The 56,486-nt window shown below is 54.7% G+C and carries 58 protein-coding genes (2 of these 58 only partly in view); 26 read left to right on the top strand and 32 right to left on the bottom strand.

All coding sequences use genetic code 11. The features are described from left to right. From MRY16398_RS21175 to MRY16398_RS21155, 5 genes are all read left to right on the top strand, one after another. Window positions 1-655, top strand: partial view of an isochorismatase gene (locus tag MRY16398_RS21175; RefSeq protein WP_110295797.1) — the 3' portion only. Its footprint begins 197 nt before the window's first position; the window shows 655 of its 852 coding nt (coding positions 198-852); the start codon falls outside the window, past its left edge; its stop codon occupies window positions 653-655. After that, a complete protein-coding gene (gene entA, locus MRY16398_RS21170) occupies window positions 655-1,401 on the top strand; it encodes a 2,3-dihydro-2,3-dihydroxybenzoate dehydrogenase EntA (protein WP_125125121.1) in 747 nt (248 codons plus the stop codon). The genes MRY16398_RS21175 and entA overlap by 1 nt, the downstream gene beginning before the upstream one ends. Beyond that, entirely contained in the window at window positions 1,402-1,815 is a 414-nt protein-coding gene (gene entH, locus MRY16398_RS21165) for a proofreading thioesterase EntH (protein WP_125125120.1), read from the top strand. It abuts the gene before it with no gap. Window positions 1,816-2,123: 308 nt separating this feature from the next. Further along, window positions 2,124-4,229 (top strand): pyruvate/proton symporter CstA, encoded by a 2,106-nt coding sequence (gene cstA / locus MRY16398_RS21160; RefSeq protein WP_079498414.1) that lies wholly within the window; start codon window positions 2,124-2,126, stop codon window positions 4,227-4,229. 99 nt (window positions 4,230-4,328) lie between these two features. Next, complete coding sequence (locus MRY16398_RS21155; protein WP_041852181.1) at window positions 4,329-4,526, top strand: YbdD/YjiX family protein; 198 nt, start codon at window positions 4,329-4,331, stop codon at window positions 4,524-4,526. Between the two features lie 104 nt (window positions 4,527-4,630). Here the strand turns inward: MRY16398_RS21155 and MRY16398_RS21150 are convergent, their stop codons facing one another. After that, window positions 4,631-5,374 carry an SDR family NAD(P)-dependent oxidoreductase gene (locus MRY16398_RS21150; protein ID WP_041852180.1) on the bottom strand — a complete coding sequence of 248 codons (744 nt, stop codon included), beginning with the start codon at window positions 5,372-5,374 and terminating at the stop codon, window positions 4,631-4,633. Window positions 5,375-5,487: 113 nt separating this feature from the next. Here MRY16398_RS21150 and MRY16398_RS21145 point away from each other — a divergent pair, with 113 nt between their 5' ends. Further along, window positions 5,488-6,075, top strand: coding sequence for a TetR/AcrR family transcriptional regulator (locus MRY16398_RS21145; RefSeq protein WP_052249346.1), 588 nt, complete (start codon window positions 5,488-5,490; stop codon window positions 6,073-6,075). Between the two features lies 1 nt (window position 6,076). Here MRY16398_RS21145 and MRY16398_RS21140 read toward each other — a convergent pair whose 3' ends face one another. Further along, on the bottom strand, window positions 6,077-7,165 hold the full coding sequence (locus tag MRY16398_RS21140) for an oxidoreductase (protein WP_041852178.1): 1,089 nt from the start codon (window positions 7,163-7,165) through the stop codon (window positions 6,077-6,079). 161 nt (window positions 7,166-7,326) lie between these two features. On the opposite strand from MRY16398_RS21140, the gene MRY16398_RS21135 reads away from it, so the two are divergent. From MRY16398_RS21135 to MRY16398_RS21120, 4 genes are all read left to right on the top strand, one after another. Then, window positions 7,327-8,829 carry a sugar ABC transporter ATP-binding protein gene (locus MRY16398_RS21135; protein ID WP_125125119.1) on the top strand — a complete coding sequence of 501 codons (1,503 nt, stop codon included), beginning with the start codon at window positions 7,327-7,329 and terminating at the stop codon, window positions 8,827-8,829. Next, a complete protein-coding gene (locus MRY16398_RS21130) occupies window positions 8,826-9,821 on the top strand; it encodes an ABC transporter permease (RefSeq protein WP_041852176.1) in 996 nt (331 codons plus the stop codon). Before MRY16398_RS21135 ends, MRY16398_RS21130 begins: the two co-directional genes overlap by 4 nt. Window positions 9,822-9,839: 18 nt before the next feature. Further along, window positions 9,840-10,904 carry a sugar ABC transporter substrate-binding protein gene (locus MRY16398_RS21125; RefSeq protein ID WP_041852175.1) on the top strand — a complete coding sequence of 355 codons (1,065 nt, stop codon included), beginning with the start codon at window positions 9,840-9,842 and terminating at the stop codon, window positions 10,902-10,904. A gap of 145 nt (window positions 10,905-11,049) precedes the next feature. Beyond that, window positions 11,050-12,294, top strand: coding sequence for an LVIVD repeat-containing protein (locus MRY16398_RS21120; protein ID WP_125125118.1), 1,245 nt, complete (start codon window positions 11,050-11,052; stop codon window positions 12,292-12,294). A 55-nt stretch (window positions 12,295-12,349) separates the two neighbouring features. Here MRY16398_RS21120 and MRY16398_RS21115 read toward each other — a convergent pair whose 3' ends face one another. Then, the gene (locus MRY16398_RS21115) at window positions 12,350-13,525 is read right to left on the bottom strand and encodes an IS4 family transposase (protein ID WP_125125117.1); all 1,176 of its coding nucleotides are present in this window, start codon (window positions 13,523-13,525) and stop codon (window positions 12,350-12,352) included. 341 nt (window positions 13,526-13,866) lie between these two features. Further along, a complete protein-coding gene (mtnK, locus tag MRY16398_RS21110) occupies window positions 13,867-15,066 on the bottom strand; it encodes an S-methyl-5-thioribose kinase (protein WP_125125116.1) in 1,200 nt (399 codons plus the stop codon). A 106-nt stretch (window positions 15,067-15,172) separates the two neighbouring features. Here mtnK and mtnA point away from each other — a divergent pair, with 106 nt between their 5' ends. Next, complete coding sequence (mtnA, locus tag MRY16398_RS21105; RefSeq protein ID WP_125125115.1) at window positions 15,173-16,192, top strand: S-methyl-5-thioribose-1-phosphate isomerase; 1,020 nt, start codon at window positions 15,173-15,175, stop codon at window positions 16,190-16,192. Window positions 16,193-16,306: 114 nt separating this feature from the next. Here mtnA and MRY16398_RS21100 read toward each other — a convergent pair whose 3' ends face one another. Together MRY16398_RS21100 and MRY16398_RS21095 are read right to left on the bottom strand one after the other, a co-directional pair. After that, window positions 16,307-17,158 carry a Vmh family MBL fold metallo-hydrolase gene (locus tag MRY16398_RS21100; protein WP_125125114.1) on the bottom strand — a complete coding sequence of 284 codons (852 nt, stop codon included), beginning with the start codon at window positions 17,156-17,158 and terminating at the stop codon, window positions 16,307-16,309. A gap of 8 nt (window positions 17,159-17,166) precedes the next feature. Beyond that, the gene (locus tag MRY16398_RS21095) at window positions 17,167-17,820 is read right to left on the bottom strand and encodes a DsbA family protein (RefSeq protein ID WP_232034353.1); all 654 of its coding nucleotides are present in this window, start codon (window positions 17,818-17,820) and stop codon (window positions 17,167-17,169) included. Window positions 17,821-17,927: 107 nt separating this feature from the next. On the opposite strand from MRY16398_RS21095, the gene MRY16398_RS21090 reads away from it, so the two are divergent. Beyond that, a complete protein-coding gene (locus MRY16398_RS21090; protein ID WP_125125113.1) occupies window positions 17,928-18,806 on the top strand; it encodes a LysR family transcriptional regulator in 879 nt (292 codons plus the stop codon). Here the strand turns inward: MRY16398_RS21090 and MRY16398_RS21085 are convergent. Beyond that, window positions 18,803-19,732, bottom strand: coding sequence for a LysR family transcriptional regulator (locus MRY16398_RS21085; RefSeq protein ID WP_041852169.1), 930 nt, complete (start codon window positions 19,730-19,732; stop codon window positions 18,803-18,805). The two genes, MRY16398_RS21090 and MRY16398_RS21085, sit on opposite strands and share 4 nt — an antisense overlap. Before the next feature lie 223 nt (window positions 19,733-19,955). On the opposite strand from MRY16398_RS21085, the gene MRY16398_RS21080 reads away from it, so the two are divergent. Together MRY16398_RS21080 and MRY16398_RS21075 are read left to right on the top strand one after the other, a co-directional pair. Continuing rightward, a complete protein-coding gene (locus tag MRY16398_RS21080) occupies window positions 19,956-21,380 on the top strand; it encodes a M20 family metallopeptidase (protein ID WP_125125112.1) in 1,425 nt (474 codons plus the stop codon). Beyond that, a complete protein-coding gene (locus tag MRY16398_RS21075) occupies window positions 21,377-22,651 on the top strand; it encodes an MFS transporter (RefSeq protein ID WP_108701816.1) in 1,275 nt (424 codons plus the stop codon). Before MRY16398_RS21080 ends, MRY16398_RS21075 begins: the two co-directional genes overlap by 4 nt. Window positions 22,652-22,684: 33 nt before the next feature. On the opposite strand, the gene MRY16398_RS21070 is transcribed toward MRY16398_RS21075, so the two are convergent. Further along, window positions 22,685-23,137 carry a hypothetical protein gene (locus tag MRY16398_RS21070; protein ID WP_041852166.1) on the bottom strand — a complete coding sequence of 151 codons (453 nt, stop codon included), beginning with the start codon at window positions 23,135-23,137 and terminating at the stop codon, window positions 22,685-22,687. A 206-nt stretch (window positions 23,138-23,343) separates the two neighbouring features. Between MRY16398_RS21070 and MRY16398_RS21065 the strand changes: the two genes are divergently transcribed. Then, window positions 23,344-23,676, top strand: coding sequence for an SdpI family protein (locus MRY16398_RS21065; RefSeq protein ID WP_110295805.1), 333 nt, complete (start codon window positions 23,344-23,346; stop codon window positions 23,674-23,676). A gap of 122 nt (window positions 23,677-23,798) precedes the next feature. On the opposite strand, the gene MRY16398_RS21060 is transcribed toward MRY16398_RS21065, so the two are convergent. The 4 genes from MRY16398_RS21060 to MRY16398_RS21045 form a co-directional block, all read right to left on the bottom strand. Next, window positions 23,799-24,362 (bottom strand): hypothetical protein, encoded by a 564-nt coding sequence (locus MRY16398_RS21060; protein WP_125125111.1) that lies wholly within the window; start codon window positions 24,360-24,362, stop codon window positions 23,799-23,801. Between the two features lie 139 nt (window positions 24,363-24,501). After that, window positions 24,502-25,044: a 1,2-dihydroxy-3-keto-5-methylthiopentene dioxygenase gene (locus MRY16398_RS21055; protein ID WP_071193883.1), complete on the bottom strand. Its 543-nt coding sequence runs from the start codon at window positions 25,042-25,044 to the stop codon at window positions 24,502-24,504. Then, window positions 25,041-25,730 (bottom strand): acireductone synthase, encoded by a 690-nt coding sequence (gene mtnC, locus MRY16398_RS21050; RefSeq protein ID WP_041852163.1) that lies wholly within the window; start codon window positions 25,728-25,730, stop codon window positions 25,041-25,043. The genes MRY16398_RS21055 and mtnC overlap by 4 nt, the downstream gene beginning before the upstream one ends. Continuing rightward, complete coding sequence (locus MRY16398_RS21045) at window positions 25,730-26,341, bottom strand: methylthioribulose 1-phosphate dehydratase (protein WP_041852162.1); 612 nt, start codon at window positions 26,339-26,341, stop codon at window positions 25,730-25,732. The genes mtnC and MRY16398_RS21045 overlap by 1 nt, the downstream gene beginning before the upstream one ends. A 126-nt stretch (window positions 26,342-26,467) precedes the next feature. Between MRY16398_RS21045 and MRY16398_RS21040 the strand changes: the two genes are divergently transcribed. After that, window positions 26,468-27,628, top strand: coding sequence for a pyridoxal phosphate-dependent aminotransferase (locus tag MRY16398_RS21040; protein ID WP_071193882.1), 1,161 nt, complete (start codon window positions 26,468-26,470; stop codon window positions 27,626-27,628). A 6-nt stretch (window positions 27,629-27,634) separates the two neighbouring features. On the opposite strand, the gene MRY16398_RS21035 is transcribed toward MRY16398_RS21040, so the two are convergent. The 3 genes from MRY16398_RS21035 to dsbG form a co-directional block, all read right to left on the bottom strand. Further along, the gene (locus MRY16398_RS21035; RefSeq protein ID WP_041852160.1) at window positions 27,635-28,261 is read right to left on the bottom strand and encodes an IbrB-like domain-containing protein; all 627 of its coding nucleotides are present in this window, start codon (window positions 28,259-28,261) and stop codon (window positions 27,635-27,637) included. Further along, the gene (locus tag MRY16398_RS21030) at window positions 28,246-29,421 is read right to left on the bottom strand and encodes a phosphoadenosine phosphosulfate reductase (protein WP_103245941.1); all 1,176 of its coding nucleotides are present in this window, start codon (window positions 29,419-29,421) and stop codon (window positions 28,246-28,248) included. Before MRY16398_RS21030 ends, MRY16398_RS21035 begins: the two co-directional genes overlap by 16 nt. Before the next feature lie 326 nt (window positions 29,422-29,747). Next, on the bottom strand, window positions 29,748-30,491 hold the full coding sequence (gene dsbG, locus MRY16398_RS21025) for a thiol:disulfide interchange protein DsbG (protein ID WP_079498397.1): 744 nt from the start codon (window positions 30,489-30,491) through the stop codon (window positions 29,748-29,750). A 396-nt stretch (window positions 30,492-30,887) separates the two neighbouring features. Here dsbG and ahpC point away from each other — a divergent pair, with 396 nt between their 5' ends. Both ahpC and ahpF read left to right on the top strand, forming a co-directional pair. Further along, the gene (gene ahpC / locus MRY16398_RS21020) at window positions 30,888-31,451 is read left to right on the top strand and encodes an alkyl hydroperoxide reductase subunit C (RefSeq protein ID WP_041852156.1); all 564 of its coding nucleotides are present in this window, start codon (window positions 30,888-30,890) and stop codon (window positions 31,449-31,451) included. 377 nt (window positions 31,452-31,828) lie between these two features. Next, complete coding sequence (gene ahpF, locus MRY16398_RS21015; protein ID WP_041852155.1) at window positions 31,829-33,394, top strand: alkyl hydroperoxide reductase subunit F; 1,566 nt, start codon at window positions 31,829-31,831, stop codon at window positions 33,392-33,394. A gap of 119 nt (window positions 33,395-33,513) precedes the next feature. On the opposite strand, the gene uspG is transcribed toward ahpF, so the two are convergent. The 5 genes from uspG to dcuC form a co-directional block, all read right to left on the bottom strand. Beyond that, complete coding sequence (gene uspG, locus MRY16398_RS21010; protein WP_041852154.1) at window positions 33,514-33,942, bottom strand: universal stress protein UspG; 429 nt, start codon at window positions 33,940-33,942, stop codon at window positions 33,514-33,516. Window positions 33,943-34,074: 132 nt separating this feature from the next. Next, the gene (gene yldA, locus MRY16398_RS31315; protein ID WP_350269416.1) at window positions 34,075-34,146 is read right to left on the bottom strand and encodes a small membrane protein YldA; all 72 of its coding nucleotides are present in this window, start codon (window positions 34,144-34,146) and stop codon (window positions 34,075-34,077) included. Between the two features lie 146 nt (window positions 34,147-34,292). Beyond that, window positions 34,293-34,703, bottom strand: coding sequence for a nucleoside diphosphate kinase regulator (gene rnk, locus MRY16398_RS21005; protein ID WP_071193879.1), 411 nt, complete (start codon window positions 34,701-34,703; stop codon window positions 34,293-34,295). Between the two features lie 171 nt (window positions 34,704-34,874). After that, on the bottom strand, window positions 34,875-35,684 hold the full coding sequence (gene rna / locus MRY16398_RS21000) for a ribonuclease I (protein WP_110295811.1): 810 nt from the start codon (window positions 35,682-35,684) through the stop codon (window positions 34,875-34,877). Window positions 35,685-35,781: 97 nt separating this feature from the next. Further along, window positions 35,782-37,155: an anaerobic C4-dicarboxylate transporter DcuC gene (gene dcuC / locus MRY16398_RS20995; RefSeq protein WP_041852151.1), complete on the bottom strand. Its 1,374-nt coding sequence runs from the start codon at window positions 37,153-37,155 to the stop codon at window positions 35,782-35,784. A 403-nt stretch (window positions 37,156-37,558) separates the two neighbouring features. Here dcuC and MRY16398_RS20990 point away from each other — a divergent pair, with 403 nt between their 5' ends. The 6 genes from MRY16398_RS20990 to cspE all read left to right on the top strand — a co-directional run bounded on the left by MRY16398_RS20990 (window position 37,559) and on the right by cspE (window position 44,597). Then, window positions 37,559-37,918 carry a DUF2946 domain-containing protein gene (locus tag MRY16398_RS20990; RefSeq protein WP_317087108.1) on the top strand — a complete coding sequence of 120 codons (360 nt, stop codon included), beginning with the start codon at window positions 37,559-37,561 and terminating at the stop codon, window positions 37,916-37,918. Window positions 37,919-37,972: 54 nt separating this feature from the next. Beyond that, on the top strand, window positions 37,973-38,317 hold the full coding sequence (locus tag MRY16398_RS20985; RefSeq protein WP_107223631.1) for a copper-binding protein: 345 nt from the start codon (window positions 37,973-37,975) through the stop codon (window positions 38,315-38,317). Window positions 38,318-38,327: 10 nt separating this feature from the next. Beyond that, a complete protein-coding gene (locus MRY16398_RS20980) occupies window positions 38,328-39,584 on the top strand; it encodes a TolC family protein (RefSeq protein WP_125125109.1) in 1,257 nt (418 codons plus the stop codon). After that, window positions 39,581-41,053: an efflux RND transporter periplasmic adaptor subunit gene (locus MRY16398_RS20975; RefSeq protein WP_125125108.1), complete on the top strand. Its 1,473-nt coding sequence runs from the start codon at window positions 39,581-39,583 to the stop codon at window positions 41,051-41,053. Before MRY16398_RS20980 ends, MRY16398_RS20975 begins: the two co-directional genes overlap by 4 nt. Next, window positions 41,050-44,169 carry an efflux RND transporter permease subunit gene (locus tag MRY16398_RS20970; protein ID WP_125125107.1) on the top strand — a complete coding sequence of 1,040 codons (3,120 nt, stop codon included), beginning with the start codon at window positions 41,050-41,052 and terminating at the stop codon, window positions 44,167-44,169. Before MRY16398_RS20975 ends, MRY16398_RS20970 begins: the two co-directional genes overlap by 4 nt. Window positions 44,170-44,387: 218 nt before the next feature. Next, window positions 44,388-44,597, top strand: coding sequence for a transcription antiterminator/RNA stability regulator CspE (gene cspE / locus MRY16398_RS20965; RefSeq protein ID WP_012542460.1), 210 nt, complete (start codon window positions 44,388-44,390; stop codon window positions 44,595-44,597). A 57-nt stretch (window positions 44,598-44,654) separates the two neighbouring features. Here cspE and crcB read toward each other — a convergent pair whose 3' ends face one another. Further along, window positions 44,655-45,038 carry a fluoride efflux transporter CrcB gene (gene crcB, locus MRY16398_RS20960; RefSeq protein ID WP_041852145.1) on the bottom strand — a complete coding sequence of 128 codons (384 nt, stop codon included), beginning with the start codon at window positions 45,036-45,038 and terminating at the stop codon, window positions 44,655-44,657. Between the two features lie 88 nt (window positions 45,039-45,126). Here crcB and MRY16398_RS20955 point away from each other — a divergent pair, with 88 nt between their 5' ends. Continuing rightward, window positions 45,127-45,915: a deaminated glutathione amidase gene (locus tag MRY16398_RS20955; protein WP_079498388.1), complete on the top strand. Its 789-nt coding sequence runs from the start codon at window positions 45,127-45,129 to the stop codon at window positions 45,913-45,915. A gap of 127 nt (window positions 45,916-46,042) precedes the next feature. Continuing rightward, on the top strand, window positions 46,043-46,246 hold the full coding sequence (tatE, locus tag MRY16398_RS20950) for a twin-arginine translocase subunit TatE (protein WP_041852143.1): 204 nt from the start codon (window positions 46,043-46,045) through the stop codon (window positions 46,244-46,246). 74 nt (window positions 46,247-46,320) lie between these two features. Here tatE and lipA read toward each other — a convergent pair whose 3' ends face one another. The 11 genes from lipA to MRY16398_RS20890 form a co-directional block, all read right to left on the bottom strand. Continuing rightward, window positions 46,321-47,286, bottom strand: a complete 966-nt coding sequence (gene lipA, locus MRY16398_RS20945; protein ID WP_041852142.1) for a lipoyl synthase — start codon at window positions 47,284-47,286, stop codon at window positions 46,321-46,323. 209 nt (window positions 47,287-47,495) lie between these two features. After that, entirely contained in the window at window positions 47,496-48,449 is a 954-nt protein-coding gene (locus MRY16398_RS20940; RefSeq protein ID WP_125125106.1) for a YbeF family transcriptional regulator, read from the bottom strand. Between the two features lie 308 nt (window positions 48,450-48,757). After that, entirely contained in the window at window positions 48,758-49,399 is a 642-nt protein-coding gene (gene lipB / locus MRY16398_RS20935; RefSeq protein ID WP_041852140.1) for a lipoyl(octanoyl) transferase LipB, read from the bottom strand. A gap of 88 nt (window positions 49,400-49,487) precedes the next feature. Further along, window positions 49,488-49,751 carry a DUF493 family protein YbeD gene (gene ybeD, locus MRY16398_RS20930; RefSeq protein ID WP_007373847.1) on the bottom strand — a complete coding sequence of 88 codons (264 nt, stop codon included), beginning with the start codon at window positions 49,749-49,751 and terminating at the stop codon, window positions 49,488-49,490. Between the two features lie 102 nt (window positions 49,752-49,853). Continuing rightward, window positions 49,854-51,065 (bottom strand): D-alanyl-D-alanine carboxypeptidase DacA, encoded by a 1,212-nt coding sequence (gene dacA, locus MRY16398_RS20925; RefSeq protein ID WP_041852139.1) that lies wholly within the window; start codon window positions 51,063-51,065, stop codon window positions 49,854-49,856. A 138-nt stretch (window positions 51,066-51,203) separates the two neighbouring features. Beyond that, window positions 51,204-52,349 (bottom strand): endolytic peptidoglycan transglycosylase RlpA, encoded by a 1,146-nt coding sequence (gene rlpA, locus MRY16398_RS20915; protein WP_071193870.1) that lies wholly within the window; start codon window positions 52,347-52,349, stop codon window positions 51,204-51,206. Window positions 52,350-52,359: 10 nt separating this feature from the next. Then, entirely contained in the window at window positions 52,360-53,472 is a 1,113-nt protein-coding gene (gene mrdB / locus MRY16398_RS20910; protein ID WP_041852137.1) for a peptidoglycan glycosyltransferase MrdB, read from the bottom strand. A gap of 2 nt (window positions 53,473-53,474) precedes the next feature. Beyond that, complete coding sequence (gene mrdA / locus MRY16398_RS20905) at window positions 53,475-55,376, bottom strand: peptidoglycan DD-transpeptidase MrdA (RefSeq protein WP_041852136.1); 1,902 nt, start codon at window positions 55,374-55,376, stop codon at window positions 53,475-53,477. Window positions 55,377-55,402: 26 nt separating this feature from the next. Beyond that, window positions 55,403-55,870: a 23S rRNA (pseudouridine(1915)-N(3))-methyltransferase RlmH gene (gene rlmH / locus MRY16398_RS20900; protein WP_041852135.1), complete on the bottom strand. Its 468-nt coding sequence runs from the start codon at window positions 55,868-55,870 to the stop codon at window positions 55,403-55,405. A 3-nt stretch (window positions 55,871-55,873) separates the two neighbouring features. Continuing rightward, the gene (rsfS, locus tag MRY16398_RS20895; protein WP_041852134.1) at window positions 55,874-56,191 is read right to left on the bottom strand and encodes a ribosome silencing factor; all 318 of its coding nucleotides are present in this window, start codon (window positions 56,189-56,191) and stop codon (window positions 55,874-55,876) included. Between the two features lie 262 nt (window positions 56,192-56,453). Next, a protein-coding gene (locus MRY16398_RS20890; RefSeq protein ID WP_107223652.1) for an adenosylcobalamin/alpha-ribazole phosphatase crosses the window boundary here: on the bottom strand, window positions 56,454-56,486 show its 3' end. It continues 579 nt past the right edge of the window; the window shows 33 of its 612 coding nt (coding positions 580-612); its start codon lies off the right edge, out of view; it ends in the stop codon at window positions 56,454-56,456.

The raw sequence follows: 56,486 nt of genomic DNA, 5'->3' as shown, positions 1-56,486 counted from the left end.
CTGTAAGCAGCACAATATCCCGGTTTATTACACCGCTCAGCCAAAAGAGCAGAGTGATGACGATCGCGCGCTGCTCAACGATATGTGGGGGCCGGGGTTGACCCGCTCGCCAGAGCAGCAACGGATTGTGGCGGCGCTTGCCCCGGACGAAGCCGATACGGTGCTGGTGAAGTGGCGTTACAGCGCCTTTCACCGTTCGCCGCTGGAGCAGATGCTGAAAGAGACCGGGCGTAATCAGCTCATCATAACGGGCGTATACGCCCATATCGGTTGTATGACGACTGCCACTGATGCCTTTATGCGCGATATCAAGCCCTTTATGGTGGCCGATGCGCTGGCGGATTTCAGCCGCGAAGAGCATATGATGTCGCTGAAATACGTGGCGGGCCGCTCCGGGCGTGTGGTGATGACCGAGGCGTTACTTCCGGTGCCCACCAGCAAAGCGGCGCTGCGCGCATTGATCCTGCCGCTGCTGGATGAATCTGACGAGCCTTACGATGATGAAAATCTGATTGATTACGGGCTGGATTCCGTACGCATGATGGCGCTGGCGGCGCGCTGGCGCAAAGTGCATGGCGATATCGATTTTGTGATGCTGGCGAAAAACCCGACCATCGATGCCTGGTGGGCGCTGCTCTCTCGCGAGGTCAACTGATGGACTTTTCAGGGAAGACCGTCTGGGTGACCGGAGCCGGAAAAGGTATCGGTTATGCCACGGCGCTGGCGTTTACTGACGCGGGCGCGCAGGTAACGGGGTTTGACCAGGCTTTTGACGGTGAACACTACCCTTTTACCACCGAGATACTGGACATTGCCGATGCAGAGCAGGTCTCGCGGGTCTGCTCTCGTGTGTTGACGCGGAATGCGCGGCTGGATGTGCTGGTCAACGCGGCGGGCATTTTGCGTATGGGGGCAACGGATGCGCTTTCGCAGGAGGCGTGGCAGCAGACTTTTGCCGTCAACGTTGGCGGGGCGTTTAACCTGTTTCAGGCGACCATGGCGCAGTTTCGCCAGCAGCGGGGCGGTGCGATTGTCACCGTGGCCTCCGATGCCGCGCACACACCGCGCATTGGCATGAGCGCTTACGGCGCGTCGAAAGCGGCGCTGAAAAGTCTGGCATTGACGGTGGGGCTGGAGCTGGCCGCCAGCGGCGTGCGGGCGAATCTGGTCTCACCTGGCTCTACCGATACCGATATGCAGCGCACTTTGTGGACCAGCAGCGATGCGGAACAAAAGCGTATCGCCGGCTTTAGCGAACAGTTCAAGCTGGGTATCCCGCTGGGGAAGATTGCCCGCCCGGAAGAAGTCGCCAGTACCATTCTGTTTCTGGCGTCTGACTATGCCAGCCACATCACGCTACAGGATATCGTGGTGGATGGCGGCTCGACGCTGGGGGCATAAATGATCTGGAAGCGCCGTTTAACGCTTGATGAACTCAATGCCACAAGTGTCCGCACGCTGGTCGGCCATTTAGGGATTGTCTATACCCGCCTGGGTGATGATGTGCTGGAAGCCGAAATGCCGGTGGATGCCCGCACATATCAACCTTTTGGTTTGCTGCACGGTGGGGCTTCCGCCGCGCTGGCAGAAACGCTGGGGTCGATGGCCAGCTATATGATGACTGTCGATGGTCAGTGTGTGGTGGGGACGGAGCTTAATGCCACCCATCACCGTGCGGTGTCGCAGGGTAAAGTACGTGCCGTCTGCCAGCCGCTGCATCTGGGCCGTCAAAATCAAAGCTGGGAGATTGTGGTGTTTGATGAGCAGGGACGGCGCTGCTGCACCTGCCGTTTAAGCACCGCGGTGATCGGGTAGCGAGATTGCCCCTTGTCCTAATCATGGCCTGAAGTGGACTGGAGCAGGTTTTCTCCCTCGCCCCTTTGGGGAGAGGGCCGGGGTGAGGGGAACAGGCCGCACCCTTCTCCCAAATCCAAACCCGCTTCCTCCTCTCATTCTTCTCCCCCCATACTCATTCAAATACGTCCTATAAGTGATCCCCGTAGCACACTGAAATAAATGCCCGGATTGATAGCGAAATTCCAATGTTTCAATGTTGTTAAAACACGCAAAGTGTTCTAGAAACAAAATGTAACATTCTCCTCTTTCGCAAACGGATAATCGCTATGAATAACTCAGGGAAATACCTTATTTGGGCATTGCTCTCCGTTGTCGGGGCGTTCGCTCTTGGCTACATCGCGCTTAATCGCGGTGAGCAGATCAACGCCTTGTGGATAGTCGTTGCCGCAGTTTGTATCTATCTGATTGCCTACCGTTTTTATGGTTTATATATCGCCAAAAACGTGCTGGCCGTCGATCCGGGTCGCATAACGCCCGCCGTGAAATACAACGACGGGCTCGATTACGTCCCGACGGATAAAAAAGTGTTGTTTGGTCACCACTTTGCGGCAATCGCCGGGGCAGGGCCGCTGGTGGGTCCGGTGCTGGCAGCCCAGATGGGCTATCTGCCGGGGATGATCTGGATCCTCGCCGGGGTGGTGCTTGCCGGGGCGGTACAGGATTTTATGGTGCTGTTCGTCTCGACTCGCCGTGATGGACGTTCATTGGGTGAGTTGGTCAAAGAGGAGATGGGGCCAACGGCTGGGGTTATCGCACTGGTGGCGACCTTTATGATCATGGTGATCATCCTGGCGGTGCTGGCGATGATCGTGGTGAAAGCACTGACCCACAGTCCGTGGGGGACCTACACCGTTGCCTTTACCATTCCACTGGCGATTTTCATGGGGATCTACATCCGCTACCTGCGCCCTGGGCGCATTGGTGAAGTCTCTGTCATTGGCCTGTTTTTCCTGATTTTCGCGATTATCTCCGGCGGATGGGTGGCGGAAAGCCCGACCTGGGCCCCGTTCTTTGATTTCACCGGGGTACAGTTGACCTGGATGCTGGTGGGCTACGGCTTTGTGGCCGCCGTACTGCCGGTCTGGCTGCTGCTGGCACCGCGTGACTACCTCTCCACCTTCCTGAAAATTGGCACCATCATCGGCCTGGCGATCGGCATTCTGATCATGCGCCCGACCCTGACCATGCCTGCACTGACGAAGTTCGTTGATGGCACCGGCCCGGTCTGGACCGGCAACCTGTTCCCGTTCCTGTTTATCACCATCGCGTGCGGCGCGGTGTCGGGCTTCCATGCGCTGATCTCCTCTGGCACCACGCCGAAAATGTTGGCGAACGAAGGGCAGGCTTGCTTTATCGGTTACGGCGGCATGCTGATGGAGTCGTTCGTGGCCATTATGGCGCTGGTGTCGGCCTGTATCATCGACCCGGGCGTCTACTTTGCGATGAACAGCCCCATGGCGGTACTGGCACCTGCCGGGACGACCGATGTGGTGGCCTCTGCCGCGCAGGTGGTCAGCGGCTGGGGCTTTAGCATTACCCCGGACACGCTGAAACAGATTGCCACGGAGGTGGGCGAGCAGTCGATTATCTCCCGTGCGGGCGGTGCGCCAACGCTGGCGGTGGGGATGGCCTATATCCTGCACGGCGCGCTGGGCGGCATGATGGATGTGTCGTTCTGGTATCACTTCGCGATTCTGTTTGAAGCGCTGTTTATTCTGACGGCGGTGGATGCCGGTACCCGTGCCGCACGCTTTATGCTACAGGACCTGCTGGGGGTGATTTCACCGAACCTGAAACGCACCGACTCGTTACCGGCAAACCTGATTGCAACCGCGCTCTGCGTACTGGCCTGGGGTTACTTCCTCCATCAGGGGGTGGTCGATCCGTTGGGCGGCATCAACACACTTTGGCCGCTGTTCGGTATTGCTAACCAGATGCTGGCGGGCATGGCGTTGATGCTCTGCGCGGTTGTACTGTTCAAGATGAAACGTCAGCGTTACGCATGGGTGGCCCTGTTGCCCACGGCCTGGCTGCTGATTTGTACCCTCACCGCCGGCTGGCAGAAAGCGTTCAGCCCGGACAATAAAGTCGGCTTCCTGGCGATTGCTAATAAGTTCCAGGCGATGATCGACAGTGGTACTATTCCGGCACAGTACACCCAGTCACAGCTTTCCCAGTTGGTGTTTAACAACCGTCTGGATGCCGGGCTGACCATTTTCTTTATGGTGGTGGTTGTGGTGCTGGCGTTCTACTCGGTGAAAACGGCGCTGGCGTCGCTGAAAATCGACAAGCCGACGTCACAAGAGCGTCCGTATGAGCCCATGCCGGAAAATCTTGATGAGATTGTGACTCAGGCAAAAAGCGCACATTAACCTTTGCCCTCACCCCGGCCCTCTCCCACAGGGAGAGGGTGTCAACGTTTCCTCTCCCTGTGGGAGAGGGTTAGGGTGAGGGGTAACGAGAGATGAAATATGTTCGACACCCTTTCTAAAGCAGGCAAATACTTAGGCCAGGCCGCCAAAATGATGATCGGCGTGCCGGACTATGACAACTACGTTGAGCATATGCGTATCACCCATCCTGATCAGACGCCGATGACCTATGAAGAGTTCTTCCGCGAGCGGCAAGAGGCTCGTTACGGCGGCAAAGGCGGGGCGAAGTGCTGTTAACCCTCCCCCTGTTCCTGTTTACTGTCATAAACGTCGGCCCGTTCTTCACGGGCCGCTTTTGATACTGCGTTACCTCTGCCGGATGGCAGAGGTCGGCCTGATCCTCAGGCGTTGAGGCCGCCATCCACATCAATCCCGGTTCCGGTGATGTGTTTTGCCGCCGGGCTTGCCAGGAAAGTTACCGCATCGGCGATATCTTCTGCTTTACCGTAATGTCCAAGCGCAATCAACTGACGCTGGGTTTCAGCGCCTTCGCCATCCGCCGGGTTCATGTCGCTGTCAGTGGGGCCAGGGTGCACCAGATTGACGGTAATGCCACGCGGGCCAAGATCGCGCGCCAGCCCACGGGTTAACGAGTTGAGAGCGGATTTGGTCATCGAGTAAACGGCAATTCCTTGCAGCGGGACATGGTTGGCGAGACAACTGCCGATGTTGATAATGCGCCCGCCGTCCGGCAGATGAGCAATCGCCGCCTGGGTAGCAATGACCACGCCGCGAATATTCACATTGATTAACGCATCGATATCTTCATCGGACATCGCTTCCAGCGGCCCGCCGCGCGCTATCCCCGCGTTATTCACCAGAATATCCAGCCCGCCCAGTTTCTCAACCGACTGAGCGACCGCTGCACGAATGGCCTGCGGACTTGCGCTGTCGGCCTGAATGGCGACCCCATTGCGCCCGAGCGCGCGAATGTCATCGGCCACCGCCTGTGCTTTTTCGACTGACTTTTCAAACGTTATCGCCACATCTGCCCCTGCGCGGGCTAATGACAGGGCGATGGCTTTACCTAAACCACGACTTGCGCCTGTAACCAGCGCGCGTTTACCGGAAAGTGAAGATGACATGGTGACTCCTGAATTAATTATGTGTTGATCGATACATAATTACAGTAAACGCACTTCCCTGTGGCCGTCAATGGTATTAATATATCGATCAGCACAAAATGTTGGAGGCCACCATGAGCCGTGGAAGACCACGCGAGTTTGACCGTACAGAAGCACTGAACCAGGCGATGAAAATCTTCTGGCAGAAGGGCTATACCGCCACGTCCATGAACGATTTATATGAGGCGATGGGTATTAAATCTCCCAGTCTGTATGCGGCGTTTGGCAGTAAAGAGGATTTATACGAAGAGGTATTGCTGCACTACGAGCAGTCCGTTGCGCCGGTTATCTGGGGGCATATGACCAGCGAACCGTCGCCGCGTCAGGCGGTGTGGCTGTGGCTGGAGCGTTCTGCCGATATGCTGACGCAGACCGATATGCCGCACGGTTGTATGGTCACACTCTCGGCGGTAGGCAGCGAAGGTAATGACAGGCTGGGCGACCTGGTGCGTCGCATGCGTGCTGCGGGTTTTTCCCTGTTAAAAACGCGGCTGGAGCAGGCGCAAAAACAGGGTGATTTGCCCGGTTCGGTGGATGTCGAGGCACTGACGCGCCTCTATGTCAGTATTCAGCAGGGGATGTCGATTCAGGCCCGCGATGGCGCGAGCCGTGAAATCTTGCTGAGCATTGCCCGCTCCGCCATGGCCTTATGGCCCGCCTGAATCAGCGGGTAAAATGTTCGACTTTTTCAAACGCTGCGCGCAGCGTGGCGGGAGTGAGCTCGCCCGGCAGATAGTGAATGGATTCGACCGGGCGCAGGGTATGGGCAATCACTCGCTCCAGCTCGTCATGATTGTTGATGTCCACCTCCAGGGCCGCCAGCGTAGTGGGCAGGTTAAAACGCTTATAGGCGTTCACGAGCTGCGCCAGCACATCATCCTGACCGAGTAGGGCGCTTTGCACCAGAATACCGTAGGCTACTTTGGTGCCGTGCAGGAATTTCTCTGTTTGTGGCAATACTGTCAGACCGTTGTGAACGGCGTGCGCCGCGGCAACACGGGTATAGCGCTCGCCGAGCCCGCCCACCATACCGCCACCGGCGATAATCGCATCCACCACGTCACGAAACGCCTGCGTCACGTCGCCACGCGCCTGATCTGCCAGCGCTTCTTCGCTACTGGCGAGTAGCACATCGCGAATCGCCAGCGCGTTATTAATCCCCAGACGTACCGTCAGCGGCAACTTTTCCGGCGCAGGCGCCAGCACCACCGCTTCATACCATTTCGCGAGCGTATCGCCGATCCCCGCCAGCAGATATTCCGCAGGGGCATTAAGGATGATCTGCGGTTCGACCAGCACCAGGAAATTGGCGTCATCGAAAATCTCGAACTGTAGCGCCTGACCGGCGTCGTTGTACCAGACGGAGAGCGGCGTCCAGGCAGCACAGGTTGCCGCAATGGTCGGAATTGCCACCACGGGCAAACCTAAACGACGCGCCACCGCTTTGGCTGTATCCAGCAGGGCGCCGCCGCCTACGCCTATCACGACCGCGCGATCATCACCGGACAACTGCGCCAGCTCCGCCACGTCATGCTCGCTGCAATGGCCTTTGAACAACAGATGCTTCGCGCCCGGTGCGTTAAAGCCCTCCGGCAGGAACGGACGCGCCCCTTCAATGGCGCGCTCGCCGTAAATCCACACCGCACGGGAAAGTTGCTCAGCCGTATAAAAATCATGGAGATGCGCGAGACTTCCCGCGTGTGAGAAATAGTTAGCCGGGCCGGTGACGACGCGAATATTGGTGTTGCTCATTTGTTGTGTCCTTGTGTACTATCGCTAACCTGATGTTATGTCTGGACATCCGGATGGCTAATATTAATTTTGCTTTATCTTATGCCTTTTCTGTCGTTGCCAGTCAAGGCGGCCTATGAAAAATTCGTCAAATAAACTTATTTATCAGGAACTCGCGTCGGATGAGCACTAACCACCTCGAAATGCGCACTATCAGCCTCGCGTTTGGCGGGTTCAGCGCATTGTCGCATGTTGATTTCACCCTGCGCGGCGGTTCCGTTCATGCACTCACGGGCGCGAACGGTGCAGGAAAATCGACCCTGATGGCGGTGCTGTGTGGCACGCATGACCACTACGAGGGCGAGATCGCCATTAATAACCAGCCGGTCTCCATTCGCACCCCGCGTGACGCGAAACAGCTTGGTATTCATCTGGTGCAGCAGGAAGTGGACGTGGCGCTCATCCCCGGCCTGTCGATTGCTGAAAACATCATGCTCGACAGACTGGCGGAACCGGGGCACGCCTGGCACTGGGGCGAAGTGCGTAAACTCGCACAGGATGCCCTGGCACAACTGGATGTGTCGCTGGATGTGCGTCGCTCTATCGATACCTGCACCCTGGCGGAGAAGCAGCAAATCCTGCTGGCGCGCGCGTTGTCTCATCATTGCCGCTTTTTGATTCTGGATGAACCTACCGCGCCTCTCGATCAACACGAGAGCGAGCGCCTGTTCACCGTGGTGCGACGTCTGCAACAGCAGGGCATCGGCGTGGTGTTTATCTCCCACCGCATCCATGAACTGAAAGCGATTTGCGACACCCTGACCGTGCTGCGTGATGGCAAGCTGATTGAGTCTGGCCCGATGGCGGAACTGAGCGGCGAGCAAATCGTTGAGAAGATGCTCGGCCATGAACTGAGTGATATCTACCCGCCTAAGCGCCCGCCGCACAGCGATGAAGTGCTCTTGAGTATTGACGGCCTGCATGACGAGAAACTGCTGAAAGACATCTCTTTGCGCCTGCGTAAAGGGGAGATTCTGGGCATTGCCGGGCTGGCTGGCGCGGGTAAAACCGAGCTGTGCAAGGCGCTGTTTGGTGCGAGCAAAAGTAAAGTCACGCGTGGCGAGCTTAATAGTCAGCCGTGGCGACCACGCGACCCGGCGGATTCCGTATTACGCGGTCTGGCGCTGGTGCCGGAAGAGCGGCGCAAAGAGGGCATCTTCATTGAAGAGCCTATTGCCATGAACCTTTCGGTGAGCGCGGACAACTCTTTTTCCCGCTGGAGCCTGTTCGGCCATCGTAAGTCCTGGCGTTGGGCGCAAGAAGTGATAGCCCGCGTCGGCGTGCGCACTACCGGGCCGGGGCAGACCTTGCGTCGCCTGTCCGGCGGTAACCAGCAAAAAGTGGCGATTGGCAAATGGCTGCGCGGCAACGCCAACGTGGTGATTTTTGACGAGCCGACCAAAGGGGTCGATGTGAAAGCCAAAACCGACCTGTTCCAGTTGATTGACGGGCTGGCGCGGGAAGGAAAAGGCGTGATTTATGCCTCCGGGGAGTTTTCCGAACTGGTGGGCCTGTGCGACCGCATTTGTGTGCTCTGGGATGGGCGCATTGTCGCAGAAGTGAAGGGCGAGGAGGCCCGCGAAGAGACCTTACTTTATTTTTCCACCGGAGGAACGGCAGCGTGAGCAAAGCCCTTTCAGTTAAGGCTGCGGTGTCATCCCGTCAGCAGTTTTTCGATTTTCTTTATAAATGGGGCATGCTGCTGACGGTGGTCGCGCTGGTCGTCATCTTCGGTCTGGCATCGGATAACTTCCTCGACCCGTTCAACATCATCAACATCTTACGCTCCATCGCCATCGTCACGGTAATTGGGGTGGGGGTCTCCATTTCGCTGACTATCGGTGGTTTCGATCTGTCCGTCGGTTCAACCGCTTCACTGGCAAACGCGCTGGTGATTTCACTCTTCGTCTGGCATGGCTTTGGTACCACCGAAGCCATTCTGGTGACGCTGGCGCTCTGTACGCTGGTGGGGCTGTTTAACGCGTTTTTAATTGTGGTGCTGCGTATTCCCGACATGCTGGCGACGCTCGGCAGCCTGTTTGTGATTCAGGGCGTGGCGATGACCTACAGCTATGGCGGTTCGATCACCGAAAACATGGTGCTACCGAGTGGCGACATGGCAGAAGGGGCGATCCCGGCGGCGTTTGGTTTGCTCGGCCAGGTGCCGACCATTGTCATCATCATGCTGGCGGTGACCATTGTGGCGCAGCTTGGCCTGTCGCTGACCACCCACGGGCGCCGTATGTATGCCATTGGCGGCAACCCGGAAGCGGCGCGTTTATCCGGTATTCGCACCACCCGTTACAAAGTGGCGGCCTATGTGATTGCCTCACTGCTGGCGGGCTTAGGCGGTATTCTGCTGGCTTCGCGCATTGGTTCTTCGCAGGTGAACGCCGGTGGCGGCTACCTGATGGATGCGGTTGCGGCGGCGTGGATTGGCTTTTCGCTGGCCGGTTCCGGCAAGCCGAATGCGCTCGGCACGCTGGTGGGGGCAGTGATTCTCGGCGTGCTCTCTAACGGACTGGTGATGCTCTCCGTTCCGTATTACGCCATGGACATTATTAAGGGGCTGGTGCTGGCCGGTGCCCTTGCGTTGACTTACTTCCAGCGTCGTTAATTATTCAGGGGATAACAGATGAAAAAGATAGCACTCTCTTTACTGACGCTGGGATTACTGAGCGCGCTGCCGGGTTATGCGGCGACGCCTGCCCCGGTTCCGGACGCCATTGCTAACCATAGCGGCCCGATTCGCATTGCGCTGATCCGTAACCTCGGTTCCGATGACAACACCACCCAGTTTGTGTCCGGCGCGTTGCAGGAAGGCAAAAAACTCGGGTTTAAAATCAGCACCTTCCTGAGCAACGGCGATGACGCTAAGTTCCAGGACTTCGTGAACCAGGCCATCACCCAGAAATATGATGGCATCATCCTCTCGCAGGGCCGTGATCCGTACTCCACTGCGCTGATTAAAAAAGCGGTCGATGCCGGGATCAAAGTCTCGGTGTTCGATACCGCTGTGAACGGTGAAATCCCTGGCGTGACCGTCACCCAGCAGGACGATGCCTCTCTGACCAAACTCTCCTTTGGCGCGCTGGCTAAAGACTTCAACGGCAAAGCCAACATCATCAAGCTGTGGGTCGCCGGTTTCCCGCCAATGGAGCGCCGTCAGGCCGCCTATGCTGAATTGCTGAAAGAGTATCCGGGCATTAAAGAGCTGGAATCTATTGGCGCGGTCTCTTCCGACGTGCAGGGCGATACCGCCAACAAAGTGGGCGCGGTGCTGGCGAAATACCCGAAAGGGCAGATTGATGCTATCTGGGGTACGTGGGATGCCTTTAGCCAGGGGGCTTACAAGGCGCTGAAAGAGAACGGCCGTACCGAGATTAAACTCTACAGCATCGACGTCTCCAACCAGGATCTGCAACTGATGCGCGAGTCCAACAGCCCGTGGAAAGTGAGCGTGGCGGTGGATCCGAAGCTGATTGGCGCGACCAACGTGCGTCTGGTTGCCAACAAGATTGCCGGCGAACAGACCCCTGCGACCTATGACTTTAAAGCCGCCGCCATTCCACAGGCGCTGCTGGCGGCGCAGCCGGGGGCGGTGAACGTGGCATCACTGGCGAAAATCATCCCAGGCTGGGGCCAGACCGAAGACTTTATCGCGCCGTGGTTCGCTACCCTGGAAGCAAAAGCGAAGTAACGGATGCTTTCCCCCTCCCTCACCGGGAGGGGGGCCTGCTCTTCTCCCTGTCCTCAGGGGGAAGGCAGTTTGCTTTTCTCCCTCTCCCGTGGGAGAGGGTTGGGGTGAGGGCATCAGGCCGCGCCCCGGCTTAAAAGGAACAACAATGGCAACTGAACTCCCACGCCCGGAATACAGCCGTAATATGCGGCTGATTGGTCATAGCGACCAGGGTGGACGCCCGGATGGCGTACAACTGATGGTGCATCGCGGCTATGCCTACATCGGCCACATGGTTTCGCAGGGCTTTTCTATTGTCGACGTGCGCGACCCCAAAAATCCCAAACCTGCAGGCTATGTTCCGGCCCCTCCCGGTACCTGGAACGTGCACTTACAGGCGCATGACGATCTTCTGCTGGTGATCAACGCCCGCGACCTCTTTGCTGACGCCCGCTTTGCCGATGAAAAAGTCTATTACACCCGCTCGGTGGGTGAGACGGTCAGTGACGTACAGGACAAAGGCTGGAGCGCCGGGCTGCGCATTTTTGATATCTCCACGCCGGACAAACCGCGTGAAATCAGCTTTCTGTCACTCAGCGGCATCGGTATTCACCGCATTTGGTATGTAGGCGGACGCTGGGCCTATGTCTCTGCGCTGATTGATGGCTTTACCGATTATATTTTCCTGACTATCGATCTGGCCGATCCGCGTAAGCCGGAAGTTGCGGGGCGCTGGTGGCTGCCGGGGATGAACCAGGCGGCTGGCGAAACGCCGGACTGGGAGGCGGGGAAACGCTATGCGCTGCACCATGCGATTATCGCGGGCGATACCGCCTACGGGAGCTGGCGCGACGGTGGGTTGACGCTGCTGGATGTGAAAGACCGCACTCAACCGACGCTCATTAGTCACCGCAACTGGAGTCCGCCGTTTGGCGGTGGCACCCATACCGCGCTGCCGTTGCCGAATCGTGATCTGCTGGTGGTGCTTGATGAAGCGGTGCTGGATAACCAGGAAGACGGTGAGAAGCTGATTTGGCTGTTTGATATTCGCGAACCGTCAAACCCGGTCAGTATATCCATTTTCCCGCAGCCGGATGAGATTGACTATGTGGCGAAAGGGGCGCACTTCGGACCGCATAACCTGCACGAAAACCGTCCGGGGAGCTTTATCAGTTCGACGCTGATTTTTGCCACTTATCAGAACGCCGGTGTGCGTGCCTATGATATTTCCAATCCCTATCGTCCGGTGGAAACCGGGGCGCTGGTGCCTGCCGCACCGGCGAAAATGATGGATACGCGTCCAGGCCGCCCGCAGGTGATTCAGTCCTGTGATGTGTTTGTGGATGCGCAGGGGGTGATTTACAGCACGGATTACAACGGCGGTTTGTCGGTGATTGAGTATTTGGGGTGACACAACCCTCACCCTAACCCTCTCCCTGAGGGCTGAGAGATCCCCAGTAATATGGTCAGTTCACCATGACCATATTACTGTACTCTTTACCTAACATTTTCAGTGCATTAGCGATATTCAGCCGCCTTAGTATTCCGGGCTCATGCCGCAGAACCTCAACCGCCAGCCTCACATAAGACAGGATCCTTTTGTCTTTTATACTGTTTGCCTGATAGCGCAGGTGGCGCTGCTTTTTCTCCGCCAGATACCCTGCCAGCCACATCACCAGACTCGCCATGGCCGCCACGACGCTCAGTACCGCCAGACGTCCATTGCCCTGGCTGCGGCTCAGCCTCAGTCCGAACCCGAAGCGCGGGATTTTTTCATCCCGGAAGTTCTGCTCTATCTGCATCCGGCGACTGTACAGCGTCATTATCTGTGCTGGCTCCATACCTGCCACATTGCTGAACAGCAGCCACGGCTCCTGTGCGCTGCGACGATGCTCTCTCTGCGTTTTTGGCATTCCCCCTTTGCCGTGACGGCCTGCTCCCGGGCGTTTCTGCAGATAAAAGTGACCGTAACAGGGCGTGCGGGGTTTCCGGGCCAGGACGCCATAACCCACTCTTACCGGGTATTCGCCGGCATGAAGGTCGCTGATTTTCATCCAGCGTGTATCGCCGTCCATCCGGAAGCACACGAGCCCTCTGACCCGACCGACGAAGGACCAGCCCAGCAGACTGATGTGACGGAACCAGTCGGTGCGAAAGCCGGCATCGGTAATAATCGTGACCGCTTTTTCCGGCGGAACAGCCGCATGGAGGCGGTCGAGGAAGGCGCACTGTATCCTGCTGTTCTGGGCGAGTTCAGCCGGAACGACTTCGCTCATCAGCGGAAGTGAGCGGCCGTTACAGACCAGACTTGCGCGCAGCAGATGCCAGTTTTTATCAGGCCATCCGGTCCAGTCGACAGCAATAACGCAGAACGGCATGAGGGAGGTAATGGCACGGGTGAGCTGCATCTGGATACGGGGAAGGTCGCGGTGAAGGGCGGAGTTACCGAGGGCACGGTCGACCCGTTTGATTTTATTTTTGACGTGAGCGGAACCGGGAAGGGAGCGTCCGAGACTGGTCAGGGTGAGTTCAGCACCGTTGCAGAGCGCAACAGCCATGGAAGTGAGGACATTAATGCGGAAAGAATGAATCCCGCGTAAAGACGAGGAAAAGAATTTCTGGCACACTGTCTTTAAAGGCACGATGAGGTCTCTTCTGATTTGTTAGCGCAACCAGTAGATCACACTTCATCGTGCCTTTCACTTTTTCTGGGGATTCCTCAGCCCTGAGGGAGAGGGGATCAATCTGCACCCACTTTTCTCCCTCTCCCTGTGGGAGAGGGGATCGATCCGCACCCACTTTTCTCCCTCTCCCCGTGGGAGAAGGGATCGAGCTGCACCTGCTTTTCTCCCTCTCCCCGTGGGAGAGGGGATCGAGCTGCACCTGCTTTTCTCCCTCTCCCCGTGGGAGAGGGGATCGAGCTGCACCCGCTTTTCTCCCTCTCCCTGTGGGAGAGGGCCGGGGTGAGGGCACCAGCGCGCACTTAGCTATACTGACGCACCCGGGCAATCAGTTCATCCACGCTGTCAATGCGCGGGGCGATCAAAATCAGCACCTTGCCGAGCGCAATAGCATGGCGCAGGCATTCGTGGCGCATCTCTTCATCGGCGATGGTGTCGATATCCGCAACATGCGAGAGGCCCACGCTGCGGCGAATCAGCTCGGTACCGCAGAAGCCGACCGCATCCGTCCACACTTTTTTGAGAAACTCAGACGCATAGCCCGGTACGCTCAGGGCGGCATCTTGCGTTTTCTCGCGTGCCAGCGCCTGGAAACGCTCGGCGAATGTTGACCAGAGTTCCTGAATATCTTTCAGACGCTGCTCACGCGCCGCTGCCGCATCCCGAATGCCCAGGTGGCCCGGCAGGCCGCAGTAGTTAAGCAGCAAATTCCCGATTGCCGTACCGATATCAAAGCCGATTGGACCAAAATAGCCGAACTCGGCGTCAATGGCTTTCAGGCTGCCTTCGGCAACGAAAATGGAGCCGCTGTGAATATCGCCGTGCAACAGCGCTTCGGCATGCGAGAAGAAGCTGTGCTTGAGGGAGGCGACCGCCAGCTTGAGCTGCGTATCCTGACGCAGGGCGTCAACGTCGGCCTCCAGGGCTGCCGGATAGTTATTACGTTCATGGACCTGATAGGGATCGTTAAAGAACAGGTCTTCGGTGATCTCGCACATTTCCGGGTTAATAAACTGCGCGACCTGGGTTTTTTTCACATGCGGATGCAGGTAAAAATCGCTGGTATGGAACAGCGTTTGCGCCAGATATTCACCTAACTGGCGTGCGGCCTGCGGGTAGTAAACGTTTTTTATCAACTCGCTGCGCCAGATGCGATGGTCAGAGAGATCTTCCATAACCATCACCGCCAGCTCCGGGTCGTAATGCAGAATATTGACCGTGTGCTGCGGGGCGTGTTTATAGTGCTCGACCAGCGTTTGCGCTTCCAGGCGTGCGCGATCAAGGGTTAGCGGCCAGGACTCCCCAACGCAGCGCACATAGGGCAGCGCCTGTTTAACGATAATGCGGCTTACGCCCTGACTATCAAAAATCTTAAATACCAGGTTCAGGTTACCGTCGCCGACCTCCTGCGCTTCAACCAGTTCGGACGGCGTGTCCAGACCACCAAATTGTTGTGCATACGCCACAGCATCCTGGGCGTTGAAGGTACGGTATTGCGACATTGCCAGTTCCTCATGTTCTTATGCTAATAAAGCCATTCAGACGTCTATACATCTGGATTTCATCCTGACACAATACGATACAACAACGCAACAGGGATTTAACGCTATGCAGACATTACAGACCACCAGCCTGCGGGTTGTTGATAACCAACTCTTTATTCTTGACCAGCAGGCGCTGCCGCAGGAAAAACGCTGGCTGCCAGCGGATTCGGTGGCTTTGCTGGTGGAACATATTCATGCGTTACGCGTGCGCGGCGCGCCGTTGATTGGCCTCTCCGCCAGTCTGCTGTTGGCGCTATTGGCGGAAAACGGGGCGAACCGTGAGGTGCTGGCCCAGTCGCTGGAGACCCTGCGTGCTTCGCGCCCGACGGCGGTCAACCTGATGAACAATCTCGACCGAATGAAACAGGCGCTGGCACACGAAGATTTCGTTCCGGCGCTGGTGGCAGAGGCGCTGCGCTTGATTGCAGAAGATAAAGCCTTGTGCGACAGCATCGCGCAGGCGGGCAGCGAGCTTGTGAAACCGGGCAGCCGCTTGTTAACGCATTGCAACACCGGGGGGCTGGCGACCGCTGGCGTCGGTACGGCGCTGGGTGTTATTGCGCTGGCCCATCAGCAGGGCAAGGTGGCGAATGTCTGGGTGGATGAGACGCGTCCGTTGTTGCAGGGCGGGCGTTTAACGGCCTGGGAGTTAGGCGAACTTGGAGTGCCCTATCAGTTAATTACCGACTCCATGGCCGCCAGCCTGATGGGCAAAGGGCAGGTGGATGCGATTTGGGTGGGGGCAGACAGGATTGCCGCTAACGGCGATGTCGCCAACAAAATCGGCACCTACTCCCTGGCGGTATTAGCGAAATTCCACGGCATTCCGTTTTATGTTGCCGCACCGCAAACCACGCTGGATCCGAACTGCCCGAACGGCGAGGCGATTCCTATCGAGCAGCGCGCCGCGAGTGAAGTGACGGGTGTTGCCGGGAGCTTTGGCGCCGTGCAGTGGGCGCCGGAAAATGCGCAGGTCTATAACCCGGCTTTTGACGTCACGCCCGCCGCACTTATCAGCGGCTGGGTGCTCGACAGCGGCGTGGTCACACCTGAGCAGGTGAGTGGCGGGTTTTTTGCCCGCTGAGGCGGTCTTTGGCCCTCATCCGTTTTCTCCAGGATGGCGGCGTAAACGCGTGATTCGGGCTACCGTCTGAAAACGTAGCCCGGCTAAGCGCAGCGCCAGCCGGGATGTTTGCCGTTACCACTTCATCTCGCCGGTGTTCACCTTTGCGCTCAACTCCAGCGAGCTCTCATCCGCAAGCCCAGGATACGCGGCTTTCATTGCCTCGATCACGGCCGCTGAGCCCTTCTGATGGTTCAGTGTCTGTTCGAATGTTTTCAAATAATCATGGGTGAAAGTAATCGCCCCATCGCCTGCCGGGCGTTCACCCAGGTAGTGACCCGGAATAACCTGTCGGGGTTTCAGTGCCTGCATTTCGCGTAATACGTTCATCCATCCCTGGCGAATGGTCGGGGTCTGGGTATCTGCCGTCCAGACATGAATTCCTGACGCAATACCGGTGCCGCCTAAAATGGCCTTGTTCGCCGGGATCCAGACATAGGCGGCATAATCACCTGCGTGTTTCAGCTCCAGCGTTTCCCCGTCGACGGTAAAACGCGTGGCGGTGGTTGTCTGCGGAACGATAAGTGTCGTTGGCGCGCCATCTCTCATCTGCGGCCCCCAGAAGGCCAGTTTGGCCTCTTTCGTTGCCTTGATATGGTTAACCACCGCTTTGGACGCCACCACTTTTGCCTGTGGGAAGGCTTTTACCAGCGGTTCGAGACCAAAATAAAAATCCGGGTCGCCAGAGGTGATCACAATCTCTTTTAGCGTTTTGCCACGCGCTTTGATGAGCTTCACCAGTTCCTCGCCATCTTTAACGCTGAACTGCGCATCAAACAGCACGGCTTCTTTCGGCCCGGAGACCAGCGTTGAAGAGACCGGGAAAATGCCTTTTTCCTGCGGGTTATACACATCCAGTTGCAGTGGTGCGGCAAATACCGGTGCGGCGGCCAGCGACAGTAACAGGGTGGCGGATTTTGCGTTCATGGCATTCCTTAATGGCTAAGTGAAGAGAGAAGGGGACTAACCAGTGTGAAAAATGCCTCTGGTTGCCCGTAATAACGCGAGACAGGTAAGAGCGTGTACTGCCCGTCTTTATTGATGAATACTGCGGTGGGGAAGCCCTGGCCTCCCGTTTGTGCCATCAGCATTCGTCCATATTGAATGGCATCCAGCGCTTCATTTTCTGGAATTTGCCCCAGCATGATGTCTGGCCCAACGGATCGACTCAGTACTTCATTGACCACATCGGCGTGGGTAATGTCCTGCCCCTGTTCGTACCAGGCGCGCTGTACAGTATTCAGAAACTGGATATCGCTACCGGGAGTCGCAAAGCGTTGTGCAGCCAGAAGCCCACGGCTGGCGGGGAGGGAATCCAGCACAATCTCGCTGTTCGCCAGCAACTGCGTGCGGTAATCGCTGCCGAAAGTCATGCCGGTTAAAGCAGCGATACGCGCATCATGTTCATGAACATGCGAGAGCCACCCGGCGTCGAGCTTTCTGCGCCGGGTGCCGATGAATAATCCCCCCGGTAAAATATGCTGTTGCGTAAAATCCTGAGCCACACGGTTGAGCAAGGGCAATGCGCCATAGCTCCAGCCGCAAAGCGGATCGATTATCCAGTAAAGGCCGGGTTGAAATCCCATCATGCAGTTCTCCAGAGAGTCAGTGATCACCATTCTACGGATTGCAGCTTCTGCTACTATTCCTGAAACAATTCATGCTGTGTTTCGTAAAACGATCAAATGGAGTGGCAATGGACAGGATCATGGCGGCAATGACCTACAACCGGATTTGCGAACTGGGCAGCCTGAGCGCGGCGGCACGTTCGCTGGGTATTTCACGCCCGATGGTCAGCCGCTATCTGGATGAAATGGAAAAATGGGCCGGGGCGCGCTTGATTCATCGCTCGACGCGGCGGCTAACGTTAACCCCCGCCGGTGAGAAAATCCTTGAGAAAACGCGGCAACTGGCTTCTCTGTCGCAAGACATTGAAGGTGACGCCACGCGTCTGACGCCTTCGGGCACGCTGCGTATTGCCTGCGCCCACTTTACGGCGACCCACCTGCTGGGGCCGGTGATCCCGGCGTTTCTGGCGCGCTACCCGGCGCTGCGCATTGAAGTGGATATTAATAATCAGCCGGTCAGCCTGGTGGGTGAGCGCATCGACCTTGCGATACGGATAACCAATTCCCCGGAACCTGGGGTGATTGCCCGCGCGCTGGGGGAATGCCGTTCGGTATTGTGTGCCTCACCGGGCTACCTTGCGAGAGCCGGGCAGCCTGAAACCCTTGACGATCTCGCTCAGCACAATTGTCTGCATTACAGCCGCTTTTCAGGACAATCATGGACGTTTCGCGATCCGGAAAAGGGCACTGTTGCCGTTGCGGTTAATGGTAATTTCAGCGCCGGGATATCGTCTTTGCTGTGCGATATGGCGATGGCGGATGTAGGGCTGGCGCTGGTGCCGGAAATTGAGGCGCGCATGGGGCTTCAGAGCGGACAACTGGTCAGCGTACTGCCGCAACTGGAGCCGCAGCCGCTGGGCATTTATGGGTTATATCAATCCCGCGATCATCAGCATGCGGCGCTCGGCCTGTTTCTCGATGCGATTAAGCAGCATCTCGCCGCTTAAGCCTGGGTCAGTTCCGCCATCCACTGCTTATGTTCTCTGTCCAGCTCCAGGGCGGTAAGTTCGAGGAAAGCATTGACCGCAGTCGGTCGGTGTTTGCTTCCCGGCACCTGAATCTGCAAAGTGCGCTGGCTTAGCGATGAGTTATTGATCGTTTTAAGCGTCATGCCATCCTGCTTTGCGCGCCACAATACGCTGAAATGGCTGCACACGGTCAGGGCATCGGGTGTATGACGGGTAAAACCGTACAGGGCGGCAAAATTATTGCTGCTGAACGCCGGTTCCAGAAAGGTGCCCGCCATGCGACAGGAGAGATCAAAAAGCTGGCGCAGCGTGGTGCCCGCCTCCGGGAGAACCAGCGGATAGTGGTGCAAATCTTCCATCGCCACACCCGGCTGCGACACCAATGGATGCTCATCCGCCAACAGCAACAGTACCGGCGCGGGCCAGGCGGCAATAATTTCCACGTCCCGTTCAGGCGCGAGGCTGAACTGAAACGCGACATCACAATCATTGCGCCGGATCCACTCCGCCACCTGCATCGCCGTGCCGACCTGCAAATCAAAACTCACCGCAGGGTGTTGCTGACGAAAACGCGCCAGTACCCCTGGCAACAGGTCAAACGCCATGCCCTCGGTACAGGCAATACGTACCAGGGCTTTGCGCACCGCTTTCAGCCCCTGAATTTCGGCCATCGCAAATTCCATATCGCGCATGTTTTTGCGCACATGGTTAGCCAGAATCTGCCCGGCATCGGTTAAAACCATACCGCGCGAATGCCGTTCAAAGAGCGTGACGCCCAGCCGGGTCTCCAGCTTGTGGATTTGTCGGCTGATGGCGGAACCCGCCACGTAAAGCTGCTCGCTGGCGGTGCTGAGAGAGCCGGTGGTGGCCACCGCAAAAAAGTAGCGTAGTTCATTGCTCAACATAGATGAATCCTCTGCGATGCCCTGAGATTGTGCAGTGTACCCTTATCAAAAAAGCAACGCCAAATTACAATTATTATTATTGTGGCAAGGCTCTGTTCTGGTTTAGAACAAAAAGACAACAACATCTCATTGCGCCATCGGCAGCAAATGAACCCTGAAAAATTCGCGTTGCAGCCACGCAACTGCGGCTCGACATTTGACGGGGACAGACAGGGCAAACAACATGACAACACAACAGATCGTCGACCAGGCGCTGGCGTGGTTCGACAGCGGCCATTTTAAAAGCATCCTTGCCAGCCGGGTGGCAATCCCCAGCGAAAGCCAGCGTAATGACAGGGATGACGCGCTCACACGCTATTACAACGACGTATTCATTCCCGCTTTTCAGGAATTGGGCTTTACGACCGAGGTGATTGCTAACCCGGTCAATGCCGCCCGACCATTTTTACTCGCCAGCCGCGAAGAAGACCCGACGCTGCCCACCGTGATGTGCTACGGACATGGCGATGTGGTCTTCGGTGACGATGCGCGCTGGGCCGAAGGGCTTTCGCCGTGGACGCTGGTCGAGCGTGATGGCAACTGGTACGGACGCGGTACGGCTGACAACAAAGGTCAACATTCGGTTAACCTCGCCGCACTGGAGCAGGTTTATCACGCGCGTAACGGTCGGCTGGGGTTTAACTGCGTCTGGCTGTGCGAAATGGGCGAAGAGGTGAGTTCGCCGGGGCTGGCCGCCGTCTGCGAACAACTTAAAGCACGCATCAATGCAGACCTGTTTATCGCCTCTGATGGACCGCGCCTGAGTGCAGAGCGCCCGACGCTATTCCTCGGTTCACGTGGCTGCGCCAACTTCCGTCTGACCATTAATGCGCGCGCCAAAGATTATCACTCTGGCAACTGGGGCGGGCTGCTGAGCAACCCCGGTACGCAACTGGCAAACGCCATCGCGAGCCTGGTGGATGGTAAAGGCGAAATCCAGATTGCGGCGCTGAAACCGCCCGCCTTAACGCCGGAACTGAAAGCCATTCTGGCGGATATCACCCCGGCACGTGGCGAAAACGATCCCATCACCGACCCGAACTGGGGCGAGCCCGGATTGTCGGCGGCAGAAAAACTGTTTGGCTGGAATACCCTGGAAGTGCTCTCTTTCCTGACAGGGAATCCGGCACAGCCCATGAACGCGATCCCGGGGCAGGCGACAGCGGTCTGCCAGTTGCGCTTCGTGGTGGGTACCGACTGGGAACATCTGGAGCAGGCGGTTCGTGCGCATCTGGACGCGCACGGCTTTTCTATGGTGACCATCAGCGAAGTGCGCGGCACCCCTGCAACGCGCTTTGACCCGACCGATCCGCTGGTGAACTGGACGCTTGAAGCCATGGCGGAGACGACCGGCAAGAAACCGGCCCTGTTGCCGAACCTCGGCGGCTCGCTGCCTAATGATGTGTTTGCCGGGATTTTGGGCCTGCCAACGCTGTGGGTGCCGCATTCGTATCCGGCCTGCGGCCAGCATGCGCCGGACGAGCACCTGCCGATTGCCATTGCCCGCGAGGGGCTGGCGATCATGACCCGCCTGTTCTGGGATTTGGGCGAGCGGGGAGCGGCACTGCTTGCCAGCCATCAGGCGCATCAGAATGGAGGTGCAAAATGACAACTCTCGCCCGTGAGACAGAGCAGGGCAGCGTGCGCCCGAACCTGGCGAAAACGCTTTTTGCCACCTGTATTGGTAATGCCCTGGAGTGGTTTGATATTGCGGTGTACGGCTTCTTTGCCAGCTATATTGCCCAGGTCTTTTTCCCGACGACTAATCCAACGGTCTCGCTGCTGCTCGCTTTCGGTAGCTTTGGTATCGCCTTTTTGATTCGCCCGCTGGGAGCGGTGGTGCTTGGCGCTTATGCCGATAAACACGGTCGTAAGGCCTCGCTGCTGCTCTCTATCAACCTGATGATGCTGGGCGGGGCGATGATCACCTTTATGCCCGGTTATGCCACCCTCGGTTTGGCCGCGCCGCTGCTGATTTTGCTGGCGCGCCTGATTCAGGGCTTCTCCGCAGGCGGTGAGTTTGGTAGTTCGACGGCGTTTCTTGTGGAGCACTTCCCGGAGCGTAAGACCTTTATCGCCAGTTGGCAGTTCGCCACTCAAGGAGCCAGTACACTGATGGCATCCGCCTTTGGTCTGGGCCTGGCACACTGGCTGACGCCGGAGCAGTTGTTGGACTGGGGATGGCGCGTGCCGTTCGCCTTTGGTTTGCTGATTGGCCCGGTTGGGCTGTGGATCCGTCGCCATGTGCACGAGCCTGAAGCGTATGTTGAGATCGAGAAGCCGCGTCATCCGGTGAAGCAACTGTTGGGTTCGCAAAAACGCCTGTTGGCGCTGGCGATTGGTCTGATGGTGGTCTCCACGGCAATTAACTACATGCTCAATTATGTGCCGACCTGGGCGACCAAAAGTCTTGGCCTGCCCGCGTCATCCGCCTACAGCGCGACCTTGCTGGCCGGGGTGATTCTTACCGTGGTGACGCCGATAGGTGGCCTGCTGGCGGAGCGTGTCGGGCGTGAGCGTCTGCTATGGACCGCGTTGGGCCTGCTGGCGTTTACGCTGCTGCCCGCATTCTGGCTGACCAGCCTGAATGTCACGCCCCTGTCGCTTTCACTGCTGGTGGGATGGATGGCGCTGTTGAAATCCATCTACTTCTCGACCATTCCGTCGGTGATGGCGGATATTTTCCCGGTATCGACCCGGGCCAGTGGGATGTCCATCAGTTACAACATCGCCGTCACGGTATTCGGCGGGTTTGCGCCATTTATCTGTACGCTGCTTATCAGCGCAACCGGCAGCCACTTCGCACCGGGCTTCTACCTGATGGTTACCGTGTTCCTGAGCGTTGCCGCGCTGTGGCATACGCAAAAACAACTTCGTTAATCAGCAAGCTGCCCCTCTCTGTTCGGAGAGGGGTTATCCCTGTGCGCCGGAACCCGGCAAAATCACCTGAGAATTATCAATTTCACTGTTTGGCGTCTGCGGCGCACTTTTTTTGCTGCTGACGATATTGTTTTCATAACGCGGCGGAGTAATGACCGGATAGACGTAGCTTTCCTGTTCCGAACATTGCACAGGATCGCGCGAACCCGCATAAAACAGATAGTACTGATGGGAGTTGGGGAAATAGGCCAGATCGTCGCCATTGCCAAAGGTGGTGGTCCAGAAAGGTACTCCGGCTTTGGTGTGGCTTTGCAATTTGCCTGAGGCGACCTGGAAGTGATCCCCCCATTTCATGGTGATGAGATAGTAATCAAAAAAGGAGACGGTGATGGCCCCACGGGGCGGGCAGTTAAGTTTGACGGCGTCATCCGCACGTGCCGCCAGTGCTGGTAAAGTCAGTAATAATAAAAACAGGGGATATTTCACGCATCCATTCTCGAGGCCGTAAGGTCAGGAGAGGAATCCTACGGTGTTGAGCCGTGGCATGACTAGCAGCAAGCTGTTACATCTCCCTCTAAAGTTAATCAAAATATGACGTTACTCTTATTCGTCCGTTAATTTTCCTCTACCATCCATCATGACAGTGAATATCCCTTTTTCGGGGATATAGGCGTTTAAAGGGAGAGTCGCTGATGGATATGAATTTTATCTGGCTGAGTATCACCAGTCTGATATTAATGGCTATTGCCATTCCGCTGCTTTTGCAGAAGGTGAAACCGAACCGCTGGTATGGGATAAGAACCGCGCGAACGCGCAATGATGACGAGCTGTGGTATCGGGCCAATCGTCTGTATGGCATCGCGATGCTGACAGCGGGCGTGGTATTTTTTGTGCTCTCGGCCATCCTCGGGAACTGGCGTCCGGGTGAGGATAACCAAAAGATAAGCCTGGTATTGTTTATGCTTGAAGTGCTGGTGCCTGTGTTTTTTACCCAGGCGAGAGCGAGGATCCTGGCGCGGAAATGATGCGCCTGGCGTTTCCCGGCTGGCGCTGCGCTTAGCCGGGCTACGAGCAAGCCCGGTTCGGCGAGCGGTGGCCCGGGTAGGGCGGTTACGCCGCCATCCGGGGGCAGGTATCGTTGCATCCCTTAAACACAGGGTCCCTTCGCGCAACCGTACATCATCACCAGCGGGAAAATGGGGATCATCAACGGCGCCATATAACTCACATTCTGTTCGGTTTTGTCGGTGATCGTCACCGTCACAGGAGGATCCAGTCTGGTCGCGTCAGCGGTAGAGTAATGCAGGCTCCCATCATAAGTGCCTTTGGCTTTAAACACGGCGACCATCGTTTTCCCGGACTCCATCACATGCGCGTTATAATGATATTTGAGCCTGTCCTTCTGGGCGTATGTTAACTGTGTCGCATCGACAATCGCGCGATATTCCGCCGTGACATCTTTATCTTTCACCACAAAGTAGACCGCCACACCGGGGCTTTTATCCCCGAACTCGTCATAAAAGGCTTTGTAGTCGTTATAAACATCACGGGTCTTATCACGTTTAAAGACATAGCCGTACTTGTCTGACATGACCGTAATATTATTTTCCGTCACCCGCAGGTAGTCGAGAGTGTCCTCTTTCGGCATTGGCACCGTGGTGGCGCAACCGCTCAGCACCATCGCCAGGAGCATCAATATGATTTTCTTCATTCTTCCTTCCCTGTGAATCGCATTCGCAAAAAGAGCAAGTATAGGCCGGGTTTAGCAGGAGAAAAGACAGGCTACAGGAATGGGTAGGGGCCAAAAAAAGCCCCGCGTGAATGCAGGGCCACAACAAGGGGGCGGGAACTCACGCCAGCCGCGGATAGTTTTCCGCAATCGCATCGCCGGTGAACTGTGCGATCCAGCCTTCCGGGTTGTCGAAAATGCGAATGGCGGTAAAGTTCGGCTCGGAACCCATATCAAACCAGTGCGGGGTACCGGCGGGCACGGAGATCAGGTCGTTCTTCTCGCACAATACCTGGTACACCTCGTCACCAATATGCAGGCAGAACAGCCCGGCGCCTTCCACGAAGAAACGTACTTCGTCTTCGCCGTGGGTGTGTTCGTTGAGGAATTTTGCGCGTAGCGCCTCTTTTTGCGGATTATCGGCACGCAGGCTGATCACATCCCAGCTCTGGTAGCCCTTCTCGGCAACGAGTTTGTCGATCGCGTGCTGGTAGGCGACGATCACCGTCTCCGGTGATGGATCTGCGCCCAGGTCACGGTCGGCTTCCCAACGTTCAAAACGGACGCCTTTGGCGTTCAGCTTTTGCTGAATCCCGGCGGCGTCGGTGCTTTGCCAGACAGGCTTGCTGGCGTCTTTGTCAGAATAAATCGTCAGTGCGCTCATGAGGGGATCTGCTCCGGCTTAATGTGGTCGAAAGAGGGAACCTGGTGATGATGGCTCGCCGCGTCATGGTCGCCGCGAATCAGTTGTATGGTTCGTAAACCGGCCTGCGCTGCGGCGTCCAGCTCCTGATGGATATCAGAGAGGAACAGGATCTGCCCCGGCGGCACGCCCAGTTGTTCAGCGATATTGCGATAGGACTGAACCTCGCGCTTCGCCCCTACCAGGGTGTCGAAGTAGCCGCTGAACAGATGAGTAATATCACCTTCGTCGCTGTAGCCAAATAACAGTTTTTGCGCTGCCACTGAGCCAGAGGAATAAACATAAAGATCAATACCTTTGGCTTTCCATTTTTCCAGCGCGGGCAACACGTCCGGGTAAAGATGACCGGTGAAGTCGCCATTGACGTAGCCATCACGCCAGATAATGCCCTGTAGCGCTTTCAGTGGCGTGGATTTGCGATCCTCATCCATAAACTGCACAAGCGTATCAAGCAGATCGGCGGTGGTTGCCTCCGGCTGGGCTATCTCTTCACGCAGGTTATCGAGGATGGTTTTTACCGGCTCGATATACTGCTGCGCGTTCAGAAAAGCCGGCAAACGTTCGCGGGCATAGGGAAATAATACGTTGTGCACAAAGCGAATATCGCTGGTGGTACCTTCTATGTCGGTAACTATCGCGCGGATCATTATTTCTCCAGCAGACGGCGCTGCATTTCGCATTCAAATAAAAATTCCAGCCCTTCCAGATGGCGACGCGCTTCAGCCACATCGCGCCCCCAGCAGGTCAGACCGTGACCACGCAGCAAAAAGCCATAGTTCAAGGGGCGTTCTTGCGCGTAATGTTCAATATGGCGGGCGAGGGCATCAATATCTTGGGCGTTATCGAAAATTGCAATCGGCACGGTATCAAGATGGGTGGTTTGCCCGCGCAGGGATTTTTGCATTTCGAAGCCGCTGATGAGCAATTCAGGGGCGCGCTCAACGCGTGAGAGTACGGTGGCATTCACCGTATGGACATGTAGCACCGCATTCGCATCCGGGAACAGGCGGTAAATCAGCGTGTGCAGGCCCGTTTCCGCTGACGGCTTACGCCCCGACGGCGCATGGTTATCGGCGATCGACACTTGCAGGAAGTCGGCTGTCGTCAGGCTGCCTTTGTCTTTGCCGGATTCGCTCAGCCAGCACCATTGTGCATCTTCACGCACCGACATATTGCCACCGGTGGCAGGGGACCAGCCTTTCTGGCCTATCCAGTGACAGGCGTTAACGAGCTCATGGAGTTGCAGGTTGTTTGTCATAGTCTTCCTGGGTTGCGCGTCGGCAGGAATAATCTTATGGTTTAGACGTCTAAGCGTCTTGATTGCCAAATACTAACATCGTGTTATAGTGGCAGCAACATCAGTATTACAAGCAGGCACGCAACCATGAGCGATAACGCACTGATTCCCCAAAGTAAACTTCCCGCTTTAGGCACCACTATTTTCACGCAAATGAGTGCGCTGGCGCAGCAGTATAAGGCCATCAACCTGTCTCAGGGATTCCCGGATTTTGATGGTCCACGCTACTTGCAAGAGCGGCTGGCTTACCACGTGGCACAAGGGGCGAATCAGTACGCGCCAATGACCGGGGTGCAGGCGTTGCGCGAGGCCATTGCAGATAAAACCGAAGAACTGTATGGCTACAAACCGGACGCGGGCAGCGATATCACAGTGACGGCAGGGGCGACCGAGGCCCTGTATGCAGCGATCACCGCGCTGGTGCGTAAAGGCGATGAAGTCATCTGCTTTGATCCCAGTTATGACAGCTACGCCCCGGCGGTGGAGTTGTCTGGTGGTGTGCTAAAACGTATTGCCCTGCAACCGCCGCATTTTCGCGTGGACTGGCAGGCATTCGCTGCACTGCTGAGCGATAAAACCCGTTTGGTTATCCTTAATACGCCGCATAACCCGTCCGCGACGGTGTGGCGCAAAGAGGATTTCGCGGCGTTATGGCAGGCGATTGGCGAGAAAGAAATCTATGTGCTGAGCGATGAAGTCTACGAACATATTTGCTTTGCCGAAGCGGGCCATGCCAGCGTGCTGGCGCACCCGCAACTGCGTCAGCGGGCGATTGCCGTTTCTTCGTTTGGTAAAACCTTCCATATGACCGGCTGGAAGGTGGGGTACTGTGTGGCACCGGCTGCCATTAGCGCCGAGCTGCGTAAGGTGCATCAATACCTGACCTTCTCGGTCAATACGCCTGCGCAACTGGCACTGGCGGATATGCTGCGAAGCGAGCCGGAACATTATCGCCAGTTGCCTGCGTTTTATCAGGCTCGTCGCGATGTGCTGGTCAATGCGCTCAGCAGCAGTCGGCTGGAGATCCTGCCGTGCGAAGGCACTTACTTTTTGCTTGCCGATTACAGCGCCATTTCCGATCTTGATGATGTGAATTTTTGCCAGTGGCTGACAAAAGAAGTTGGGGTGGCGGCTATTCCGCTGTCGGTTTTCTGCGCCGACCCCTTCCCGCATAAGCTGATTCGCCTGTGTTTTGCAAAGCAGGAATCGACGCTGCTGGCAGCCGCTGAACGGTTATGCAAGCTATAACCGACGCTATTTAACCGTCCACGCACGCGAGAATCGACGGCCTGCAAAGAGTTCTGTCAGGCCGTTAATCTGTTTCAGGCGCAGCACTTCATCGCTGTCCATTCCCAGCTCCTGGCCAATCTGCTCTTCTGTCCAGCCTATCCGTGAGAGCTCACGAACAATTTCCGACATCTCATTGATTTGATGGCGACCACGTGCCCGGTTATGCCGGATGGTGGCCGCCATACGATCGGACTTGCTGGCTCTGTCGCTGTTCAGGCAAGTAATCGGGAGATAGCCTTTAAGTTTACTTTTTAGCGCAGCCCGACTTTTGCCCAGTTCGTGGCGGTGAAAACCATCGACAATTTCGAAGTGATGAGGTTTGTCTTCCTGCACCACGATGGGTTGGGTGAAACCGTCGGCCTCCAGCGATTTCAGTAACAACCGTTTCTCCGGCGGTGCAACATTGTTAGGGTTGTAGTCATTTGGGGAAATGTGGTCGTTCTTCACCCATAAAACGCAATCGACAGGCTGATCGCGAAACGGGCTTAATGCGTGGAGAGTACGACGAAAATCATTGATAGCTTCAATCCGTTCTTCCTCAGGTAATGCGCCGAGAAATACTTCAATTTCGCTGATTAATCGCTGTTGCATAGAATTCCCCACTCCTTACGTTTGTTTTTGATTCGTTCGTGATACCGCTTGTAGTTGCTTGTTTTGGTGGGGCTAAAAGAGAGTGCCCTGCACCAGTAATCGTTATTGAGCAGCACTTTGCAGATGCGGCGCCAGGAAGGTATATCTTTTGCGCCAACATCCCCGGGCTGGCTATCGGGGATGAGTGGCAGGCCCTGTTTTTCAAACCAACGCAAATAAACGGCAATTTTGTTGCGATAATGCTCCGCAGATTGCTCCGGCATGCTGTCGAGCAAGAAAAGGACATATTCCCGCCAGCTCAAATGCGCAGGTTTAGTGAGTTTTCGGTGACCATAGAAAAGGTTGTCCTGACCGGCATAAATCCCGCCGCTGCTGACGCCGCTGACCCGCTCGCACATGAGTGCCCAGCGCTCAGGTTCAATAACGTGATAGAGCCACAGTCCCTGGCGTTGCTCGGGGCCGAAAGGTTCACAAATACGCATATAGCGCGTGGGCACGCCTGCCTGATACATCAAATCATATAATGGGTTATAAGGCGTTTGGGTCTTACCAAACCAGGTCCAGATATCGGCTATTTTCCAGTCATAAATTGGGTAAATGTACCAGGCATGCCCGCGTGGGGCAGCGGTAGTCCAGGGCTTATCATCGGCGAAACGCATTTTGCGTGCCGACGCGATAGCCATAAAGCGGTTGTAAGATTCGTCAGCGCGAATACCAATCATCATGGCTGCCGGGCGATGATTGGCAAACCAGTCGGCAAACTCACTGACAAACGATTCAAAGGTCATGCCGTGTTGATAAAAAGGCAGCTCGGCAGGATCCGTTATCGCATGTTCAGGAGGTTGCCGTACCCATTCAACGCCGGGTTGCCAGCATTGCCAGGTGGGGGAAAATTGCGATAAGCCATTTTGTGTAGTCAGTGGCAAGGCAATCCAGAAGAAGCGCTCTGTAATATCGCTGTATTCAGCACGCATACGTTCAACATACTCGATGGTATAGCTAAACTGAGCCTCCCAGTCGATAAATAAGATGTTGATTTTCTTTTTTAACTGACGTGCCAGTTGCGCCGTCAGATTGAGCATGATGCTGGAATCTTTTCCACCCGAAAAAGAGACACATACTCTCTGAAAGTTTTCCAGTGTCCATTTAATTCTTTCCATGCTGGCGTCCAGAACATCCTGTTCCAGAATTTTTTTGTCAATTTTCACCGTCAATTAATCCCAGGCGATTACCTACTTAGGCTGGGAATGATAATGAAATTAAACAAAGAGTTAATCTTTAATTTTCTATAGATTTCAATGATATAATTATTTTAAATGTTTTGGGGTATTTATATTCATTACGTTTGTGATTTTGTTTGTTTGTTCGCTGTTTTGCTACAGGTGTTTATTATTGGTAACAAAAAAAGAGTTCCGGAGAAATAATCATAACTTTCGCTGATGTTTTTCTCCGGCTCACATTTTGCCATTATTTTGTTTTTTTGCTCTTACTCGCCAAAAATCAGCTTCAATTTTTCTTCATCAGGGAGTCCAACTTCCTGCTGCAGCACATTGTCTTTATTCATGTAGTAAATGGCCGGAGTGGCATTTGCCCCCAATTCGTCCATTAATGTTTGATTACTTTTTAGTACATTCATGATTGTCGGGGGAATGGTTTTGGGTAAATCCAGCGTCATTTTCCCGAGAGATTGCTCATAGTCATGCCATTTTTTTGCCGGGTCGCTATCGCCCAAAATGGCTGCCGCCGCCGCCGGACTTTCGGGTTTGATGACCCCAACCAATAATGTGCGGATTTGTACTTTACCGGCCTCAACCCAGGGACGTGACTGTTGCCAGAACCGGCTGCAGTACGGGCAGAAAGGATCGGCAAAAACGTAGATCACACGCGGTGCGTCCTTTTTGCCATCAAGGATCCAGGTTGATTTTTCCATCTGCTGCCAAAGCGCCCGACCTGCCGGTGAGTAGATCTCATCCTGAATCATTTTCTCACTCAGATTGGTGCCAGCGGTGTCATACATATAGCCAGAAATCGCCTGTTTGCCGTCTGGCGTAACATAAATGGTGACGCCCATATCCTGATATTTCCCCAGATAGCCTTTCATACCGCCCGGCGCATCGAAGGATTTAATGATAGTTATACCTTGTTTTTCAATGGCTTGTACGGGCGCAGGCAGCTCTTCTGCCTGAACATAGAAAGGCAAAAGAGAAAGGGCGAGTAGACGTTTAAGCATAAAAAACCTTAAGTAACAATGAGATGAATTTAACGACGGTAAAACCTATTACAACCATAGGCAGTATCTGGAGCCCGTGCATTGTTATGTGACAGCGAGAGTGTTGTAATCCCCACTGTCTGTGCGATAACTTTTATCTTGTCGCGCAACACGATGCCAGTATGACTGGCGCTGAAGCACCCACGGGTATTTCAGGTCTAAAGCCACCCGTGAGGTGGCTTTTTTGTTTTTACCGATGGGATCCCCGTCGACCTTATGCACGTTCATGTTCGGTACATTAAGCAGTTTTGTGCGGGTTGTTAGCTAACGCTTATTGATTTGATAATGCAAACGCATTAGCCGAATCGGAAAAAAATCGTTAACTTACACCTCAACGAAAACACGGAGGAAGTATAGATGTCTTTAATTAACACCAAAATCAAACCTTTTAAAAACCAGGCGTTCAAAAACGGTGAGTTCGTAGAAGTTACTGAGAAAGATACCGAAGGCCGCTGGAGCGTCTTCTTCTTCTACCCGGCTGACTTCACTTTCGTATGCCCGACGGAACTGGGTGACGTTGCTGACCATTATGAAGAACTGCAGAAACTGGGCGTAGACGTTTACTCTGTTTCTACCGACACCCACTTCACGCACAAAGCATGGCACAGCAGCTCTGACACCATCGCTAAAATCAAATATGCGATGATCGGCGACCCGACTGGCGCCCTGACCCGTAACTTTGAAATCATGCGTGAAGACGAAGGTCTGGCTGACCGTGGTACCTTCATCGTTGACCCGCAGGGTATCATCCAGGCTATCGAAGTTACCGCTGAAGGTATCGGCCGCGACGCATCTGACCTGCTGCGTAAAATCAAAGCAGCACAGTATGTTGCTTCCCACCCAGGCGAAGTATGCCCGGCTAAGTGGAAAGAAGGCGACGCGACGCTGGCTCCGTCCCTGGATCTGGTTGGTAAAATCTAAAATTCACGGCGTCTTTCGCGCTACAGATGCGTTGGCTGCGCTTAATCACCCCGGTCACTTACTTTTGTAAGCTCCCGGGGATTCATAAGCTTGCCGCCTTTCTGTAATACGAAAGCCTTGTGAATTAAAATTTCCGTCGTCTTTCGCGCCATAGCGGCGTTGGCGTCACCTGCTCGCCCCGGTCACTTACTGCTGTAAGCTCCCGGGGACTCTCAGGCTAGCCGCCTTGCTCTGACGTGAAATACTCGGAAATTACGTCTGAAATCGGGTGCAGTTCTGCACCCGATTTTTATCCCGCGCACCATGATTCAAGTTGCATTGGAGCCGTCGTAATAAGGCAGCTTGCATGATGATGTTTTAAGCCCAGGAGATTAAAAATGCTCGACACAAACATGAAAACGCAGCTCAAGGCTTACCTTGAGAAACTGACTAAACCTGTTGAGCTGATTGCCACGCTGGATGACAGCGCCAGATCGGCAGAGATCAAGGAACTGTTGGCTGAAATTGCTGAACTGTCAGATAAAGTTTCTTTCAAAGAAGACAACACGCTGGCAGTGCGCAAACCGTCGTTCCTTATTACCAACCCAGGTTCAAACCAGGGGCCGCGCTTTGCAGGCTCGCCGCTGGGTCACGAATTTACCTCACTGGTTCTGGCACTGTTGTGGACCGGTGGTCACCCGTCGAAAGAAGCGCAGTCTCTACTCGAACAGATTCGCGATATCGACGGTGATTTTGAATTTGAAACCTATTACTCACTGACCTGCCATAACTGCCCGGATGTCGTACAGGCGCTTAACCTGATGGCAGTGTTGAACCCGCGCATTAAACATACGGCGATTGATGGCGGCACCTACCAGAATGAAATCACTGACCGTAATGTGATGGGCGTTCCGGCTGTCTTCGTCAATGGTAAAGAGTTTGGTCAGGGGCGTATGACGCTTGCTGAAATCGTGGCCAAAATTGATACCGGCGCGGAAAAACGTGCCGCAGAAGAGCTGAACAAGCGTGACGCGTATGATGTGCTGATTGTCGGTTCCGGCCCGTCTGGTGCGGCGGCAGCAGTTTACTCCGCACGTAAGGGTATCCGTACCGGGCTGATGGGTGAGCGTTTTGGTGGTCAGGTGCTGGACACCGTGGACATCGAAAACTACATCTCCGTGCCGAAGACCGAAGGTCAAAAACTGGCGGGCGCACTGAAAGCCCACGTGTCGGAATACGACGTTGATGTGATTGATTCGCAAAGTGCGACCAAACTGACCCCGGCTGCCGTGGAAGGTGGTTTGCATCAGATTGAAACCGCATCCGGTGCCGTACTGAAAGCACGCAGTATCATCATTGCGACTGGGGCAAAATGGCGCAACATGAACGTGCCGGGCGAAGAACAGTATCGTACTAAAGGTGTGACCTACTGCCCGCACTGCGATGGTCCGCTGTTTAAAGGTAAACGTGTTGCGGTCATCGGCGGCGGTAACTCAGGTGTGGAAGCCGCTATCGATCTGGCGGGCATTGTAGAACATGTCACCCTGCTGGAGTTTGCGCCCGAAATGAAAGCTGACCAGGTGCTGCAGGATAAAGTGCGTAGCCTCGGTAATGTCGACATCATCTTGAATGCGCAAACTACCGAAGTGAAAGGCGATGGCAGCAAACTGACGGGGCTGGAGTACCGCGATCGCGTGAGCGGCGATGTGCATCATATCGCGCTGGCCGGTATCTTCGTGCAGATTGGTTTACTGCCGAATACTACCTGGCTGGAAGGTGCCATTGAGCGCAACCGTATGGGCGAAATTATCATTGATGCGAAATGTGAAACCAGCGTCAAAGGTGTGTTCGCGGCGGGTGACTGCACCACGGTGCCGTACAAGCAAATTATTATCGCCACAGGCGAAGGTGCGAAAGCCTCTCTGAGCGCATTCGACTACCTGATCCGCACTAAGCGTGCATAAGAAGAAAGTAAGACATCCCAACGCATTCGAGTTGCATAACGCTAACGCGCAGGCAACCCGAAGAACGAAGGGACAATACCTGCAATAATCAAGAGGCTGCCTGAGGCAGCCTCTTTTTTTTACCGTACTACCAGCACCGGAATCTGTGCATGGCGTACTACGCTCGAAGCGTTCGACCCCAGCAAATGGGTAGTGATAGAAGGGTTGCGTGAACCAATCACCACCATATCCGCATGTAACTCTTCGGCCATTTCATTGACCACATCGCGTACGCTTCCCAGACGGACATGGGTGTGGATACGTTCGGGGCTGATTGAAAAGTGGCTTATCATCGTGGTCAGCCGGGTTTGCGCTTCATGCTGCAAGTGTTCTTCAAAACGACGAATATCGGCAGCGAATCGGTGCAGGCTGAGGCTGGAAGAAGCAGGCAGAACGTGCAATAAATGAATGACGCCCGTGTCCTGAGCAAGGAACTCGGCGTGGCGCACGGCTTTGTCGCTTAACTCCATTTCGAAAACATCTACCGGCATAATGATTGTCTGATACATAAACGTGTCTCCCTGTAGATTATGTCACTGGTATTTGAGCAGGAATGACAGAATGATTCTGCTACGTCGCTGGCAATTATTTATTTGAGCTGGAGTTTTCGTAGAAATGAGGATTTTCCGGTAAACCGGGCGTTACCAGTGTCGTTCGAGATAAAGCACGGCCGCGACGATAATCGCCGCCACGATCAAAAAGATAAGGGCGATAATTCATGTTTCGCTCATATGCGAACCCAGGGCAAAAACCTCTTACCACAATAGAAGCCTGAGCGGGACAACGAAATGCGACATTCGGGTGAGCGGGAAAGGGAAAGAGGATGCGGTCTGCATCCTCTTAACAGCGTATGGCGTGCTTAGCGCAGATATTCGCCAGCGGCTTCCGGCTGGTAGATTAACTCCAGCACTTCGAGATCGGTCGTCGCACCGCCGGGCAGTTCCCAGTGGATGCTATCGCCGACGCGTAAGCCCAGTAATGCCGCACCGACCGGAGCCATCACGGACAGTTGCGTCGCGCTATCGGTCATTTGCGCCGGGTATACAAGGGTACGTGTGCGGATATCGCCACTTTTAAGCTCACGGAATTTTACCGTGCTGTTCATGGTAACCACGTTGGCTGGCATCGCTTCGGGGGCGCACATCTGCGCGCGATCCAGTTCGTCATTCAGCACCTTCGCGACCGGCAGACTGGCATGAGCGGGTTGCTCCAGCAGACGGTCAATGCGCTCAGCGTCAAGTTCATTGATGATAATTGCAGGTCTGGACATCTATTACTCCATGTCATGAGGCGAAATCCCGCCAGATTGATCCAAAGAAAAACCCTCGCCGTCTGGCAGCGAGGGTTTAACTCTTCGGATGATACTGAGACTGCACGCAACTTTGAAGTGACTTAGCTCACATTTGCCGGGTTTATGTGTTTAAGCGGAAAGAGGGGAAGATTAATAACCGACGCTGTCGATAATAAAGTCGTTCCCGCAGTTACCCGGATGCGGTTGCGCCAGCAGGGATTTCGCGGAAAGTGGCTCGTTGATCGCCCGCGCATCAATGGCGATTTGCATTTCGGTAAGATACGCCGGATTACCGTTACAGGTCAGTTTTACCGCTTTAACACTGTTATCGCCCCAGGCCTTAGCAACGGCGGCGTCAAAATCGCTACGGCTGACGTGTTTACCGTAATTGTTCGCCAGAAAAAGCCCCAAAGCACTGCGTTTCACTTCCTGATTCAGACGCACCATCGTCCCGAATAAAGCATCCGGGTCGAAGCCGAAGCAAACGCCGTGTTTGGCGTATTCGTAACGTTCGAGACAAGATGTGCCACCTGCGCCGGGCATAACCGTGTTGAGCTTATTCGCCACCTCCAGTGACATCCCGGTTTCGGCAGCAGAACATTTCTGGCTGATTTTCGCCTCCGGCATATTGGGAACAGGTCGCGTGGCGCAGCCATATCGCATCCAGCGCTTTTCATCCACGCCGCGGGCGGCAATAGATTTCGGCAGGCCTGGCCACAGGCCGTGAACGGTCAGAAAATCGATTTTTTGCGGTAGCTCTTTTTGCAGTCGGCATTCCTCCGGCTCGCGCCCTCCGCGGTCATGCTGACTCTGGCAAAAGCCGGTTTGCCACGAAAGTGCCAGCACGTAGCGGTCAAAGTCACCGTACTGTTTGGGCTCGAGTGGGGCAGCGTGGACGGGGGTGAGCGACAGCATCGCCATGGCGACACCCAGACTGGCGACGAGTCCCTTTCTGAACATTTCTGATCCTGATGATTGTGTTTAAATAATTTCCGTAGGTTATTAAAGCACAAAAAGCGCCGGAGGGGCGCTTTTTGCGTTATGGCAGGACAGAGCGTTAGTGCACGGCAGCGCCGGGAACCAGGATCTCTGTTGCCACGATCACCACAATCAGACCCACAATGACCGGTACGGATGTCCGTTTAACCACTTCAAACGGAGAGATATTGGCCATACCTGCTACAGCAACCACCACGCCGGATACCGGTGAAATGGTACGGCCAAGGTTAGAGGCCTGCAGCATCGGAATAGAAAGGTACGCCGGGTTGATGCCGGACTCATGTGCCAGTTTCGGGATCATCTCGACAAACGCGTAGAACGGCGCGTTACCAGAGCCCGTCGTCATCGCCGCCAGCATGGTGAGAATGACCAGTACCAGCATCAGAATGATACTTGCGGAACCAAACGAGGTGGCAATGGAGATAAGACTCTGGATAAAGCCAATCGTGCTGAGACCCTGCGCGAAGACACCGGCGGCAACTAACAGCATTACCACGCCAGCAAACGCATCTGCCATGCCGCGATAGGCTACTTCCAGGCCGGAAAAGACGTTCTGTGTATTGAAACCGCGGAAAAACTCCAGCACTGCGGCGAGCAGCATGCAGATCACCAGAATTGTGATGATATGCAGTTCCGGACCCCATTTACCGTCGAAAATCAGCACGCCGATGATCGGCGTAAACGGCAGAATGGCATAAAAAGATGGGGCGGTGGTGGTGATGTCTTTCACATCCAGCATCTCTGCGGTGATGTTCTCTTTTTTATCCAGATAGCGCTGCCAGAAATAGTGGGCGATGGCCATAAAGATAATGGCAGCGATGGAGATCGGCAGCGTCGTTTTAAACGCGAAGTCGATGAGCGGCATTTCAGCGGCTTTCGCGGCTAAAACGACATCCCCGGAGGTAGGAGATAAAATAATCGCGGCCGGAGAGGCACAAATAGCAGCGGCAGCCCCGCGGCTTATCCCCACGTTCACCATCACGGGGAAAAGCGTTGCCATTAATAACACGCCAAGGCCAGTGGCCGAGGAGACCGCCAGGGACATCAGGCAAGCAACGAAATAGGCGGCAATCATTAATAAATAGGGCGAGTTAATAAAACGCAGTGGGCGGGAGGCGAGCTTCACGACCATATCGTTGGCACCGATATGGGTCATATAGGCGGCAAACCCACACAGCATCATAATCATCATGCCCAGGTCGCCACCGCGGCTCATCAGCAAGATTTTGATGTATTCAACGATGTCTGTTGCGGTGTAACCCGTGCTGGTAGCACTGCCCGGCAGGACTTTATGCCCCATCAGCGCACTGACGATTAATAACGCCAGCCCGCCGACAAACAGCACGCCGGTGGCAGAGTAACCTTTGATGATATAACGTGCGACACCCACGATTACCACGACGCCAATCAGAAGTTCAATAAACGTTAACATAATGTTCTGGATCCCAGCGTAAAGAACATGAAAAATGACTACCGGAAAAGGAAGAAACGCAATGTGCCGAATAACCGCTAATGAGTAGATGATTAAAATCAAGGAAGATTCGTTTTGCGTATATTATCGCGCATTTTTGCTTATTTTCCGCAAAATGACAAAAATACCGTTGCGGAAGTTCGCAAAAAAACAATGGGCGTAATGGGATCTAAAAAGAAAATAAAAAGTTAATAAAATTAGTTTCTTTGGTTGCGAATGAATAAGCCACGTAAATTAATCAAAAAAAGCTTTAAAAAGAAAAATATCGGCGCCTATACTCGCTCCCGGTTCCCGTATTGATTGACAGGTTATTATGCACACTGGCTGGATTAGTCGTTTACGCGTAAAGAGGCGGCATCTGACGATGTTGCTGATCGCGTTCGGCTGGCTATTGATCCAGAGTCAGGTGGCCATAGCCTCGCATGATTGCGACCTGGATGTGCAGGGCGAAACGGTAATGACACAGCATTACGATCATATGATGACCGATAATGCGATGCAGCCGCCTGCCCATCAAATGAAAGCGCCTCTGTGCGACAAGCATTGCGTACCGGATGTGGCGCAAAAAGATAGCGGTCATCAGACGCCAGTCGCGCTACCTGTCAGCATGACACTGGTCATCGCCAAACCCCTTTGTGTTGATACCGTCCGTGAGGGCTGGTCGCTCACACCTCCCGCAGCAGGGCCGCCGGCAACCATCCGTTTTTGCCGGTTTCGCGAGTAGAAAACTGTTAATTCGTTGAATTTTAATTAATTTTCGATTAACAGGAGTTTTACTATGCGTTCTTCTATTTTTCGCGCGCTGACAGGCGTGCTGGCTGTACTCTCTTTTTCCGCCGTGCAAGCGCACGCCATGAACCACGACATGAATCACGACATGGCGCAGCACACCGCCATGCAGGCGCATGTTTACCACGCCCAGGGCGTTATCAAAAAAATCACGCCGCAGTCCGTTTCTATCGCTCATAAAGCCATCCCTGATCTCAACTGGCCGCCGATGACCATGCAGTTTGATCTGTCGGAAGCTGCGCCATCGCAGTTGGCTGTGGGCGAAAAGGTTGACTTCGCGTTTGTGCAGAACGCGAACGGTTACCAGATCGTTTCTCTGACGCCGCAAGAATAACGGGGGCAGGATGAAACGATACTCCCTGAGCCTGGTGCTCGGCGGGGTGTTGCTGGGCCTGGTGTGCTCCGCCGCTTCGGCGGAGCCACTGACGCTCACGCAGACCCTCGCCGCTGCAGAACGCTACTCTGCCGAATTATCCGCTAACCGCAATGAAGCGCGGGCGCTGGATGCAATGGCAGATTCGGCCCGTCAACTTCCCGACCCGAAGCTGAAATTCGGTATTGATAACCTGCCTGTACAGGGCAGTAACGCACGCCGTTTTACCCGTGAAGGCATGACCATGCAGCGCATCGGCGTGATGCAGCAATACGTCAGTGCCGAAAAACGCGATCGCAAAGCGGACACGCTGCTGGCACAGGCGCAAAGCGTGAACGCGAAATCCTCGGTGGCGCGTGCGAATTTGCAACGCGATGCGGCGCAGGCGTGGCTGGATCTCGCGCTCTCCACACGCGCCCTGCAAACCGCGCGCAAATTGCTGGCGGAAACGACCGCACAGCAGGGGGCGCAAAAAGCCAGCGTCAGTGCGGGTAACGCGGCACCTGATAGCGTGCTTGCTTTCCAGATTGGCCTGAGTGCGATGCGCGACAAAGTCACCCTTGCGGAACGTGACGTGCAGGTGGCCCGGACTCGCCTGACCCAACTAACCGGACAGCCCGTTACCACTATCGCTGGTGACTTACCTCGCTATGAACGCCTGCCTGCCGACGAGCAAACACTGGAACACGGCGTCGCACTGCATCCGGAAATGATTGCCGCCGCCAGCGAAGCTAACAGTGCGAAGGCCCGCTCTGCCGAGTCCGCTGTTGCCGCCATCCCGGATGTGGAAGTGGAAGTCTGGTATGGCCGTCGCGCCGAAGGATATGAAGACATGGCCGGGGTGATGTTTACCGTCGACCTTCCCCTTTTCAAATCACAGCGTCAGGACAAAGACCATGCGGCGGATATCTCCCGCTCAATGCAGGCCAACGATCAACTGGCACAGACCGAACGCGAACATGTGGCGCAGGTTCGCACCTTGATTGCTGAGTACAACGCCGCCCAGGCGCTGTGGATGCGCCAGCGCGACGACGTCTTACCGCTGGTACGCAAACGCGCCTCGCTGATGGCGGCGCAGTATCGCGCCGGGCAGACACAGTTGCCGGAATTGCTGGATGCGCGCCGCACGGTTCTTGACAGCGAACTGGCGGTTTATCAGGCAGAAAAAGAGATGGCACGGACATGGGCCGCCATCCATTGGTTGATTCCTCAGGAGCTGGCGCAATGAAAAAAACAGTCTTAGCGATTCTGATTGCCGCCTGCGTGGCGGCGGCGGCGGGCTATGTCGCAGGCCGACAACAGGTCGCGCCGACAGCAGACACCCACGACCACGCCAGTGCTAACGCGGAACGAAAAGTCCTCTACTGGTACGACCCCATGGTGCCGGGGCAGCGCTTCGATAAACCGGGGAAATCGCCTTTTATGGATATGCCGCTGGTGCCGCGTTATGCGGATGAAGGGCCAACCGACAATGGTGTCAGCGTAAGTGCGCGTCAGCAGCAAAATCTGGGGATGATCACGGCGAGTGTTGAGAAGCGCGTACTGGCTCCCGCTTTTTCTGCTTTTGCGACGGTGACAACCGATGAGCGCAGCATCCAGACAATCTCTGCTCCCGCCAATGGCGTAGTAGAAAAACTGTTTGTTCGTGCGCCTCAGCAGTGGGTGAAAAAAGGCGAGCCGCTGGCGCAATTATGGATCCCGCAATGGACGACGGCGCAGCAGGAGTATCTGGCAGTACGTCAGCTAGGTGACGGTGCGTTGACACGTGCGGCGCGTGACCGACTGGCGTTGCAGTTTATGCCAGAAGCGACAATTCTGGCGGTAGAGTGCAGCGGCAAACCGCAAACTCGCCTGACGCTGCGCGCCGATCGCGCGGGTTATGTCGTGAAACTGGATTCACGGGAAGGGGCGCAGGTTGCTCAGGCACAAACGCTATTTGAACTTGCCAGCCTTGATCCCGTCTGGCTGGTGGTGGATTACCCGCAAAGTCAGGCACAAACCCTGAGTGCAGGCAGCGAGATCATCGCGCGCTCCTCAAGCTGGCCGGGCGAGCAATTTCATGGCCGGGTGAGCGAGCTACTGCCACAACTGGAAACCACCACGCGCACATTAAAAGCGCGCATCGTGCTGGATAACCCACAGCAAAAACTGAAACCCGGCATGTTCCTGACGGTGACGCAGCCGGAAACGTCGCAGCAGCCTGCGGTACTGGCGATCCCCGAAGAGGCGTTGATTGAAACCGGGGTGGCAACCAGGGTCTTGCTCGCCTCTGGCGAGGGGCACTTCCAGGCGGTGAAGGTGACGACAGGCAGAACATCGCAAGGCTGGACGGAGGTACTCTCCGGTCTTAAAGAGGGGGACAGCGTGGTCACTTCCGGGCAGTTCCTGATTGACTCCGAAGCCAGCTTACGCAGCGCCTTACCGGGAGACACGGCGCAGAGTGCGGTTTCCGACCAGAAACAGGCGCAAGAGTACGAAACCACCGGGGTGATCAAAGCCATTGATGCGGGCAGCATCACGCTGGCGCATCAACCCATTCCAGCGCTGAATTGGGGGGCGATGACGATGGATTTCACACTCAAAACGCCGGTTTCCACCCTCAAACCCGGCGACCGCGTGATGTTCAGTTTTACCCTTGATGATGAAAACGGCGCGGTGATCACCCACCTGATGCCAGCGACGGAGGCGATGAAATGATAGCCGCCATTATTCGCGCCTCTTTGCGTAACCGACTGCTGATCCTGCTTGCCGCGCTGGTATTGACGGGGTGGGGCATATGGTCGGTACAGCGTGCGCCGCTTGATGCCTTACCGGATCTATCGGATGTGCAGGTGATTATTCGTGTCAGCTATCCGGGCAAAGCACCACAGATCATCGAAAACCAAGTTACCTGGCCGCTCACAACGGCAATGCTATCCGTGCCGGGTGCCAAAACGGTACGCGGTTACTCGATGTTTGGCGACGCCTACGTTTACGTACTGTTTGATGATGATACCGATCTGTACTGGGCGCGTTCGCGGGTGCTGGAGAATTTAAGCCAGATCCAGACGTCACTGCCTGCCGGGGTTAACGTGGCGCTGGGACCCGATGCCACCGGGGTGGGGTGGATCTACGAGTACGCGCTGGTTGATCGCACAGGGAAACATAACCTTGCCGATCTGCGCGCATTGCAGGACTGGACGCTGAAATTTGAGCTGAAAACCGTACCCAACGTGGCGGAGGTGGCCAGCGTCGGCGGGATGGTTCGCCAGTACCAAATCGTACCGGATCCGGCTCGTATGCGGGCGTTGAATATCACCCATGCGCAGTTAATCACCGCCGTTCAGTCGGCGAACCAGGAGAGTAGCGGTGCGCTGCTGGAGATGGGCGAGGCCGAATTTATGGTGCGCACCACCGGTTATCTGCAGACGCTGGAGGACTTCCGCCATATCGTCATTACCAGCCGCGAGGGCGTGCCGGTTATGCTCTCAGATGTGGCCAGCGTGCGGCTTGGACCGGAGCTGCGCCGTGGGGTTGCGGAGTATAACGGTGAAGGGGAGGTGGCGGGCGGCATCATTGTGATGCGCTATGGCAAAAATGCGCTTGAAACCATTCATGCGGTAAAAGCAAAGCTACAGGCGGTGCAGAAGACCCTGCCTGCAGGGGTGGAAATCGTTCCTGTATATGATCGCTCTACCCTGATTGAGCATGCGGTAGAGACCCTGACCCATAAACTTATTGAAGAGTTTATTGTGGTGGCGCTGGTTTGTACGCTCTTCCTGTTTCATTTCCGCTCGGCGCTGGTGGCGATTGTATCCTTGCCGCTTGGCATCCTTGGCGCGTTTATTGTTATGCATTATCAAGGCATTAACGCCAATATCATGTCACTGGGCGGGATTGCCATCGCCATTGGCGCGATGGTGGATGCCGCGATAGTCATGATTGAAAACATGCACAAAGTGATGGAGCAGTGGCGGCACGATAACCCCGGACGCAAACTGGTGGCGGCGGATTACTGGCGTTTGTCGGAACAGTCTGCTGTGGAAGTTGGTCCCGCGCTATTTTGCAGCCTGCTTATCATCACCCTGTCGTTTATTCCGGTGTTTTCGCTGGAGGCGCAGGAAGGGCGAATGTTCTCGCCGCTGGCGTTTACAAAAACCTGGTCAATGGCCGTGGCGGCTGGCCTGGGTATCACTCTGGTGCCGGTGCTGATGGCACTATTTATTCGTGGAAAGATCCCGGATGAAAAAGCCAACCCCATTAACCGTTTTCTTATTCGTCTCTATGAGCCGCTGCTGGACCGGGTACTGAACTGGCCGAAAGCGACCATTGGTGTTGCTTTGTTGTTACTGCTTGCCACGCTCTGGCCGCTCAGTCGCCTGGGCAGCGAATTTATGCCACCGTTGAATGAGGGGGACCTGCTCTATATGCCGTCGACACTACCGGGGATTTCGGCCCGGGAAGCGGCGAGACTGTTACAGCAGACGGACCGACTGATCAAAACTGTTCCGGAAGTGGAAAGCGTCTTCGGTAAAGCGGGCAGGGCAGAGAGCGCAACAGACCCGGCACCCTTAACCATGATTGAGAGCACCATTCGCTTTAAACCTCGCGAACAGTGGCGTCCAGGCATGACGCCGGAAAAACTGGTCGAGGAACTCGATAAAACGGTTAGCCTGCCGGGGATTGCCAATGTCTGGGTGCCGCCGATTCGTAACCGACTGGATATGCTGGCGACCGGGATCAAAAGCCCCGTGGGGATAAAGGTGAACGGTAATAACATTGCCGATATCGAGCGAGTGGCCCAGCACATTGAGCAGGTCGTGAAAACCGTGCCTGGCGTGACGTCGGCGCTGGCAGAACGGCTGGCGGGCGGGCGCTATGTGGATATCAATATCAACCGCCAACAGGCCGCACGCTACGGCGTTTCGGTCAAAGAGTTGCAATCGCTGGTCTCAACTCTGGTGGGCGGGGAAAACGTCGGCGAGGTTTTGCAGGGGCGTGAGCGTTTCCCGATCAATATTCGCTATCCGCGTGAAATCCGCGGCAATGTCGACGATCTTCGTGCGCTGCCGGTGATCACTGAAAACGGCAGTCAGATCGCGCTGGGCGAACTGGCGGATATTGTGGTGAAAGAGGGCCCACCGATGCTGAAAAGTGAGAATGCGCGCCTGTCGAACTGGATCTATGTCGATTTGCGTGGTCGCGACCTTAAATCAGCCGTGGACGATATGCAGCAACGGGTTGCTGAACAGGTGACATTGCCGCAGGGGGTTACGCTCTCCTGGTCCGGTCAGTTTGAGTATCTGGAGCGGGCGACGGCGAAATTGAAAGTCGTCTTACCCGTCACGCTGATGATTATTTTTGTTCTGCTGTTTATCACCTTTAAGCGCATTTCCGACGCGTTATTGATCATGGGAACGTTGCCGTTCTCGCTGATTGGCGGCGTCTGGTTGTTGTGGCTATTGGGATACAATTTGTCCGTGGCGGGCGCCGTCGGCTTTATTGCGCTGGCGGGAGTGGCGGCAGAGTTCGGCGTGATAATGGTGCTGTACATCAATCATGCGCTGGAGAAGTATCGCCAACGCGATCCGGATGGCGGCCAGGCGATGTTAAGGCGGGCCATTCATGAAGGGGCGGTGCTGCGCGTGCGGCCCAAAGTCATGACTGTTGCGACCATTATGGCAGGCCTGTTGCCGATAATGTGGGGCGGGGGAAGCGGTTCAGAGGTGATGAGCCGTATTGCCGCGCCCATGATCGGCGGCATGGTCACCGCGCCGTTGTTGTCGATGTTTGTGATCCCGGCGGTGTATCAATTGCTTCATCGTCGTCGCTAATATAGCGTTAAAATGTCGCGTCTCGTTTCCGGGACGTAGCATTTTTGGGGTGGTTAATTCTTAACCATTGATGCGGATCCCAAATAAACGGTAGCTTTGAAAAAACTTAGCGACATTTATCACTTTTTGATGAATAACGACTGGACAAAAGTCTTCACAATTGTTGTACTGTAACTCGACACAGCATTTGTGTCGTTTTTCATGTAAAGGTAATATTGATGTCTAAGATTAAAGGTAACGTTAAGTGGTTTAATGAATCCAAAGGATTCGGTTTCATTACTCCGGAAGATGGCAGCAAAGACGTGTTCGTACACTTCTCTGCAATCCAGAGCAATGGTTTCAAAACTCTGGCTGAAGGTCAGCGTGTAGAGTTCGAAATCACTAACGGTGCCAAAGGTCCTTCTGCTGCTAACGTAATGGCTATCTAAGTTAGCAATAAGACAGAATTTCAAAACCCGCCTCTAAGGCGGGTTTTTTTTTTGCCCTTAATTTGCATTCACGCTGGAAAACAACCAGAACGCGAGCGCCGTCATCGCAAATGATCCGAGCAGATTAACGGCCACGTTGAGCAAAGCCCAGCTAAAGCGTCCTTCCTGCAGTAAAAACACCACTTCGGCCGAAAATGTTGAAAAGGTCGTCAGACCGCCGCAAAAACCAGTGGTCAGTAACACCTTCCACATCGGGTCGATATGGGTCATGCGGTTAAACCAGGCCAGCCCCATGCCAATAATAAACGCGCCGGCTAAGTTCGCGGTCAGAGTCCCAAGGGGAATAGCGTGATGGGCGGGGTTAAATTTCATGCTGAGCGCCCAACGCGCCACGCTGCCAGTACCACCACCAATAAATACAGCTAAAAGAAGTTGTAACACGGGGAAATCCTGCTATTTGATTTGTTAGAGTGGTGAGTGTAGCGCCGAAGCGCAAGGCTGGCTATGGCGACAGAATCAGGAGAAAACGATGATTGTTGCAGCAGGGCAATTTGTGGTTACCCCGGACTGGCAAACGAATGCCCGGACGTGTGTAACATTGATGTCGCAAGCGGCACGCCAGCAGGCGTCGCTATTGGTACTTCCTGAGGCGTTACTGGCACGAGATGACAACGACCCTCATATGTCTGTGAAATCGGCTCAGACGCTGGATGGCGGCTTTTTAAGCCTGTTGCTGGAAGAAAGCCGCCACAACAAGCTGACAACCATACTGACCCTCCATGTGCCTTCTGCGCCAGGCAGGGCGGTCAATACGCTGGTGGCGCTGCGCGAAGGGCGCATCATTGCCCATTACGGAAAACTTCATCTGTACGATGCATTTAACATGCAAGAGTCGGCTCGCGTGGATGCGGGGCATGAAATCGCACCATTAATTGACGTAGACGGGATGAAGGTTGGGTTAATGACCTGCTATGATCTGCGCTTCCCCGAGCTGGCATTGTCATTGGCGCTACAGGGGGCAGACATTCTGGCGCTTCCTGCTGCCTGGGTTCGGGGCCCGCTCAAAGAGCGGCACTGGGCGACGTTGCTGGCTGCACGAGCACTGGACACGACCTGTTATATCGTTGCGTCAGGGGAATGTGGCAATAAGAATATTGGCCTGAGTCAGGTGGTCGACCCTCAGGGGGTGGTTATTGCCGCAGCGGGAGAAGCCCCGCAGCTCATCATGGCGGAGATTACGCAGCAGCGCTTATCGCAGACGCGGGAAAAACTACCGGTACTGCGCAACCGCCGTTTCGCTCCACCGCAACTGATGTGATGTTTTTTTAAACAACGCTTGATTCATCTCGTTACAGATTGCTATTGTGTGCGCGCGTCGAATGACCGTTAATGACATCAGGTTATAATGGTGCTTTACGCAGTCCGATTTATGAAAGAAGGTATCTATGGGTGAGATTAGTATTACCAAATTGCTGGTCGTGGCCGCACTGGTCATTCTGCTGTTTGGTACCAAAAAACTTCGTACGCTGGGCGGTGATCTGGGCACAGCGATCAAGGGCTTTAAAAAAGCCATGAACGACGATGACACCACGGCGAAGAAAACTGCGGAAGACGACGTTCCAGCCGAAAAGCTTTCTCATAAAGAGTAAGCCTGTTCGTGCAGCATAAAAAACCGGCGCAATGGCCGGTTTTTTTATGGCAAGTGTAATCAGATATTACCGCATTATTTGACTTCAATACCTTTAGCTTGCAGGTCAGCGTGGTAGGACGAACGCACGAATGGACCGCATGCGGCATGGGTGAAGCCCATCGCCAGCGCTTCCGCTTTCATTTCGTCAAACTCTTCCGGGCTGACATAACGCTGTACAGGCAGATGGTGACGGCTTGGCTGCAAATACTGGCCCAGCGTCAGCATGGTGACGCCGTGACGGCGCAGATCACGCATAACCTCGACGATTTCCGCATTGGTTTCGCCAAGTCCCACCATCAGACCAGACTTGGTTGGGATCTCCGGATGCGCTTCTTTAAAGCGTTCCAGCAGTTTCAGCGACCAGTTATAGTCTGCACCCGGACGGACCTGGCGGTAAACGCGCGGTACGTTCTCCAGGTTGTGGTTAAACACATCCGGCGGGGTAGCCGTCAAAATATCCAGCGCGCGGTCCATACGACCACGGAAGTCTGGTACCAGCGTCTCAATCTTGATTGCGGGGTTTTTGTCGCGAATCGCACTGATACAGTCAGCGAAATGCTGAGCACCACCATCGCGCAGATCGTCACGGTCTACGGAGGTAATCACGACGTAACGCAACGCCATATCAGAGATAGTTTGTGCCAGTTTTTTCGGCTCATTAGCATCCGGCGCAACAGGGCGGCCGTGCGCCACATCGCAGAACGGACAACGACGCGTACAGATAGCGCCGAGGATCATAAAGGTTGCCGTGCCGTGATTGAAACACTCTGCCAGGTTCGGGCAGGACGCTTCTTCGCAAACCGAGTGCAGCCCGTTCTTACGCATGGCCGCCTTGATACCCTGAATACGGGAGGAGTCAGCCGGAAGTTTGATTTTCATCCATTCCGGTTTTCTTAACAGGGCTTCGCGCTCTGTTGCCACGTTTTTAACCGGGATAAGGGCCATTTTATCGGCATCGCGGTACTTAACACCGCGTTCCATCACAATGGGTTTACTCATAGCGTGCGTGTTCCAGTTGCGGATAACGAAGTAAGTGTTTCAATTCAAGGGAATGTTGTATTTATCAACTATTTTTGAATTAATGACGTGCAGTATAGCACTGATAGAGGGCAGAAAGCAGCCTGGCAACTGGGCAAAATGTAAAATAGTTGTTGTTTTGTACCCTTTGCCCAATGGTAATTAGCCGTTTTGCCAGGCTGATATGAACTTCAGAATGCGCGGCGAATAACGTTGATAACGTTTTCAAGCACGGGGTCGCGAAGGCTTAACTTGTTGTAATACAGAGAAACATCCAGTCTTTCGTTACTGACTGGCGGAAAATCAATTTCCACCAGAGGCCAGCACGCGCTAAAAAGCTTGAACAGACGAGTCGGCATCAGCCCCAACATATCGCTGTTGCCAATCAGTGCTGCGATAGTGAACATATTGTAACTGCTAAAGCTGACGTGACGTTCAGGGAACAGATCCTGAACACGCTGACGCAACGCACTCAGGTTTTGTCCCTCTAGCATCAATAAGGTGTGTTCATAGTGTTGCAGGACATCTTCGTTGATCGTCGAGCGCAGGCAGGGGTGCCCTTCGCGACACACCAGCATCAGCCTGTCTGTATAGAGCGCATGATGGCTGAGAGTGCGTGCCGACGGGATATTGGTATCGATGATGAGATCGGTCTGGAACTGACTAAGCTGATTTTCGGCATCATGGACAGGGATGTTACGCATCACCAGATGTGGTGCGCTCTCTTTAATCGCCTGCCAGATGACGGGAATCACAATCGCGCCCAGCGAAGGCGGTGTGCCTATGGTAATGGTTCGCTGTTTATCATAACTTCCGGTGAGATCCAGCGCACCGAGAATCGACTCCAGACCCTGGCTGATATACTCATGTAAATGCGACGCATAGGCTGTTGGCGTCACGCCCTGGCCTTTACGAATAAAAAGCGGATCGGGAAATATTGTTCGTAATTTTTGAATGGATTGACTAATTGCGGACGGCGTCAGGTTAAGCACTCGCGCGGCATTCACAATCCCTTTGTGTACATATACTGCCTCAAAGATAGTCAATAAATTGAGGTCTATATTGCGTAACGTTCGGAAGATTTGCGGTTTATCATCTTCGGGTCGCTCGGCTATTCTCTGTTCCGGCAAGTTATTATAATCCACGCTTGTGCTCCGTAATCATTCACAATATGAATGATAGTTGAATTTATTATTTATGGTGATGTGTAATTTAAGCCGATTTTTTCTTCACATATCATCATTATGGATGGTTTTCAGCATGATGCAGGACATTAAGCTTAAATTTAATCCGGCTATGCGCAATTCGACGTAGCAGCAAATGTGCCACGCGTTGCGAATTAACCTGATCAGGCAGGTATTTTGAAAATAGAGAAGAGCGCTGCGGTTGTAAAGTATAACTGGGGGAAATATATAACGACTTGCTTAAAAAGCAAGCCGCTATACATCATATATTAAGTAGCGGTATATATATGCGGCGGATTGTTTAGCTGTGCTAAAAGATGGCTAATAAGCATAGGTCTTATTTTGTCCATATTGGCATCAGGCGTGAAATGTTTTACCTGTGTCATTTCCATCCCCGCATACCCACAAGGATTGATGCGTAAAAAAGGGGTTAGATCCATCGCAATATTTAACGCCAGGCCATGAAATGAGCAACCTTTACGGATGCGCAACCCCAGCGAACAGATCTTTTTATCCTGCACATAAACGCCCGGAGCATCGGCGCGCGCACGCGCCTCAATACCCAATTCCGCCAGCGTATCGATGACAGTTTGTTCCATCACGGTGACGAGTTCGCGGACGCCAAGTTTGCGACGCTTGAGGTTTATTAATATGTACATGACCTGCTGACCGGGACCATGATAAGTGACCTGGCCTCCGCGATCGCTTTGTATTACCGGAATATCACCCGGCGAGAGGACATGTTCAGCTTTACCTGCCTGGCCCTGGGTGAATACCGGGTTGTGTTCAACCAGCCAGATTTCGTCAGGCGTGCTCTCGGTGCGGGTTTCCGTGAATTCATGCATTGCCTCCGACACAGGGTCGTAGGGTTGCAGGCCAAGGTTACGGATTAGGATTGTATCCTGAGACAAAACAGCATCTCCGGGAGAAGAAAAGGTGAGGGGAGTATATCACAGAGAGGGTGTTACCCGACCAGCGGCCCGGTAACACCTGGCTTCATTACAGCACCATACGAACAATTTCGATATTGCCCAGTTCTTCGTACAGTGTCTCAACTTGCTCAATATGCGTGGCGGTGATGGTGATGGATACCGAGTGGTAATTGCCTTTGCTGCTCGGTTTTACCTGCGGAGAGTAATCACCGGGCGCATGGCGCTGTACCACTTCAACCACCAGATCAACCAGCTCTGGTTTCGCCAGTCCCATCACTTTGTATGTAAAGGGAGTCGGGAATTCAAGCAGTTCTTTGAGATTGGTTTTCATGTCAGCTCCGGCGTAAAAATAATAACTCCTGCCGAAAGGGCAGGAGTTTATTGAGATGCTTAGTATATGGGGACGTAAATCACACTTTCAAGTGTTCGTTTTTTAGCCGAACCAGTGGTGGAACATCAGCTTGATATAGTCGATGATTTTGCCGAAGAAATTCCCTTCCTGAATTTCCTGCAGCACGACCAGAGGGCGTTGTTCGATGGTTTTGCCGTCCAACTGGAAGTTAATCGTGCCAACCACCTGATTTTTCTGCAACGGTGCGTGCAGTTCGCTGGTGCTTAAAACATAACTTGCTTTCAGGTCTTTCATGCGACCACGTGGGATTGTCAGGTATACGTCTTTATCAACACCCAACGAAGCGCGATCGTTATCACCGAACCAGGCTGGCTCAGAGGCGAACTCTTTGCCTGCTTTCAGCGGGCTTACGGTTTCGAAGAAACGGAAACCCCATGTCAGCAGTTTTTTACTTTCGGCCTCACGCCCTTTGAATGTTCTGCCACCCATGACTGCGGAAATCAGACGCATCTGGCCTTCGGTTGCAGAAGCCACCAGGTTGTAACCCGCTTTGTCTGTGTGACCCGTTTTAATACCGTCGACATTCAGGCTGTTATCCCACAGCAGGCCGTTACGGTTGGTCTGGCGGATACCGTTAAAGGTGAACTCTTTCTCTTTGTAGATGGAGTATTCGTTTGGCACATCACGAATCAATGCCTGGCCAATCAGAGCCATGTCACGCGCTGAGCTGTATTGACCCTCTGCATCCAGACCATGAACCGTCTGGAAGTGGGAGTTCTGCAGGCCAAGCGCTTTAACGTAGTTATTCATCAGACCGACAAAGGCGTCCTGGCTACCGGCAACATAGTCGGCCATCGCCACACAGGCGTCGTTACCAGACTGCAGGTTGATACCACGGATGAGCTGGGAAACCGGAACTTGCATACCCGGTTTCAAGAACATCAGAGAAGAGCCACGGAACACCGGGTTGCCGGTCGCCCATGCGTCATTGCCGATAGTGACCAGATCGCTGTCTTTGAATTTACCCGCTTTCATTGCCTGGCCGATGACGTAGCTGGTCATCATTTTCGTCAGGCTGGCCGGATCGCGGCGTGAATCGGCGTTCTGTTCGGTCAACACCTTGCCGGAGTTGTAATCGATGAGGATCCAGGATTCGGCATCAATCTGTGGGGCGCCAGGAATCATGGTCTTGATGTTGAGATCATCGGCATGGGCTGCGCCGAGGGTTGCGGCAGTGAGTGCCGTGGTGAGCGCCAGGCGCTGTACGAAACGAACGGAGAGAGTGGTCTTCATGGTCTGAACAACGACATCCGTGATGGAGTTAAAAAAAGTGCCCTACTATAGCAAAAGCTATTCTGACAGGCATCCGACTTTCCGCATGACTTTGTTAATGCTGTTTACACTGGTTGACAAAGTCAGATGCCAAATCTGTTATTGCGCGTTGGTCACGAAAGACTGTAACTGCGCTTCATTTTGCAGACGCTGTTGTAATGCACTGGCGTCCGACTTATTGGTAAATGGACCAAGCTGAATACGCCACACAGCCCCGTTTTGTACCACCCGCCCCGGCACAGAAAATTGCTGGGCCAGGCGCTGCTGGTACTGCTGCGCGCGAGTTTGATCGCTGACTGCGCCAACCTGCACCATATAACTTCCGCTGGCCGCAACCGGCGCGGCTGATGTCGCAACGTGGCCCTGTACTGAACCTGGCGCGGTGATCGGCGCCGTCACGGGGGCGGTGCGTGTCACCGGTGCCGCTACCACTGGCGCAGCGGCAACGGGGGGCGTGGTCTGCGTCGTCACCGCGGGCGCTGCGGGTTCGCTGCCCTCTAGTACGCCAGCATGCAGCGGCGTCGGCGCACCCAGGAAACCGCCGCTACTTACTGGCTTTGTGTTTTCATCCCCTTTCAGCGTTGAATTGCTGATCATACGCACATTGTCAGGAGCAGGCTGCGGTTGTGACGCGCCATTACCGCTTAAATCCGGTAGTGCCGGCAGGGCATAGGTCTGCTTCGCGATAGTGGTACAAACCGTCCCCGGACCGGACATGGAACCGTCCTGCGCCACAATGATCGGGTCGATGCGCACTTTGGTATTGTTCGACGTATTCAGGCGATCCGCTGCCGCACGTGACAATGAGATCACGCGATCGTTACCATAAGGGCCGCGATCGTTGATGCGTACCACCACCATGCGGCCATTGGCCAGGTTGGTAATACGGGCATAACTCGGAACGGGCAGCGTCGGATGCGCGGCGGTCAGTTGTAACGGATCGAACGCTTCTCCCGTCGCGGTTAAATTGCTGCCTGGCTCCGCATCGTAGATAGCGGCGAACCCAGCCTGGCTGAACTGCGAAGGGTTCTGCACAATTTTGTAGCTTTTGCCGTCGCGCTCGTAATCCTGGTTTGCCGAAGGATTCGGCGTCTCAAAACGAGGCTCCGCGCCGCTGATTTCAACGACCGGACCGCTGCACACCGGAGTAGGCGGCGCGACCATCGTCTTTTGCTGACCATCATCACTTGAACATGACGCCAGCAATACTGCTGCTATACAGACACCTGGCCATTGCTTACGCATTGCGCACCCCTTATACGCTTTTTGATAACATCTTCCTGTGGGTATGAATCGACATCACGATACCAAACCCCGCCATCAGTACAATCAGGGCCGAGCCCCCGTAACTTACCAGCGGCAACGGTACGCCCACCACCGGCAAGATACCACTCACCATACCAATATTTACGAATACATAAACGAATAAAATCAACATCAAACCGCCCGCCATGACCCGGCCAAAGGTGGTTTGCGCGCGCGCGGCAATCCATAAACCACGCATGATCAGCAGTACATAAAGCCCGAGCAGGATCAAAATACCAATCAGCCCCAACTCTTCGGCAAGGACGGCAAAGATAAAGTCGGTGTGGCGTTCAGGTAAAAACTCCAGCTGTGACTGCGTACCGTGCAGCCAGCCTTTCCCCTGCAACCCACCGGAGCCGATGGCGATTTTCGACTGAATAATATGATAGCCTGCGCCGAGCGGATCGGTTTCCGGATCGAGCAACATCATCACGCGCTGGCGTTGATAATCGTGCATCAGGAAGAACCATAATATGGGTATAAATGCCGCTATCAGCAGAACGGCCACTAAGATGAGGCGCCAGCTCAGGCCGGATAAAAACAGCACGAAAAGACCGGACATAGCGATAAGAATGGCGGTACCGAGGTCGGGCTGGGCGGCCACCAGCAGCGTTGGCATAAATATCAGCACCAGCGCAATCGCGGTGTTTTTCAACGATGGCGGACAGACATCGCGGTTAATAAAACGCGCCACCATGAGCGGTACGGCAATTTTCGCAATTTCCGAGGGCTGGAAACGCACGATGCCTAAATCAAGCCAGCGCTGAGCACCTTTTGAGATCGCCCCGAAAGCATCAACGGCGACCAGCAGGATGACGCAAAAAACATACAGATAGGGTGCCCAGCCTTCATAGACGCGTGGTGGGACCTGCGCCAGTACAACCATCGCGATAAGGCCCATGGCTATCTGGCCGACTTTACGCTCCGTCATGCCGATATCCTGCCCGCTGGCGCTCCAGATAACCATCGCGCTATAGAACAGCAGAGCCAGCACAATCAGCAAGAAGGCGGGATCGATATGGATTTTATCCCAGAACGATTTTTTGTTCGGATTATCCGTCATGATTATTGGTCCTCTGCCGCTGTTGATGCCGGGTTTTCCGACGGCAATTCAGTGTTGTTGTCGCCAAGCATTATATGGTCAAGGATTTGGCGCATAATCGTACCGACCGCAGGGCCGGCGCCGCCGTTTTCCAGGATCATTGCAACCGCAACCTGGGGATTATCATAAGGCGCGAACGCCGTCATCAGCTTATGGTCACGCAGACGTTCGGCGATGCGATGTGCGTTATAGGTTTCGTTAGCTTTCAGCCCGAAGACCTGGGCTGTACCGGATTTCGCCGCGACTTTGTACGGTGAACCGGCAAAATATTTATGCCCGGTACCGTTCGGGCGGTTCGCCACGCCGTACATCCCATCTTTGGCGATTTCCCAGAAGCCGGAGTGCACATCGCCAACCTGTTTTTGCGGCGGCTGTTGCCATGGAACCTGTTTACCGTCTTCCGTCGTACTCATTAACAAGTGCGGCACTTTGACAATGCCGTCGTTAATCAGCGTCATCATCGCTTTGTTCATTTGTACTGGCGTTGCGGTCCAGTAACCCTGGCCAATCCCGACGGGAATCGTGTCCCCCTGGTACCAGGGTTTCTTAAAGCGTTTAAGCTTCCATTCGCGCGTTGGCATATTACCCGAGCGCTCTTCGGCCAGATCGATACCGGTATACTGACCGTAACCAAACTTGGTCAGCCACTCGGCAAGGCGGTCGATGCCCATGTCGTAGGCGACCTGATAGAAAAAGGTGTCCGCTGACTCTTCCAGTGATTTGGTGACATTCAGGCGGCCATGCCCCCACTTTTTCCAGTCACGATAGCGTTTTTCAGAGCCTGGCAGTTGCCACCAGCCCGGATCGAAAAGGGTGGTGTTGCGAGTGATCACCCCGGCGCTCAGGGCAGAGACGGCAACATAGGGTTTCACCGTCGATGCAGGCGGGTAAACCCCTTGCGTGGCGCGGTTCACCAACGGTGTGTTCGGATCGTTGAGCAGCGCGGTGTAATCCTTGCTGGAGATGCCGTCGACAAACAGGTTCGGATCATAGCTCGGTGTAGAGACCAGCGCGAGAATGGCACCATTGCGCGGGTCGGTCACCACGACCGCCGCACGGCTACCCTGCAACAGGGTTTCGATATATTGCTGCAGTTTTAAATCCAGCGTCAGGTAGATGTCATGCCCGGCTTGCGGTGGCACTTCTTTTAACTGGCGAATCACGCGCCCGCGGTTGTTAACTTCGACCTCTTCGTAACCGGTCTGTCCGTGCAGCACATCTTCGTAATAGCGTTCGATGCCGAGCTTGCCTATGTCATGCGTGGCGGCGTAGTTCGCCAGCTTGCCTTCTTTATCCAGCCGTTCGACGTCTTTATCGTTTATTTTGGATACGTAGCCAATCACGTGCGTCAGCGCTGAGCCGAACGGATAGTAACGGCGTTTATAGCCTTTTACTTCCACGCCAGGGAAGCGATATTGATTGACCGCGAAGCGCGCCACCTGAACTTCGTTGAGGTTGGCTTTGACCGGAATCGAGGTAAAGCGATGGGAGCGGGAGCGCTCCTTTTTGAAGTTAGCAATGTCCTCATCGGTCAGGTCCACCACGTCACGCAACGCATTGAGTGTTTGCTCAACGTTGTCGACCTTTTCCGGCATCATCTCAATCTGATAGATCGTGCGGTTCAGCGCCAGCGGCGTGCCGTTGCGATCGTAGATAATGCCGCGGCTTGGCGGAATAGGTACCAGTTTGATGCGGTTCTCGTTAGAACGCGTCTGGTAGTCAGCATGACGGACAATTTGCAGATTATAAAGGTTGGCGATAAGCACGCCGGTGAGCAGCAAAATCCCTGCAAAAGCGACAAGGGCCCGGCGCACAAACAGCGCAGACTCAGCCGAATAGTCGCGAAAAGAATTCTGTAATTTCATCCGCTGCTTAGTTTACCTGGTGGTCATTACTCACGATGATAAGGATGGTTGGTCGTGATGCTCCATGCGCGATACAAGCTTTCCGCCACCAGCACACGCACCAGCGGGTGAGGAAGCGTCAGCGCAGAGAGTGACCAGCTTTGTTCTGCCGCAGCTTTACAGGCGGGGGATAACCCTTCCGGCCCGCCGATAAGCAGGCTGACGTCACGTCCATCCTGTTTCCAGCGTTCCAGTTCATTTGCCAGTTGCGGCGTATCCCAGGGTTTACCGGGGATATCGAGGGTGACGATCCGATTTTTACCTGCCGCAGCAAGCATCAGTTCACCCTCTTTGTCGAGAATACGCTTGATATCTGCGTTTTTGCCGCGCTTGCCCGCCGGGATTTCCACCAGCTCAAAAGGCATATCTTTCGGGAAACGACGCAGATATTCAGTAAACCCGGTTTGTACCCAGTCCGGCATTTTTGTGCCGACGGCTACCAGTTGCAGCTTCACGCATTAACCCCAGAGTTTTTCCAGCTCATACAGGCGACGACTCTCTTCCTGCATCACATGGACGATGACATCACCCAGGTCTACGACGATCCAGTCAGCGACATTTTCACCTTCCACTCCCAGAGGAAGCATACCTGCAGCACGAGATTCCTGAACCACATGATCCGCGATGGACATGACGTGGCGTGTGGATGTACCGGTGCAGATAATCATACAGTCGGTGATACTGGATTTGCCGTGAACGTCGAGTGCGACGATGTCCTGACCTTTCAGGTCATCAATTTTGTCGATTACAAAATCCTGGAGTGCTTTACCCTGCAAGTGTTCCCCCTGGGGTGTACATGAAAACGGTGTAAATAAATGGCCTGACATTATACCTGAACTGCGACCATTGTCGGGACAAATGTCCGACCCTGGCTTTTAAAAAGTGGGCTATCATCCCACCCCATGAGTGAGATTGCATCGCCATTTTTGTAAAACAATTTCTATAAGGCCGCAGATAGCGGTGCGGAGGATAGCAGCCTGTCCGTGTGTGTCAATGACCTGACCCGCGGGAGAGGCGTGCCGGGTGAAAAAACGGCCGTTAATCCTCCGCTTGCCACACCGCGCGGCTGTT

This window comes from Phytobacter sp. MRY16-398 (assembly GCF_003925915.1).
Taxonomy (GTDB): Bacteria; Pseudomonadota; Gammaproteobacteria; order Enterobacterales; family Enterobacteriaceae; genus Phytobacter; species Phytobacter diazotrophicus.
Note: the sequence above shows the minus strand (reverse complement) of the source record. Positions and strands in the feature narration are given on the sequence as shown.

Excerpts from the sequence above, each read along its gene's own strand:
- entA (WP_125125121.1), top strand. The coding sequence starts at position 655 with ATGGACTTTTCAGGGAAGACCGTCTGGGTGACCGGAGCCGGAAAAGGT.
- entH (WP_125125120.1), top strand. The coding sequence starts at position 1,402 with ATGATCTGGAAGCGCCGTTTAACGCTTGATGAACTCAATGCCACAAGT.
- cstA (WP_079498414.1), top strand. The coding sequence starts at position 2,124 with ATGAATAACTCAGGGAAATACCTTATTTGGGCATTGCTCTCCGTTGTC.
- MRY16398_RS21155 (WP_041852181.1), top strand. The coding sequence starts at position 4,329 with ATGTTCGACACCCTTTCTAAAGCAGGCAAATACTTAGGCCAGGCCGCC.
- MRY16398_RS21150 (WP_041852180.1), bottom strand. The coding sequence starts at position 5,374 with ATGTCATCTTCACTTTCCGGTAAACGCGCGCTGGTTACAGGCGCAAGT.
- MRY16398_RS21145 (WP_052249346.1), top strand. The coding sequence starts at position 5,488 with ATGAGCCGTGGAAGACCACGCGAGTTTGACCGTACAGAAGCACTGAAC.
- MRY16398_RS21140 (WP_041852178.1), bottom strand. The coding sequence starts at position 7,165 with ATGAGCAACACCAATATTCGCGTCGTCACCGGCCCGGCTAACTATTTC.
- MRY16398_RS21135 (WP_125125119.1), top strand. The coding sequence starts at position 7,327 with ATGAGCACTAACCACCTCGAAATGCGCACTATCAGCCTCGCGTTTGGC.
- MRY16398_RS21125 (WP_041852175.1), top strand. The coding sequence starts at position 9,840 with ATGAAAAAGATAGCACTCTCTTTACTGACGCTGGGATTACTGAGCGCG.
- MRY16398_RS21120 (WP_125125118.1), top strand. The coding sequence starts at position 11,050 with ATGGCAACTGAACTCCCACGCCCGGAATACAGCCGTAATATGCGGCTG.
- mtnK (WP_125125116.1), bottom strand. The coding sequence starts at position 15,066 with ATGTCGCAATACCGTACCTTCAACGCCCAGGATGCTGTGGCGTATGCA.
- mtnA (WP_125125115.1), top strand. The coding sequence starts at position 15,173 with ATGCAGACATTACAGACCACCAGCCTGCGGGTTGTTGATAACCAACTC.
- MRY16398_RS21100 (WP_125125114.1), bottom strand. The coding sequence starts at position 17,158 with ATGAACGCAAAATCCGCCACCCTGTTACTGTCGCTGGCCGCCGCACCG.
- MRY16398_RS21095 (WP_232034353.1), bottom strand. The coding sequence starts at position 17,820 with ATGATGGGATTTCAACCCGGCCTTTACTGGATAATCGATCCGCTTTGC.
- MRY16398_RS21090 (WP_125125113.1), top strand. The coding sequence starts at position 17,928 with ATGGACAGGATCATGGCGGCAATGACCTACAACCGGATTTGCGAACTG.
- MRY16398_RS21085 (WP_041852169.1), bottom strand. The coding sequence starts at position 19,732 with ATGTTGAGCAATGAACTACGCTACTTTTTTGCGGTGGCCACCACCGGC.
- MRY16398_RS21080 (WP_125125112.1), top strand. The coding sequence starts at position 19,956 with ATGACAACACAACAGATCGTCGACCAGGCGCTGGCGTGGTTCGACAGC.
- MRY16398_RS21075 (WP_108701816.1), top strand. The coding sequence starts at position 21,377 with ATGACAACTCTCGCCCGTGAGACAGAGCAGGGCAGCGTGCGCCCGAAC.
- MRY16398_RS21065 (WP_110295805.1), top strand. The coding sequence starts at position 23,344 with ATGGATATGAATTTTATCTGGCTGAGTATCACCAGTCTGATATTAATG.
- MRY16398_RS21060 (WP_125125111.1), bottom strand. The coding sequence starts at position 24,362 with ATGAAGAAAATCATATTGATGCTCCTGGCGATGGTGCTGAGCGGTTGC.
- MRY16398_RS21055 (WP_071193883.1), bottom strand. The coding sequence starts at position 25,044 with ATGAGCGCACTGACGATTTATTCTGACAAAGACGCCAGCAAGCCTGTC.
- mtnC (WP_041852163.1), bottom strand. The coding sequence starts at position 25,730 with ATGATCCGCGCGATAGTTACCGACATAGAAGGTACCACCAGCGATATT.
- MRY16398_RS21045 (WP_041852162.1), bottom strand. The coding sequence starts at position 26,341 with ATGACAAACAACCTGCAACTCCATGAGCTCGTTAACGCCTGTCACTGG.
- MRY16398_RS21040 (WP_071193882.1), top strand. The coding sequence starts at position 26,468 with ATGAGCGATAACGCACTGATTCCCCAAAGTAAACTTCCCGCTTTAGGC.
- MRY16398_RS21035 (WP_041852160.1), bottom strand. The coding sequence starts at position 28,261 with ATGCAACAGCGATTAATCAGCGAAATTGAAGTATTTCTCGGCGCATTA.
- MRY16398_RS21030 (WP_103245941.1), bottom strand. The coding sequence starts at position 29,421 with ATGGAAAGAATTAAATGGACACTGGAAAACTTTCAGAGAGTATGTGTC.
- dsbG (WP_079498397.1), bottom strand. The coding sequence starts at position 30,491 with ATGCTTAAACGTCTACTCGCCCTTTCTCTTTTGCCTTTCTATGTTCAG.
- ahpC (WP_041852156.1), top strand. The coding sequence starts at position 30,888 with ATGTCTTTAATTAACACCAAAATCAAACCTTTTAAAAACCAGGCGTTC.
- ahpF (WP_041852155.1), top strand. The coding sequence starts at position 31,829 with ATGCTCGACACAAACATGAAAACGCAGCTCAAGGCTTACCTTGAGAAA.
- uspG (WP_041852154.1), bottom strand. The coding sequence starts at position 33,942 with ATGTATCAGACAATCATTATGCCGGTAGATGTTTTCGAAATGGAGTTA.
- rnk (WP_071193879.1), bottom strand. The coding sequence starts at position 34,703 with ATGTCCAGACCTGCAATTATCATCAATGAACTTGACGCTGAGCGCATT.
- rna (WP_110295811.1), bottom strand. The coding sequence starts at position 35,684 with ATGTTCAGAAAGGGACTCGTCGCCAGTCTGGGTGTCGCCATGGCGATG.
- dcuC (WP_041852151.1), bottom strand. The coding sequence starts at position 37,155 with ATGTTAACGTTTATTGAACTTCTGATTGGCGTCGTGGTAATCGTGGGT.
- MRY16398_RS20990 (WP_317087108.1), top strand. The coding sequence starts at position 37,559 with ATGTTGCTGATCGCGTTCGGCTGGCTATTGATCCAGAGTCAGGTGGCC.
- MRY16398_RS20985 (WP_107223631.1), top strand. The coding sequence starts at position 37,973 with ATGCGTTCTTCTATTTTTCGCGCGCTGACAGGCGTGCTGGCTGTACTC.
- MRY16398_RS20980 (WP_125125109.1), top strand. The coding sequence starts at position 38,328 with ATGAAACGATACTCCCTGAGCCTGGTGCTCGGCGGGGTGTTGCTGGGC.
- MRY16398_RS20975 (WP_125125108.1), top strand. The coding sequence starts at position 39,581 with ATGAAAAAAACAGTCTTAGCGATTCTGATTGCCGCCTGCGTGGCGGCG.
- MRY16398_RS20970 (WP_125125107.1), top strand. The coding sequence starts at position 41,050 with ATGATAGCCGCCATTATTCGCGCCTCTTTGCGTAACCGACTGCTGATC.
- cspE (WP_012542460.1), top strand. The coding sequence starts at position 44,388 with ATGTCTAAGATTAAAGGTAACGTTAAGTGGTTTAATGAATCCAAAGGA.
- MRY16398_RS20955 (WP_079498388.1), top strand. The coding sequence starts at position 45,127 with ATGATTGTTGCAGCAGGGCAATTTGTGGTTACCCCGGACTGGCAAACG.
- tatE (WP_041852143.1), top strand. The coding sequence starts at position 46,043 with ATGGGTGAGATTAGTATTACCAAATTGCTGGTCGTGGCCGCACTGGTC.
- lipA (WP_041852142.1), bottom strand. The coding sequence starts at position 47,286 with ATGAGTAAACCCATTGTGATGGAACGCGGTGTTAAGTACCGCGATGCC.
- ybeD (WP_007373847.1), bottom strand. The coding sequence starts at position 49,751 with ATGAAAACCAATCTCAAAGAACTGCTTGAATTCCCGACTCCCTTTACA.
- dacA (WP_041852139.1), bottom strand. The coding sequence starts at position 51,065 with ATGAAGACCACTCTCTCCGTTCGTTTCGTACAGCGCCTGGCGCTCACC.
- rlpA (WP_071193870.1), bottom strand. The coding sequence starts at position 52,349 with ATGCGTAAGCAATGGCCAGGTGTCTGTATAGCAGCAGTATTGCTGGCG.
- mrdB (WP_041852137.1), bottom strand. The coding sequence starts at position 53,472 with ATGACGGATAATCCGAACAAAAAATCGTTCTGGGATAAAATCCATATC.
- mrdA (WP_041852136.1), bottom strand. The coding sequence starts at position 55,376 with ATGAAATTACAGAATTCTTTTCGCGACTATTCGGCTGAGTCTGCGCTG.